Raw genomic sequence first — 57,386 nt, 5'->3', positions numbered from 1 at the left:
AGATCGTCGCCGGCGCCCTGCAAGACCAGAAACGCGGTGTATTGATGGGCACCACAAGCTTTGGCAAAGGCTCGGTGCAAACCGTGCTGCCGCTGAACAACGAGCGTGCACTGAAGATCACCACTGCGCTGTACTACACACCGAACGGGCGCTCGATCCAGGCCCAGGGCATCGTGCCGGACATCGAAGTACGCAAAGCCAAGATCACCAACGAGATCGACAGCGAGTACTACAAAGAAGCTGACCTGCAAGGTCATCTGGGCAATGGCAACGGCGGCGCCGACCAGCCAACCGGCAGCGGCAAGAAAGCCAAACCGATGCCGCAGGACGACGACTACCAGCTGGCCCAGGCGCTGAGCCTGCTCAAAGGCCTGAGCATCACACGCAGCCGTTGATATGCGTTCTGCCCTGATCATCGCTGTGCTGTGCAGCCTGGCAGGCCTCGCCCACGCGACGTATGCCGGTGAGCCTCACAAAGCCTACCTGACCCTCATCATCGACGACCTAGGGCAAAACCTGCCCCGGGATCGTCGCGTGCTGGCCCTGCCTGGGCCTGTCACCACAGCGATCATGCCCGACACGCCCCACGCTGCCGAGTTTGCCCGCGAAGCGCACAAGGCTGGCAAGATCGTGATTTTGCACATGCCCATGGACCCGGCCACCGGCCCATTCGCCTGGCACCCTGAGTTGTCCATCGAGGAACTCGGCAGGCGCCTGGACGCCGCGTTCAACGCCGTGCCTTACACCGCCGGCATCAATAACCACATGGGCAGCCGCATGACCGCGCAACCGGCGGCCATGGCTTGGCTCATGGCCGAACTGCAACGGCGCAACAAGTTCTTTGTCGACAGCCGTACCAGTGCGCAGACCGTCGCCGCCGCCGAGGCGCAGAAGATCGGCCTGGCCAGCGTCTCGCGGGACGTGTTCCTGGATGACGAGCGCACTGAAGCAGCGATCACCACGCAGCTGCAGACGGCGATCAAGCTGGCCCACAAGCAGGGTTCAGCGGTGATGATCGGCCATCCGTATCCACAAACCCTGGCGGTATTGGAGCGCGAGTTGCCCAAGCTCAAGGCCCAGGGCGTGGAGTGGATCGACATCAAGTTGATGATCAGTGTGCGCAGCAATCAGGCGATGGCCGGGCATGGCAAAGACGGCACCTATCGGCCTGCGTCCAGATAACGACCACTCGCACCCCGCCGCCTCCTGAACGCTTCGGCGTGGATCTGCTCAAGCCGCGTTGCATCCACGCTTGCGCAGCCGCTAAATAGCTACCGCCCAATGCTGTATGGGCTGTCTGATAGTAGGCGCTTCAAATAAATTGGAGCCCCTCTCTATGAGCGCACTGCAATTCAAAGACCTACTCATCAGCTTTACCAGCGAATTTCTCCCCCTATGGAACGACCAGGGCTCCGGCGCGCATAAAGCTGTCAGTCTGTGGCGCCCCAGCACCACGGCAGATGCCTTGGCTCGGTTTTTCCCCATGGGCGACATTGCCACTGATAGCTATCGCAATATCAATCAACGCAAGGTCGTCGCCGTGGTCAGTGACGCCAATGGTACTGGCGGCACTGCGCTGCGCTCGCCGGACGATTATGAATTGGTCTGGAAGGATACGGACTCTGGCGCGCGGGCCGACTTTTCGATCTGGCGGCCACTGGCCCCTGAGGGCTACGTCGAAATGGGCCTGGTGTGCGGCGTAGGCTATGAAAAACCTTCACGCAACGCCGTGCGCTGCGTACGGGCCGACTTGGTCGTGAGCGCACAGCCGGGGCCAATGATCTGGAATGACTACGGCAGTGGGGCTTCCAAGGACTTCAGCGCTTGGTCCATCATCCCGCCGGACGCCTTGCCCGGAGAAATCTATTTGGCGCCCGGCACCTTTATCGGCAACGCTCGCTATACCAAGCCTGATAGGCCGACCTATGCGTTGCGCATGGCATTCACCCTGCAACTGGCGCAACCCTTGGCCCCACCTGTCCTTACGGGTTATGAACGCCCGACGGAGGAAGAAACCCCGCAGACAACCCAGGTGTGTGAACTGCCCTGGTTCTGCGTGAAGGATCCGGAACTGAGCGCAACCGAACAGTTGCTGAGCTCGCCGACCTATCACCTGATCCGCACCGACCGCCACGTGCTCACTGGCTTTGGCAACAACACGAATGATACCAGCCAGCCCTTCATGTGGACGGCGGCGAAGGGTGAAGTTGCCAATTACTCACTTGCGTTGGCTGCAATATCCCGCATTACGCTGTGGAACAGCTGGTCTGCAAGTATCCGCCTGTTCGAGCTGAGTTTCTCGGCAAACCTGGACCCAGCCTTCACCCACACTCAGCGCTCATCCAAAGGCTGGTTGCATTCGTCTGCCGTGGAAATCATCACCTACATTCCGGCGAAAAAAGCTGTCGCTGCCTACCTTATCCAGAGTGAATACCGCCTGCTGCGCCAGGACGGCAGCCAATTGGCGAGCACTGTCAGTTACACCAACGGCGATAACGTGTACATAAGCGAGTTTCCCGGTGACAAACCTATAAGCAGCGAGCAGCCGTTCGTTGAACCGACACCCGCGCTACCTGCGCTAGAGGTATCGGGCCATGATCTCGTCGACAAGCCCCTCACGCCGTAACTGATCGAGTGCCGCTTGCAGTTTGCTGACCACTTCATCTGGCACTTGCTTGTTGAGTGCGAGGTATAGCTGGGCGCTGTTGAAGCGCAACACTGTCTTGAGTTGGGTCACCCCGACCTGGCGGGCCAGGTAACGGCCCGCCGGATCACCGGTGGCCCACAGGTCTATCTGGCCATTCACCAGTTTTTGCGCGTTGTCTTGATCACGCAACGCAACGATCGGGTTGAGCCCCTGCTTTTCGAGGGTCTGCGCAATGGCATCGCCCTTGTAAGCGCCGATTTTGTAGCGGCGAGCACGCTCCAGGTCGGTCAGCTGGATCTTGCTGTCAGCCTTGGCCAGCAGCACCCAATCGTCGGGGCCGATAGGACCGACCCATTTGAACAGCGCTTCACGGTCCGGCAGACGCGCCATCACGAACACGCCGTAGCCAGGTTTTTCCAGGGCGAGCTTGTATATACGCTCCCAGGGGAAACGCAGGGTGAGGTTGTAGGAAATGTCCGCACGCTTGAAGGTCTCGCGCACGATGTCCACGGCTATGCCTTCGATGTTCTCTTCCTTGGCGAAATTCTTGCCGTTTTTCGCCATGTTGTAAGGCGGGAAGTTTTCCGTCAGCAACACCAGTGAGGTGCCGGACGGCTCATCGGCAGGGGCCGGGCCAGCCAACAGGAAGGACGTACTGGCGAGGGCGAGCAGCAAGTGCTTGAACATGAAGGTTACCGGAATCCATGGCAAGCGCAGAGAGTGCCGCGCGCCTGCCATGGTGTCCAGCAGCGTTTAGCGAACGACGATACCGCGCGCCGCCATGTAGGCCTTGGCCTCGGGAACGGTGTATTCGCCAAAGTGGAAAATACTCGCCGCCAGCACCGCACTGGCGTGGCCTTCGATCACGCCATCGGCCAGGTGCTGCAGGTTGCCGACGCCGCCGGAGGCGATCACCGGGATACCCAGCGCATCGCTGATGGCGCGGGTTACGCCCAGGTCGAAACCGTTTTTCATGCCGTCCTGGTCCATGCTGGTCAGCAGGATTTCACCGGCGCCCAGGCCTTCCATCTTCATCGCCCATTCAACCGCGTCCAGGCCGGTCGGCTTGCGACCGCCATGGGTGAAGATCTCCCAGCGCGGGGTTTCGCCCGGGCCGGAGACTTTCTTGGCGTCGATGGCGACCACGATGCACTGCGAACCGAAATGCTGCGCGGCCTCACCGACAAATTCCGGGTTGAATACGGCGGCGGTGTTGATCGACACCTTGTCCGCGCCGGCATTGAGCAGGTTGCGAATGTCTTGCACGGTGCGCACGCCGCCGCCCACGGTCAGTGGGATGAACACCTGGCTGGCCATGCGCTCGACGGTATGCAACGTGGTGTCGCGGCCGTCGACGCTGGCGGTAATGTCGAGAAAGGTAATCTCGTCGGCACCCTGCTCATCATAGCGACGGGCAATTTCCACCGGGTCACCGGCGTCGCGGATGTTCTCGAACTTGACGCCCTTGACCACGCGACCGTTGTCGACGTCCAGGCAAGGGATGATGCGTCTGGCTAAAGCCATAGGCTTATCTCCGATAAGAGTTGCAAGCTTTGAGCTACAAGCTGGAAGTAGAAGCGGATCTGCTTTTACTTGCAGCTTATGGCTTGGAGCTGGCCGCATAGCCATCACAATAGGCTTGTGCTTCGGCCACATCCAGCGTGCCCTCATAAATCGCACGGCCGGTGATGGCGCCGATGATGCCTGGCGCCTTGGCGTCCAGCAGCGACTTGATGTCGCCCAGGTTGTGGATACCACCTGAAGCGATCACCGGGATCTTGGTCGCAGCGGCCAGGGCGGCGGTGAAGGGTACGTTGCAGCCCTGCATCATGCCGTCTTTGGCGATGTCGGTATAAACGATGGCGGAGACGCCGTCGGCTTCGAACTGCCTGGCCAGGTCGATCACCTGCACGGTGCTGATTTCAGCCCAACCGTCGGTAGCGACGAAACCATCCTTAGCGTCCAGGCCCACGATCACTTTGCCAGGGAACGCGCGGCAGGCTTGGGCAACAAACGCCGGGTCTTTCACGGCCTTGGTGCCAATGATCACGTAGCTCACGCCGGCTTTGACGTAATGCTCGATGGTTTCCAGGGAGCGGATACCGCCGCCGATCTGGATCGGCAGGTTCGGGTAGCGCTTGGCGATGGCGGTGACCACTTCGCCGTTGACCGGCTGGCCTTCGAAGGCGCCGTTCAAGTCCACCAGATGCAGACGACGGCAGCCCCCTTCCACCCATTTGGCAGCCATGCTCACCGGGTCATCGGAGAACACGGTGGAGTCTTCCATGCGGCCTTGGCGCAGACGGACGCAGGCGCCGTCCTTGAGATCGATAGCGGGGATAATTAGCATGCTTTTCCTTCGTCAAAGAGCTGCAAGCTGCAAGCTATAAGCTGCAAGCAAGCACGCGTATCAATTCTTGCAGCTTGGGGCTTGAAGCTTTCAGCTGCTCTTTTCAAGCGACCACAGGTCGCTTTCGATGCTTTCGAACCTTTCTTTAAGGAGCGTCTGCGTATCGAAAATCGCCCGGTTGTAATAGTGCGGAGCCACTTCGGTGGTAAACAGCTCAAGAATCTCGGCGACCTCGAACGAGCCCAGCTTGAGCTCGAAACGGTCCTCCATGAAGCGCTTGATCTTGAGGGTAGCCTCACTCTCCTGTTCGGGCGTGAGGTTCAAGATCGGCTGCTTCGGCTTCCTGGCCATTTACCAGCGCCCGTCCCAGGCGGCGAAGTTCTGCAGCAACTGCAGGCCATGGGTATGGCTCTTCTCCGGGTGGAATTGCACGGCAAAGCGCGAACCTTCGGCCAGTGCGGCGGCGAAATCGACGCCGTAGTGACCGCCACCCACCACCTGGCCCGGTTTACCGGCGGCGATGTAGTAGCTGTGCACGAAGTAGAAACGCGCCATGTCCGGCACGTCGTGCCACAGCGGGTGATCCACGGTCTGGCGGACTTCGTTCCAGCCCATGTGCGGGACTTTCAAGTGTTCGCCGTCTTCGCGCAGGTCCTTGCCGAAAAACTTCACCTGGCCGGGGAACAGGCCGATGCAGTCGACGCCGTCGTTCTCTTCGCTGCTGTCGAGCAAGGCTTGCATGCCCACGCAGATGCCGAGGAACGGACGGTCCTGGCTGACTTCGCGCACCAGGCTGTCAAAGCCCAGGCGGCGGATCTCGGCCATGCAATCGCGAATCGCGCCAACGCCGGGAAACACCACCCGGTCAGCTTCACGAATCACGCTGGCATCGCTGGTGATCAGCACCTTGCCGGCCCCTACGTGCTCGAGGGCCTTGGCCACCGAGTGCAGGTTACCCATGCCGTAGTCGATAACCGCGACCGTCTGCATTACAGAACGCCCTTGGTCGAAGGCATTTGCCCGGCCATGCGGTCATCGAGCTCGACGGCCATGCGCAGCGCGCGGCCGAAAGCCTTGAACACGGTTTCGATCTGGTGGTGAGTGTTGGTGCCGCGCAGGTTGTCGATGTGCAGGCTGACCAGTGCGTGGTTGACGAAACCCTGGAAAAATTCCTGGAACAGGTCGACGTCGAAGCCACCCACGGTCGCGCGGGTGTAGGGCACGTGCATCTGCAGGCCTGGGCGGCCGGAAAAGTCGATGACCACGCGCGACAGCGCTTCGTCCAGCGGGACATAGGCGTGGCCGTAGCGACGGATGCCTTTTTTGTCGCCGATGGCCTTGGCAAATGCCTGGCCGAGGGTGATGCCTACGTCTTCCACCGTGTGGTGGTCGTCGATATGCAGGTCGCCCTTGCTGACGATATCCAGGTCGATCAGCCCGTGACGGGCGATCTGGTCCAGCATGTGCTCAAGAAAAGGTACACCGATATCAAATCGGGCCTTTCCGGTGCCATCCAGGTTGATCGAGGCTTTGATCTGGGTTTCCAGAGTGTCGCGCTCGACGGACGCCTTACGTTCGGCCATCACCAGCTCCGCAAATCATTGGGCGAAAAAGGCAGCCATTATAGGGGGGCGGGCGCCAAACAGAAACATCGGAGGGGATAAGACTGACGAGTTGAAGCGAGGAATGTCGGGGATAGACATGTGTGTGTACAAGCAGGCGCTCCAGGATGGTGCACCTGCCTGCATTCAACTTAGTGGAACAGTACCGCGGTCTTCTGCAGCGTCACCCAGACACCCCACGCCAACGGAATACCCACCACCAGCCAGGCGGCAATGGCCAAAGGCACAGTACCGGGAGCGGCTTTCCACTCAAGGGAAGTGGTCGCGTCCGCGCCTTTGTCGTGGCCCAGCGCCTGTTCGGCGGCCAGCTCGGCATCGGTCATGAAGTACTTGTCGGCCACCGGACGAACCAGCAGGTTGCAGATGAAACCCAGCACCAACAGACCGGCCAGGATGTACAAGGTGATGTCGTAGGCCGCAGCGCGTTCAACGCCGATGCTCAGCTGATACTCACGCAGATAGTTCACCAACACCGGGCCCAATACGCCCGCAGCCGCCCAGGCAGTGAGCAGACGACCGTGGATCGCACCGACCATCTGCGTACCGAACAGGTCGGCCAGGTAAGCCGGAACGGTTGCAAAACCACCGCCGTACATCGACAGGATGATGCAGAACGCCGCCACGAACAGTGCCACGTTACCCAGGTGCCCCAGGTTCGGGATCAGCGCATACAGGGCAAAGCCCAGGGCGAAGAACACGAAATAAGTGTTTTTACGGCCCAGGTAGTCGGAGAACGATGCCCAGAAGAACCGGCCACCGATGTTGAACAAGCTCAACAGACCGGTGAAACCTGCCGCGATGGCCGCGATGGAAGCCAATTGGCCCGCATCCAGTTGGCCGAATGGTACATCCACACCCAGCAGCTTGCCGCCGAACACCTCCTGCAGCAGAGGCGAAGCCATGCCGAGGATGCCGATACCGGCAGAGACGTTCAGGCACAGCACCAGCCACACCAGGCGGAATTGTGGGGTTTTCCAGGCCACGTTCACGTGGACGTGACGGTGGGTGATCATCGCATTGCTGGCTTTTTTCGCCGGCGCGGTCCAGCCCTCAGGCTTCCAGCCGGTCGGCGGAACGCGGTAGGACAAGGCGCCGCCGATCATGAACACGAAGTAGATCGCGGCCATCACCAGGAAGCTCTGCCATACGCCCACGCTGTCGGGCGTGGCGAAGTGGCCCATCAAGGCTGCTGCCAACGGCGCGCCTACCATCGCGCCGCCGCCGAAGCCCATGATCGCCATACCGGTGGCCATGCCGCGCTTGTCCGGGAACCACTTGATCAGGGTCGATACGGGCGAGATGTAGCCCAGGCCCAGGCCAATACCGCCGATGACCCCGGAGCCGATCCACATCAGCCAGATCTGATGGGTATAGATACCCAACGCCGAGATCAGCAGGCCACCGCACCAGCACAATGCCGATACAACACCGGCCTTACGTGGCCCGGCATGTTCCAGCCAGCCGCCCCAGATCGCTGCCGAGCAGCCCAGGAAGATGAAGAACAGGGTGTAGATCCAACCCAGCATGGAGATGGGCCAGTCGCATTGGGACGAGAAGACTTGGGCGATAAAGCTCATGTCCGGCGCGCAGGCGAGCGGTTTAGTGATACCCAGCGCCTTGGACAGCGGCAGCCAGAACACCGAGAACCCGTAGGCCATGCCGATGCACAGGTGGATGGCCAGGGCGGCCGGTGGAACCAGCCAGCGGTTGAAGCCGGGCTTGGCGATAATACGTTCCTTGGACAGGAACGCAGGCTTTGCGGCAGTTGAACCTGCCACAGTGCTAGTGCTCATTGGTGTTTCCCCCAGTTGTTAGTATGTGTCCGTCAGGCGCTCTCTCCCTCGGCCTTGCACGCAAAGCGTGGCCGTTTTGTTGAGTGAAGCTCCCTTTTAAGCGCGACCTTAAGTCGCAGAAGGCGGACGAACCTGCGCAGATTAGCACCTGTGGATGACAGAAAAACCAAACTGATATCACCTTTTTCAGGAAATCTGTTTTGTTTGGCGCCAAAAACCCGTTTCCCCGCCCCTGGATACAATGTAACGATCGGGGCACTGACGCACGCCTTCGGGCGTTATACTCTGCGGCTAAATTTTGAAATCGACATACAAGGACTCGCCCATGAAAGCGTTCGGCAAAATCCTGGGTCTGGTACTTCTCGGGCTGTTGCTGATCATTGTGGCTCTAGGCTTTGCCCTGACCCATCTCTTCGATCCCAACGACTATAAAGACGAGATTCGCCAGATCGCCCGCGACAAGGCCCACATCGAGCTGACGCTCAATGGCGATATCGGCTGGAGCCTGTTCCCCTGGCTCGGCCTTGAATTGCACGAAGCCAGCGTGGCGACCCTGACCGCGCCGACACAGCCGTTCGCCGACCTGCAGATGCTCGGCCTGTCAGTGCGCGTGTTGCCACTGCTGCGCCGCGAGGTGCAGATGAGCGATGTACGCGTCGAAGGCCTGAACCTGCGCCTCACCCGCGACAAGCAAGGCCATGGCAACTGGGAAGACATCGGCAAGAACGTGACCGAGGCGACCGCCGGCAGCCCCGGCTCGGTCGAGAAGCCTGCCGAACCCGAACCGGAAAAACCCTCGAAACCCATCCGTCTGGACATCGATAGCCTGACGGTCAACAACGCCCGCGTCGAATACAACGACGAGCAGACCGGCAAGCAGTTCAGCGCCGAAAGCATCCAACTGAGCGCCGGTGCCGTGCACGAAGGCGCCAGCATTCCGGTGAAACTCACCGCGTTCTTCGGCAGCAACCAGCCGGTGATGCGCGTCAAGACCGAACTCAACGGCAACCTGCGCATCCAGCGTGCGCTCAAGCGTTACCAACTTGAAGACATGAAGATCACCGGTGAAGCCACAGGAGAGCCGCTGCAAGGCAAGACCGTGACGTTCTCCACTCAGGGTCAACTGCTGGTTGACCAAGCGGCGAATATCGCCGAGTGGACCAACATGAAGCTGTCGGCCAACCAGTTGCGGGCGTTGGGCGAGCTGAAGGTCAACGACCTGGACAAGACCCCGCAAATCAGCGGCGCGCTGTCCATTGCCCAGTTTGACCTGGCCAAGTTCCTCGACAGTGTCGGCCACCCGCTGCCGCCACTGGCCGAGGGCAGCCTGAGCAAGGTCGAGCTGGTCAGCCGTCTCAAGGGCACGCCGACCAGCGTGGCGCTGGAAGACTTGAACCTGAAACTCGACGGCAGCACCTTCACCGGTCGCGTGGCCGTGGAGGATTTCGCCAAGCAATCTCTACGCGTTCAACTCAAGGGCGACACGTTCAACGCCGACAACTACCTGCCGGCCAAGTCCGAATCCGCCAAGGGTGCAACAGCTGCACGCCAGGCCGAAGTACAGAACAGCGAAGCCGGCGCCATGGCGGCCGGTGGCACCACACCGCTGCCCGACACGCCGACCAAAGGCGCCTGGAGCAGCGACAAACTGCTGCCGCTGGCGCGCCTGCGCACGCTGGATGTGAACGCCGACCTGGCTTTCGGCCAACTGACCCTGAGCAAGCTGCCGATCCAGAATGCGGCGCTCAAGGCGTCCGGCATCGATGGCCAGCTCAAGCTCGACACCCTGAGCGGCGGACTCTACAACGGCACCTTTCAGGCCAATGGCACGCTCGACGTGCGCCAGGATATTCCGGTGCTCGCACTGCAAAGCCATATCAAGCAAGTGCCGGTTGAACGCATCCTGCAAGCCCAGGGGCAAAACCCACCGGTGAAGGGCCAGATCACCCTCGACAGCAACCTCACGGGCCGTGGCAATAGCCAGAAAGCCTTGATCGACAGCCTCAACGGCACTGCCAGCTTTGTGATCAACAACGGCGTGCTGCTCAACGCCAACCTTGAACAGCAACTGTGCACCGGCATCGCCCTGCTCAACCGCAAGACCTTGAGCAGCACGCCGCAAGGCAAGGACACGCCGTTCCAGGAGTTGAAGGGCAACCTGACCTTCCGTAACGGTGTGGCCAGCAACCCTGACCTGAAAGTGCGCATCCCGGGCCTGACCGTCAACGGTAACGGCGACATCGACCTGCGCGTGCTGGGCATGGACTACCGCGTCGGCATCATTGTCGAAGGCGACCAGCGTGAAACCCCGGACCCTGCGTGCCAAGTGGGCTCGAACTTCCAGGGCATCGAAGTGCCGCTGCGCTGCCGTGGCCCGCTGGAACTCGGCGCCAAGGCCTGCCGCCTGGACAAGGACGGCCTGGGGCAGGTCGCCATCAAGGCGGCCGGCAACCGCCTGAACGAGAAGCTGGAAGAGAAACTCGACAAGGTTAACCCGCAGCTCAAAGATGCTTTGAAAGGCTTGTTCAAACGATGAGAAACGAGCAGTTTTCAACGGCGGTGCTGGATTGGTACGACCGCCACGGTCGCCACGACCTGCCCTGGCAACAGGACATCACCCCTTACCGGGTGTGGGTCTCGGAGATCATGTTGCAGCAGACCCAGGTAAGCACCGTGCTCAATTACTTCGACCGTTTCATGGCCTCGCTGCCGACGGTCGAGGCCCTGGCCGCCGCGCCGGAAGATGAAGTGCTGCATTTGTGGACCGGCCTGGGTTACTACACCCGCGCGCGCAACCTGCAAAAGACCGCGAAGATTGTCGTGGCCGAGTACGGCGGCGAGTTTCCCAGGGATGTCGAGAAGCTCACCGAGCTGCCCGGCATCGGCCTGTCCACCGCTGGCGCGATCGCCAGCCTGAGCATGGGCCTGCGCGCGCCGATCCTCGACGGCAACGTCAAGCGCGTGCTGGCGCGCTTTACCGCACAGGAGGGCTACCCCGGCGAACCCAAAGTAGCCAAGCAGCTGTGGGCCACCGCAGAGCGCTTCACGCCCCAGACCCGCGTCAACGCCTACACCCAGGCCATGATGGACATGGGCGCCACGCTCTGCACCCGCAGCAAACCCAGCTGCCTGCTGTGTCCGCTGGAAAAAGGCTGCGAAGCCCACATGCTCGGCCTGGAGACGCGCTACCCGATCCCCAAGCCGCGCAAGTCCATCCCGCAAAAGCGCACATTGATGCCGTTGCTGGCCAATGCCGAGGGCGCGATCCTGCTTTACCGTCGCCCTTCCACCGGCCTGTGGGGCGGCCTGTGGAGTTTGCCGGAGCTGGACGAGCTGCAAGACCTGGAGCATCTGGCCAACCAGCACGCGCTGGAACTGGGCAAGCCACAGGAGCTGCCGGGGCTGATCCACACCTTCAGCCACTTTCAGTTGGCTATCGAACCCTGGCTGGTCCAGGTCGAGGAAACCGCCCATCACGTGGCCGAGGCCGACTGGCTCTGGTATAACCTCGCCACCCCGCCGCGCCTGGGCCTTGCCGCCCCGGTGAAAAAACTGCTGAAGCGCGCGGCCGACGTATTGAATGCAGGAGTTTCGTCATGACCCGCACCATCATGTGCCGCAAGTACAAAGAACAATTGCCAGGCCTCGAACGCCCTCCGTACCCAGGCGCCAAGGGCCAGGACATTTTCGAGCACGTCTCCGCCAAAGCCTGGGGCGACTGGCTGAAGCACCAGACCCTGTTGATCAACGAAAAACGCCTGAACATGATGAACGCCGAAGACCGTAAATACCTGGCGGGCGAGATGGACAAGTTCTTTTCCGGCGAAGATTACGCCAAGGCCGACGGCTACGTGCCGCCTGCTCAATAATTGATCAGAAACCAGGGTCTGCACGTAAGCGACGGTAATAATTAAATATTTTTTGAAAACTTGCTTGACGACCCCCTGAAAAACCCGTTTAATGCGCCCCGTTGCCCAGATAGCTCAGTCGGTAGAGCAGGGGATTGAAAATCCCCGTGTCGGCGGTTCGATTCCGTCTCTGGGCACCACTATTTAGTTTCAGGTGGTGCAAACGTTATCTGAAACACACAAGAAACCCGCCTAGTGCGGGTTTTTTGTTGCCTGGGATTTATTGAATAGACCCGGGGCAACCTACCCCCCCGAGCCGGACAACCTCACTACTCCAACAAAAACACCATCAACGGGTTGTCGTTCAACCGCCCTTCAAACCTTGGCGCCAGCTGCTCCAGAGGCGTCCCTTTCAACAACGCCGTTTCCTTGCGCGACACAATTACCCAGGCTGGCCGTGGCAAAGCCTCCAACCGCTCGATCTCGCTGCTCCCGATAAAGATCGGCAGCTCATCATGATCCAGGTTCATCATGTAACGCACCGCCCAGGTGTCTCGCCCCAGATTGATAAACACCAGCGGCCCCGGCTGTGTGGCACGCAGAGCTTCTACCCGGTCGACAAATTTACGGGTATCGAACTGCAGATCCTTGGCCGGCTCGACCACCGTCACCAACAACAACCATTGCGCCAGCAACGCAATCAGGCTCAGCCATACCAACCGCCCCACGCGCCGCCAGGCAATCAGCGCCGCCACTTGCAGCACCACCAGCACGCCAATCAGCAACGGCAGCGAAACGTCGGGCCAGTAACCATGCTTTTGCCACCCGTGCCGACAGACAAAGACTACAACCACGCACAACGCCGGTAGCGCCACGACCAGCCCTTCGTAGCATCGGCGCACGCCCGCAAGCCAACCTGGCACCTGAAGCAGCCCATAGGCCGCGACAGCCGCAAACATCGGCACCATGGGCAGGATGTAATAGGCGCGCTTGAAGTGCGGCACCGACAGCCCGAGCAAGATCATCAAGCCACAGGCGCCGAGTCGCACCACCAATTGCATGTCGCCTTCGTACCGCTCGGACCAGCGATGACGCAGCGCAATCATTGTGGCCAGCGCCAGCGGCACCACCGGGAAGTAGCGGTACAGGCTCAACTGGAAGTAGAAATAAAACGGCTCGCCGGTTTCATCGAGGCGACCACCCACCTGCATCTTGAAGACCTCGTCGGCAAAGGCGTCGCCCCCACTGATGCGCGCCAACTTCACCAGCAGCCACCAACAGGCTGCCAGCAACACCAAGCCAACGATGCCGTGAATCAGTACCTGTTTCACTCGCTCCCCAGGCCTGCCCAACGCCCAGTACACGCAGACCACGCCACAGACTTCGATCAACCCCAGCGGCCCGCGTATCGCAAAGCCCAGGACGAACAACGCAAACACCGCAAGCTGCCTCCAACGCCCGCCACTGTGCAGCAGGTAGAAACTGCCCACACACAACAACGCCACCATCTGGTCCAGGCAGACCGAGCGGGATTTTTCGAGCAGTTGAGTCGTGAGCAAGGTCAACAGCACAGTGAGCAACGCCCACTGGCGATTCGCCGGGACCAGCAGGCGATAGATCACAGCAACCACCCCAGCCGACGCCAGGGCGGTGGGCAGCACATTGGCCAAGTGGTTGGGCGCACCAAACAGTCGCGCAAATACATAGCTGAAGAAGGTCGCGGTGCCGGGGTAATCCGCGTAGGGCTGGCCGTAGGTAGTCGGGAAAAGGCTCGCGCCATGGCGAAACATTTCTTGCAGGAACAGCGCCCAGCGCCCGTCAAATCCTTGGGGTTGCTGATCCCAGATCCCCAGGGTGAACAGCAGCAGGGCAAACAGGAAAATCCCTGAGGACTCCAGGCGAAAACGGTTGCGGTGATCCATCGGTTGACCTGTCAGGTAAGGGGCGCCGACTTATGGTGCCGACTGCCCTGCTGAATAGCGCCTGAACGGACCTGAACATTCCCGCGTTTACCGACCTGCGGGCCACACCCATTTCGGGATCAACCGAACGTAAATCAGCTCACCAACGAGCTCGACCAGGGTTTGCAGGATCACCGCAGTCGCCGCCAAGCCACGTACATCTTCGGGTAGCGCAAGTGCCAAGGGCAGAACCACCAACGAGTTACGCGTCGAAGCGCTGAAAGTCACCGCCCGGGCCGTAACGGCGGGGAGCGTAAACAGCCGCGACGCCAACGCCCCCATCAGCGGCGCGAACAACAAAAAGCCGATATACACCGGGATCACCGGGAACAGCAGGCTCCAATCCCGCACCACCGACGTGATGTGTGAGGCGATCACCACAAACAACACCAGCGCCATCGCCGGAACCGGCAACCACGCCCAGGCACTGTTCCAGACACCGATCATCGATGATCGCCGCGCCAGCGACGTCGTGATCACAGCCAGAATCATCGGCATCACGATCAGCAAGAGGAACGCTTCTACAAACGGCTGCGCCTCTACCACCACCTCGGATTGGGCGCCGAGCATCAGGCTCAAATAGATCGGCAACAGCGCCAACTGCAGCAGCAACAGCACCGGCGTAGCGGCCAGCATCAACCGCGAATCGCCCTTGCCGATGTGGGTAAACACCACCACATAGTCGATACACGGCGTCAGCAACACCAGCAACGCCCCCACCAGCAAGGCTGGGCGCCCCACCAGGCTTTGGGTCAACGCCCACACCAGCAAGGGAACAAGGATGAAATTGGCCAGCAACAATGCCGACAGGAAGAGTTTGTTGCCCAAGCTTTGGCGCAGGTCCAGGAAGGGAATTTGCAGGAACATCGCGTACATCAGCACCGCGATAGCGGGGGTGACCAACGCGCTGAGGCCGTGGGCGAATGAGGGCGCAAGCAGGCCGAAGACGACGGCCAGCAGAACGGCGGCGAAGTACACCGGGACCTGTTTGTGTTCGAGGGCGTCGCGAGTCATAAGGCTGGCTCAGATGGATCATAAGGCCGACAGCCTAAGCACCCAGGGCGGCAAGGTCGAGCACCCTGACAATCGCCGCGATCACGATGCGCGAAATTTGTTAAGTTCGACGTCTTATAAAAAAACCGCGCGAGCCTTCACGGCCTCACCTGAGGCGCAAGAACCCAGTAGCCCTATGAACCTTCCAACCCGCCCCACCCTGGAAGCATTCCACGAGTCTCATGTGGTGATGCCGCTGCTGACCAAGCTGTGCGGACACTTCCCCGGCAAGCGCCTGGGCTGGCTGGAAGACACACCCGCGGGCGTGGTTCGGGATTGGAGCACCCCGACGTCCAGGTATGAAACGCGCCCCAGCGGACGCACCTGCGGATCGCGCCTGAAGACATTGGCGAAAAGACGGTCGGCCATTTCGCATTTTTCCGTAGCGAGTATCAGAGCCGGCTGTGGCCGATTGCCCTGGCGTGGATTCAAAACGGCCAATTGTCTGCAGATACTCTTGGGATTTCCCCCCAACCTGCGCTTCAATACCCGACCCCGATCCGTAACCTAGGACGTTGAGCCCATGGCCTCGCCGAACAAGCAGCAAAAACGCGCCCACCGGGCAAAGGCCAAGGCCAAGCAGAACCGTACCCAGCGGGCCGTAGCGACCAAGCCGGATGCGTTTGCCGGCGATGACAGCCGCATTGATCTTGAGTCAGTGGATTTGACCGAGCTGTTCGTAGAAATGCGCACCGCTGGCGAAACCAGTCAACAGGCCTTGTGCGCTGTGTTCCTGGCCCACCCGTTGCTGGCACTGGTGCTGGAACAGGAGGGCGAAGAAGAAGCCACCGACTTTATCCTGGCGGCGCTGATCGAGTATCGGCAGTGGGTTACGGATACCGACGATGAGGCTGCAGCCCTGGCATGGATCGAGTCACCGGAGTTTCAGGCGGATTACGTTGCGGCGTCGCATGCGCTGACCAGCTCTCAAGGCTGACGCAGAACCAAATGTGGGAGCAAGCCCGCTCCCACATTTTTTATTGCATTGCGTCAGTTAAGCACCGCAGCGCCTACCCGCTGTGCCTTGCGACGGCTCGCCACAATCAACCCCGCCACCACCACCAGCAAGCTCAGCACGCCGGTCGCAATGATCTCGACCCGGTGCGCTTCCTGAAACAGCATGATGGTCAACGTACCGACGATGAACACCATCACCGCGTAAGTCAGGCCCGGAAACAGCCACATCTTGAAGACAATCTTCTCGCCCGCCGCCGCGCGTTTCTGGCGCATGCGCAGTTGCGACACTGCGATCACCAGGTACACCAGCAGCGCAATGGCACCGGAGCTGGCCAGCAGGAACTCGAACACCGCTGCCGGAGCCACGTAGTTGGCAAATACCGCCAGGAACGCCGCACCCGTGGACAGCAACACCGCCCAGTAAGGCGTGCCGCTCTTGTTGGTGCGCTTGGCCACCGCCGGTGCATCACCGCGACGGCCCAGGGAGAACAGCATGCGCGAAGCGGTATACAGCGCCGAGTTCAAGCAACTGGTCACGGCAACCAGTACCACCAGGTCGACGATCAGCTTGGCGTTCGGAATGCCCATGCGTTCCAGCACGGTCTGGTAGGAACCTACGGCGGCCAGGGTCGGATCGTTCCAAGGCACCAGGGACACCACGATGAAGATCGACAGCAGGTAAAACAAGCCAATCCGCCAGATCACCGAGTTGGTGGCCTTGGTGATCTGCTGGCCTGGGTTCTTCGATTCAGCGGCCGCGATGGTGACGATCTCGGTGCCCATAAAGGAGAACATGGTGGTCAGGATTGCTGCGAGCACGGCGCCCATGCCGTTTGGCATAAAGCCTTGGGTGTCGAACAGATGCGAAACGCCGCTGACCTGGCTGGTCGGCAGGAAGCCGAAAATCGCTGCCAGGCCGAGGATCACGAAGCCCACGATGGCCACAACCTTGATCAACGCGAACCAGAACTCGAACTCACCGTAGTTCTTCACGCTGAACAGGTTGGTCGCGGTCAGCAACAGGGTGATGACCAGGGTGAACACCCAGATAGCCACATCTGGAAACCAGGCATGCAAGATAGTCGCGGCGGCGTTGGCCTCCAGCGGAATCACCAATACCCAGAACCACCAGTACAACCAGCCGATGGTGAAACCAGCCCAGTGACCGATCGCCCGGTCGGCGTAGGTGGAGAACGAACCGGTGTCCGGCGACGCCACGGCCATTTCGGCCAGCATACGCATCACCAATACCACCAGCGTACCCGCCGCCGCGTACGCCAGCAGTACGGCAGGGCCGGCGGCAGCAATCGCGTGGCCGGAGCCAACAAACAAACCCGCACCGATTACACCGGCAATCGACAGCATGGTGACGTGACGCGGTTTGAGCCCCTGTTCGAGGTCATTGGAGCTTTGCGTACTACTCATTGACACACCTTTACGAGGAATTGCGAAAACGGTCGGCCCGGCCCGGGATCTCTCTCGTGAAAAGAAACCAACAGGGCGTTCTTTATTTTTTACGCAAGATTTGCGCCAAAATGTTACAGAGCCACGATTGACGCGGGCTGTAGGATGTTTCAACACCACTCGCAAGTCGTTGAGAACAATGGCATTCCGCTATAGCGTTACCGTGCGACCCACAATCAAGACGAATAAATGCACCATAAACACACACAAAAAGTACGTGACGCCCCACAAAAGGGCTGATATGCACCGTTTGCCCGGTTAACCCTTCCAACACCCGGCCAAAGCTGGCACCATCGCGCCCTTTTTTACGCGAAGCCTGCGGTTTTTTCGGGTTCAAACGGCTGTTCGGTTGTTGATGGCGCGACACGCTGCTGTGCCGATGCGACACCCTGCCGCACACCACCTGTTTACCGCCGGCCATGCTGTTGGCTGCCATCAAGACGCTATGCTAGCTTGGCGCCTCGCCAGGAAGGCAGCCCAACAGCGTCGAACGCAACGAACACAATGAGGACCCCACATGGCCGAGGCCACGCCCGCGCTTGAAATCCGCAACTTGCATAAACGCTATGGTGAGCTGGAGGTACTCAAAGGTATCTCGCTGACCGCTCGCGACGGCGATGTGATCTCGATTTTGGGTTCCTCCGGTTCCGGCAAGTCCACCTTCCTGCGCTGCATCAACCTGCTGGAAAACCCGCATCAGGGCCAGATCCTCGTGGCCGGCGAAGAACTCAAGCTCAAGGCCGCGAAAAACGGCGAGCTGATGGCCGCCGACGGCAAGCAGATCAATCGCCTGCGCAGCGAAATCGGTTTTGTGTTTCAAAACTTTAACCTGTGGCCGCATATGAGCATCCTCGACAACATCATTGAGGCTCCTCGCCGTGTGCTGGGCCAAAGCAAAGCCGAAGCCATCGAAGTGGCCGAAGCCCTGCTGGCCAAGGTCGGCATCGCCGACAAGCGTTACGCCTACCCTGCGCAATTGTCCGGCGGCCAGCAACAACGGGCCGCCATCGCGCGCACCTTGGCGATGCAGCCTAAAGTCATCCTGTTCGACGAACCCACTTCGGCGCTTGACCCGGAAATGGTTCAGGAAGTACTTAATGTGATCCGCGCGCTGGCCGAAGAAGGCCGCACCATGCTGCTGGTCACCCATGAAATGGGCTTTGCCCGTCAGGTGTCCAGTGAGGTGGTGTTCCTGCACCAGGGCCTGGTCGAAGAGCAAGGATCGCCACAGCAGGTGTTTGAAGACCCGCTTTCGGCGCGCTGCAAACAATTCATGTCCAGCAACCGCTAACGGAGCAACATGCATGCAGAACTATAAAAAATTCCTTCTGGCCGCGGCCGTCTCGATGGCGTTCAGCGCCACGGCCATGGCAGAAACCTTGAAAATGGGGATCGAAGCGGCCTACCCGCCGTTCAACAATAAAGACGCCAGCGGCAACGTTGTCGGCTTCGACAAAGACATCGGCGACGCCCTGTGCGCCAAGATGAAAGTCGAGAAGTGTGAAGTGTATGTGTCCGACTGGGACGGCATCATTCCGGCCTTGAACGCCAAGAAGTTCGACTTCCTGGTGTCCTCGCTGTCGATCACCGATGAGCGCAAACAGGCCGTCGACTTTACCGACCCGTACTATTCCAACAAGCTGCAATTCATTGCGCCTAAAGCCACTGCGGACTTCAAAACCGACGCCGCATACCTGAAAGGCAAAGTGATCGGCGCACAACGCGCAACGTTGGCCGGTACTTATCTGGAAGACAAGTTGCCGGATACCGAAGCCAAGCTCTACGACACCCAGGAAAACGCCTATCTCGACCTGACTTCCGGTCGTCTGGACGGCATCCTCGCCGACAAGTACGTGCAGTACGAATGGCTCAAGAGCAAAGACGGTTCGGCCTACGAGTTCAAAGGCGATCCGGTTGTAGAAAGCGACAAGATCGGTATCGCCGTACGCAAGGGCGACCCACTGCGCGAGCGCCTGAACAAAGCCCTGGCAGAGATCAAGGCAGACGGCACCTACAAGAAGATCAACGACAAGTACTTCCCTTTCAGCATCGAATGATCTGAACGGTATGCCCGCGCGCTCAGTTGAGCGCGTCGGCTTTTTGCAATGCCTGCCGCGATATGAAAACACCATGAATTTCGATCTCTACGGATTCGGCCCGGCGCTTGCCGCTGGCGCGCTGATGACCGTCAAACTGGCGCTCACGGCCCTGTGCCTGGGGCTGGTGCTAGGCCTGGCCGGTGCCTTGGCCAAGACTTCGCCGTACAAGCCGCTGCAATGGGTGGGCGGTGCTTACTCGACTATCGTTCGTGGCATTCCCGAATTGCTGTGGGTGCTGCTGATTTATTTCGGCACAGTCAACCTGATGCGTGCCCTCGGTGAGTTCTTCGGTAGCCCCGACCTTTCCCTCAGCGCCTTTGCCGCCGGGGTTATCGCCCTGGGCCTGTGCTTTGGCGCCTACGCCACGGAAGTGTTCCGTGGCGCGATCCTGGCCATTCCCAAGGGCCACCGCGAAGCCGGTGTGGCGTTGGGCCTGTCGAAATTCAGGATCTTCACCCGGTTAATCATGCCGCAGATGTGGCGCATTGCCCTACCGGGCCTGGGCAACCTGTTTATGATCCTGATGAAAGACACTGCGCTGGTATCGGTGATCGGCCTGGAAGAAATCATGCGCCATGCGCAGATCGGCGTGACCGTCACCAAGCAACCCTTCACCTTCTTCATGGTCGCCGCCTTCATGTACCTGGGCCTGACCGTGCTGGCCATGACCGGCATGCACTTCCTGGAAAAACGCGCCGCCCGCGGCTTTGCAAGGAGCACCCAATGAGCGGCGACTACAGTTGGCTGGCGCATTTCGACCTGGGCCTGAACTGGGCCGTGATCATCAAGTGGCTGCCAAGATTGGCCCAGGGCGCGACCCTGACCCTGGAGCTGGTAGCCATTGCCGTTATCGCCGGCCTGCTGCTGGCAATCCCACTGGGTATCGCCCGTTCTTCGCGCCGCTGGTATGTCAGCGCCCTGCCCTACGCCTACATTTTCTTCTTCCGTGGCACGCCCTTGCTGGTGCAGTTGTTCCTGGTCTACTACGGCCTGGCGCAGTTCGACTCAGTGCGTGAGAGCGTCTTGTGGCCGTACCTGCGCGATCCGTTCTGGTGCGCCACCGCCACCATGACCCTGCACACTGCCGCCTATATTGCCGAGATCCTGCGCGGCGCGATCCAGGCCATTCCACCAGGTGAGATTGAAGCGGCGCGTGCGTTGGGCATGTCCAAGCCGAAGACACTGTTCTACATCATCCTGCCACGCGCCTCGCGCATCGGCCTGCCGGCGTACAGCAACGAAGTGATCCTGATGCTCAAGGCCAGCGCACTGGCCAGTACCGTTACCCTGCTGGAATTGACCGGCATGGCACGGACCATCATCGCCCGCACCTACTTGCCGGTAGAGATCTTCTTCGCTGCCGGGCTGTTCTACCTGCTGATGGCCTACATTCTGGTGCGCGGCTTCAAACTGCTGGAACGCTGGCTGCGCGTCGATGCCTGCCAAGGACGTTGAGGCACGCTTCCAGGCGCTGGACGCGTTCCTGATAGAGCATCAAGGGCTGTGGAAACCGCGGCCCTTTACTCACCTGCACTTACCTTGGGAAACCGAGCACCCCGAACTCGCCCAGTGGCTACGCCAACGCCCGTTGGACGACGCCGAAGCCAGTCACAACCATCCCCATGACCTGCCGGCGCCGGCACCATTTCCACAGCTCGCTGCGCAGGCTCGTCAGCTCAGTGCTGTGGATAAGTTACCGACGCATCCGCTGCCTACCGCTCGCCATCGCCTGAACGTCGATGTGCCGGGTCGCAAATGGGAACAGATAGAAGCCTTCGGCGCTGCACTGCAGTTTGCACAGACGCCCACGCATTGGCTGGACTGGTGCGCGGGCAAGGGCCACCTGGGTCGTCGCCTGCTACAAGACGATCAGGCGCTGACCTGCCTGGAGTATGACCCGGCGCTGATCGCTGCAGGCCAGGCCTTGAGCGATCACCACGGTTTGGTCGTTACCCATCGCCTGCAAGACGTAATGACGGACGTTGAGATTGGCCCTGAACACACGCCCGTCGCCCTGCACGCGTGTGGCGACCTGCATGTGCGCCTGCTGCGACTGGCCAGTTCCGTCGGCTGCAAGCAATTGGCACTGGCGCCCTGCTGTTACAACCGCATCCATGTCGACATCTACCAGCCACTGTCCCACGCAGGCCGTGCCTCAAACCTGCAACTGTCGCTGGATGACCTCGGCCTGCCGCTGAGCGAAACCGTCACCGCCGGCAAACGGGTGCGTTCACAGCGGGACACGTCCATGGCGCGGCGCCTGGGTTTCGATCAACTGCAACGCGAACTCCGCGCCCTCGACGAGTACCTGCCCACGCCGTCCCTGCCGGCCCATTGGCTGGACAAGCCTTTCGCCGACTATTGCCAGGAACTGGCGAGCCTCAAAGGGTTATCCACAGGAGATCAGGATTGGGAGGCGTTGGAGGCCTATGGCTGGTGCCGCTTGGCGCAGGTCAGGAATCTGGAACTGGTGCGTGGTCTGTTTCGGCGCCCGCTGGAGTTATGGCTGGTGCTGGATCGGGCATTGTTTCTCGGCGAAAACGGCTACAGGGTCAAAGTAGGCACCTTCTGCGAACCTGCATTGACGCCACGCAACTTGATGGTGCTTGCCGAGCGCGATTAAGGGGCGAAATTGTCGCAGCCCAGCCTGTGGATAACTCTGTTGATGGATTCTTTACCAAGCCTGTAGCCATCTGCGCTAGGGGGAAAAAGCCGCGCTGGTCATTTTTTGTTCACAAAATAAAACACTCGTAAAACAGGCAGTTGCGCCTCGATGAGAACGCCTCCACAAAATGGCCGTTTCGTGACAGAACCATCCAACCGATTGTGCATAAGCGTTTGGGGTTACGCGTATAAAGCGCGATTTAAAGATGGTTTTTGCGCGCGATCAATAACCGGCAAAGCTCATTGATATCGTCCCCGGCCATGGTCAATGCCTGGCTGTCCAGCGGGTCGGCTCCAAACGCCAGCGCCTCGCTGATCGCCATGTCGCGGTGCACTTCCAGCGGCTCTTTAGTGCCCAGCCGCTGTCTGAAAGACTCGACCATATCCAGGCTGAAGGCATTGTCCTCATCCAGTTGATTAATCACAAAATGAACACGTGGCGCACGCTCGCGCTCAAGGTGCGGGGCCAGGAGCCCGTCGAGCTGATCCAGTGTGCCCAGGGATGCGGCGTCCGCCTGGGCAATCACCAACACCACGTCAGCCACGCTCACGGCTTGATGGAAGTAGACGTTATTACCGGCGGGCGTATCGATGATCACGGTGTGACGGCCATTCAGCGCCAACGCAGACAGGCGCTGCGCCAGCCAGTCCGGCTCATGCTTGAGCCAACGTTGCAGGTCGTCCTGCTGACGCATATCGGTATCGCCAAAGGTAATCACGCGACTGCCGACAAAGCCGGGCTGCTGGATGGTTTCCCACCGTGCATTGCGCAGGCTGGTCAGGCCGATACCCGGCGAACTCGGACTGATCCCGAAATGCATCTGCAGGGCATTTTGCGGGTCCAGGTCCACGGCGATCACCGTTTCACCCAGGCGCTGCAGACCGCTGCTCAAGGCCGTGGCCAAGGTACTGCGCCCCACGCCTCCATTGACCGACACCAATGCGACCACGCACGGCCGCCGCGCAGCCTTATCCACAGGCTGGGACCGCGCATGGGCACTCGGAGTTGGGGAAAACGGCGTACCGTCATCAACAGGAATGTTGCCGAAAAAGTGGAGCCGCGCGTTCAACCCTTTTGCGTCGCGGCTCACATCTTGACCCAGCAGAACGAGAAGACCGTCGGTAAAACCCATAGCGCATTCCTCATCACGGCGAGGCTTAAAGACGTGAAGAGGTCAGCTGTTAACTACTTACCGCAGGTCTTTTTGTGGTCGCCCTAGTGCACGCAGTCTGCTTTAGGTCAGCAAAAGTGTCATTATTTTGATGATAAATTCGCCTTTTTTTTAGACAAGCGGCATATCGTCAAATTACTGACCAACCATGATGGCATCGTAGGGTGTTTGCAAATCCCGCTCCGGAATCTCCCAAATCAACAACTTAGGCGGGGTTTGCTTGAAAGCCGGACTGTCGAAGTAGGCCTTGGCCGCGCCCGAGAACTCACCCCCATCTTTACTGAAATTGCCCACAGGCGCATTCAGGGCCTTTTGCAGGAAGCCAACAAAGTTGGAGTTGCGCGAGAACGATGTGCCGATCAGCGCCACATTGGGCAGGCCGGCGTCGCCAAACAGGTCGTCGGCATTGCTGGATGCACCGCCGGTTTCATGGGCTGTGCTGGCTGCGACCGCCTCCCCTGGTGGCTGCAATTTGGGCGGCAACCAGTCGAGACCGGCCAGGCGCACCAGGTCACCAGGGCGTACGGCAAGCGGCGCCTGGGTGATATCGAAGGTTTGCTCCGGCGTGGCTTTGATGCCGCGTTGCTGGATGCGTTGCGCCAAGGCCTGGGCACCGGCGTTGGAGCCGATTTCGCTCCAGTGGGTGTCCGTGCGCAGGTAGGCTTCGGCGCCCAGAGGCTTGAACGTATCGGTCAGGTCCAGCGCGGAAACTCCGGCGGACTGCAACACGGCAGTCCAATCCCGGATACGGCTGTCGAGCATTGCCGGGCGGTACAGGCCGCAACGTTGGGCAGCAGCAATGCGGCTTTTGTCCGGCACCACCAGCACTTGCAAATCGATCCCTTTTTGACCGAGCTGTTTTTGCAGGTCGATCACTGCCTGGGCCTTGGTCTGGGCATTGGCCTGCGCATGGCGGTTGATGCGCAGCTCATCACTGATAAACAGCCAGCCGGGGCAACCCTGACGCACACGCGGCCCGGTATCGCCGAACGCCAGCCAGCTGCCGCCGCGCTCCAGGTTGGCCGCCTGAATCGCCATCGGCGCCTTGGCCAGCTCCTTGGCAAAACGGTGGGTCAGGTCGCCATGCAACAGCATGGCGCTGTCGACCTTGGCCGGCACATAACTGATCGGTCCCTTCACCATCAACCAGGCGCAGGACAGCAGCCCCGCCGCCAAAAAGGGCACCAGCACCCAGGCCGCCAAGGGGCTGGTGCGAAGGGCCAGGTCGCTTGGTGGCGTCGGCGCGGTAGGAGCAGGCATGGTCGGGCGTCCTTAAAACTGAAAGTACAGAAACGGTACGGCGTCGCGGCTGGCAATCAGCGCGAACGACAATACAAACCCCGCCACCGGCCACAGCGAAGCCGCCACGACAAACCACGGCTGAGTGCCGAAACGCTGTTCGCAACGCACCTGCCAGATCGGCGCAATGATGCACACCAGGCCCAACAAGGCCGCCATGCCATGGGCCGGGCGCATGGCCACCGCCATCGCGTCGCCCAAGGCCATGCCGTGCAAACCGAACTGGCCGGCGTACATGGTCAGTGCCGAATGGAAACCCGGCGCGCGGAACAAAGTCCAGGCCAGACACACAAACAGCAGCGTGAGAACGTGCGACAGCACGGGCGGAATGCTCGGCAGGCTCGACCGCGACCAAGCCCGGTCAACACACAACGCCACGCCGTGGGCCGAACCCCACAGCAGGTAGTTCCAGCTGTCGCCGCCGTGCCACAACCCGGCAATCGCCATGGTCAGGAACAGGTTGCGATAGGTGCGCCACACGCCATCGCGGTTTCCGCCCAGGGTGATGTAAAGATAGTCGCGCAACCAGCTGGACAACGACAAATGCCAACGTCGCCAGAAGTCCTGGATGCTGCTGGCCAGATACGGCCGGTTGAAGTTTTCCGGGAAGTGGAAGCCCAGCATCAGGCCCAGGCCGATGGCCATGGCGCTGTAGCCGGCGAAGTCGAAGAACAGTTGCAGCGAATACGCCAGGCAACCGATCCAGGCGTCCACCAGACTGGGGTTTTCCAGGTGGAAGGCGATGTCCACCAGCGGCGACAGGGTGTCGGCCACCAGCACTTTCATGCCCATGCCGATCATGAAGCGCCGCGCGCCCAGGGAGAAATTCGCCCAATTGAAACAACGCTGGTTCAGCTCACGGCGAACCCAGTCGTAACGGATGATCGGACCCGCAATCGAGTGCCCGAACATCGAAATATAGGTGGCGTAGTTGATGAAGCTGCGCTCCACCGGCACCGTGTGACGGTGCACATCCACCAGGTAGGAAATTGCCTGCAACACGATGAAGGACAAACCGGCCGGCAAGGCCACGCGCTGCCAGTCCAACGGCATGTAGCCGTACCAAGTGATCACTTCACTCACGGTCCCGGCGACGATGTTGGCGTACTTGTACCAACACAGCACGGCCGTGTTGAACACGATCAACGCAATCAACAGGCGCACCCGGCCTTTGCCGTCCTCACGCGAACGGTCCACCAGCAAGCCGCCGCCCCATGCCACTACGGTCAACACCATGTGCAGGAACAGGAACAACGGGCTCAACCAGCCGTAGAACAACCAACTGCCCATCAACAGGATGACGTTACGCCAGCTCGGACGCGCCAGGGCATAGATCAACAGGAAAGCCGGCAGGAACAGCGTGAGGAATTCGAGTGAGGCAAAGACCATGGTGGCGTCGGGCCCGATCAGTTAGCGAGCGTGTCAGGCGCGAACAACAACCTGGTACCGGCAGCGGATGGCAGTGCCAACACGCTGTAGCGCTCACCGGCCTTGAGGGTGAACGTCAACGGTTGCCCGGTTGGCGTACCGGCGCATTTGAGCTGCACCGACAGCTCCACCGGGTTGATCATCCGACGTTGCACTGAACCTTCGGCGACCTTCTTGAACAGCTCAGCCTTTTGCGCCACGGCATCCAGGCTGGCGTCGGCGCACGCGGCGTCAGCGTTGACAAAGGCCAGGGAGGCCTTCAGCGCGTTGAAGTCGTCCGGTTGCTCATGGACCACCACTTGGCGAATGCCACCCTTGGCGTCGGCGACGGCGATAACCGTGGCGAATTCGCCCGGCGCCACAGTGACAGCCAGATCAGCGTTTTTCCCACCCTGGCTCAACACACCTTTGACTGGTGCAGTGCCGCCCGACACAGGCAGATAATCGGAGACAAGCTTGTCGCCGCCCAGCACCAGGCTGGCCTTGGACCCTTCGGCTACCAGCTTCAACTCGCTGCTGGTGCCGTTGGCAAAGCGCAGGAACGCCGAGTCCTTTTCCGGACCGGTGGGGTACAGCGGGATATCGGCACTGTAGGCGCTGACGCTGGCGAGCAAGGTTGCCAAACCCAGGGAAATTCGCTTCATCACTTGGCTCCCTTCACAGCATCCGCCGGCAATGCCGACAGCGCGCCACCGATGGCCTTGGCCCACTTCTGGTAGCCATCGATGGTGAAGTGCTGGCCGTCAGTGGTGATCCACTCTCCCGGTTTGGAGAAGGTCAGAGAGTCGATATAGGTGCAAGGCGCCACGTTGGTCGCCAGGAACGACGACATCAGCTTGGTGCGCGCGTCATCCTTCTTGTACAGGCTGCCGACCTTGCCCCAAGCCGGGCCAACCCACACGCACTTGGTGCCGGTTTCGCTGATGGCCTTGGTCAAGGACGTGACGCTCTTCCACGCCCAGACTTTCGGGAACTGCGGGTCCGGATAGGAAGCCATGGTATCGCCAATGATGATCACGACGAGGTCGGGCTTGTCCTTGGCGATCAGGTCCTTGACCGGCGTGGTGCTCATGGCGTTCTTGCCGAATACTTGCGGCTTGGCGCCCGGCAGGTTCTCGGCGCCGCAGTCGAGTTTCTTCGACACGATCCAGTCGGCCGCACCAGCACCGCAAGCGCCAATGGTGTGCACCTTGGCGCCCTGCGCCGTCAGGTTGGCTTGCAGCGGGTCAAGCAGGTGGTCAGGAAAGCTCAAATGGCTTTCGCCCAGTACCAGCAGGGTCAGGCCGGCAATTGCGGAAACAGGCATGGATGACTCCTATTAATCAATTCGAATAAGGGGAACGGTAAGGGCTGACCGGCAGAGGCATAGGCCCGCTCAGGTCTTCAAACAGGTAGCGCAGGTACGCGTTACCGACGTACTGGCGGTAGTCCTGGGCGTTGTCGACACCGACTTCGCCACCCAGATAAAAGCGCGAGCTGAGGCGGTATTCGGCGGCCGCATTGAGGCTGTAGCCGATGCCGGTCTTGCTGCTGCTGTCGTATTTTTTGATGGACGCATTTTCTTGAAGGCGACTTTCCGTCGGGAAATAATCGGCGCCATCTTGCGCGATATGCTGCACGCCCACCGAACTTTTCACCTCGTAGCTGAAACGGTCGAAACTCTGCGCCCAACGTACCGGCACGGCCAAGGAGAAGAAGCGCTGCGGGCTGAAATATCCGCCCTGTCCGTAGGTGTAGAAACCCTGGTTGTCCTTGAAGCCCATGGCCATGCCGCTGACACCCAGCGTGAGGGTATCGGTCGGCGTGTTACGCAGGTACCAATAGACGCCGCTGCCCAACTCCATGCGGGTATTGTCTTCGACGTTATTACCCAGCAACTTGTGCAACGACGCATAGCCGTAGGCACCGACTTCCTGGTTGTCGTAGCTCAATTCGACACGCCCGCCGTTGGCGGTCACGCCGCCCCACTTCTCCTCGTGGACCTCGCCATTGGCGTCAGTGATCCTGGCTTTCGAACCCGCAAACGAGGTGACGCTATCAGTAACCGGGCGCCGCGAAACGTTGACGCCATAGCGCAGGTTGCCGCCTTCGGTGAACGGGCGATTCACACTCGCGCCACCGACCACGGTGTTGTAGGTAAAGCCAAGAGGGCTCACACCGATGTCAGCCTTGACGCCTTGCGCCGGGTCTTCGACAGCGACGGCCAGGCCGACACCGTTTTCTCGCCGGGCCTTGTCCTCGCCTGCGCCAGCGCCAAAACGCGCGGCCGAAATAGCTTTGACCGTACCCGAACTCAAGCTAACGGGCGTCACACGCAACGCCACGTTCACGTCACCCACCGGCATGCGCGCTTCGAACGGCGTGTCCACCTGGGTGATTTTGCTCAAGCCACTTTCACCGTTGTTGCTGCGCACGCTCAGGCCCTGCACCAGGTAACCGCTGCGGTCGCGCAGCATCGAGTCAAGGGCACGTTGCGCCGGGCTCAAGGTCGGGTTGTCCAGTGCAGCGATGCGCGTCGGCGGCACAAACGGATCACTCAAATTGTTCGAGGGCGCATAGCCGCTGGTGGTTACAGCGTTTGCCGGCCCCGTTGCCGCGACCGGCGCCGGCATCACGTTGGCCGGTGCATCAATCGCAGGCGGCACGGTGCCGCGATCCACCGCCAGGTCGGTTATCTGCCGACGTTGGCCGGGTAAGCCGACGAAGGGGTTGTAGGCCACGCCCTGAGCGTCTGCCAGGGCCGAGCGGGCCTGGGCGCGCTGAGTGCTTTCGATGGCCAGCGCGCGGCGCAGCAATTCAGTGGCTTCGTTATTGCGCCCCAGCCCACGGTAAATGCCCGCTGCCGACGTCAGCACTTCGGCACTCGTCGGTTCCAGGGTCAGTGCCTTGTCGGCCGCCGATTGCGCAAGCCCACGGTCACCGCCCTTCAAGGCGATGTCCGCCAGGCCCAGTTGCAGCGGCGCGTTATTCGGGTTTTGCTGGACCAGCGGGCGGTAGAGATCCATGGCTTTTTTGCCGTCGCCGCCGGCGGCATACATGCGTGCCAGTGCACCAATCGCCGAGGTGTCGTTAGGCCGCTGGACCAAAGCCGGCGAAAGCATGTCGTACGCCGCCACCAGGTCATTCTTCTCGCGTAACGCGTCGGCTTGCTTGACCCGGTATTGGAAGATCAGGTCTTCGTAGCGCTGGCGCCCGGCATCACTCAGGCGCTGGCTCTGCAGGTCACGCAGGATGTCGCCGGCTTCGGTGTAACGGTTGGCCTTGAGCAATACGCTGGCGTAGAGCAGCTTCTGATCGGCGGTCGGGTTCGGGGTGGTGTCCAGCACGCCCTGCATGATCTGCAGGCCTTCTTCCGGCGCACCGACGTCGACATAAGCAGACGCCAGCACTGCAAGGCGTTCCGGCTTTTTACCGGCCAACGCGGCACTGCGGCCGAGCAAGGCCAGGGCTTCGGGGCGCTGGCCACGGCGGGCAGTTTCGACGGCAATGTCGGTCTGCTTGTGCAGGGCAATATCGCTCGCCAGTTCATTCATGTCCGCCGTGCGTTGGCCGGCCGGGACACGTGAAAGGGTCGCATCAGCCGCCTTCCACTCACCCAACTCCACCGACAGCAGGGTGCTGGTGTACAGCGCATCCGGCTGGTTGGGCTGGCTTTTAAGCAGGCCATCGAGCAGGGCGCGGGCGTTGCGGATCTGGCCGTCACGCAGGTAGACCCGCGCGAGGGCGAAGCGTGTCCAGGGGTTTTCAGGGTCAGCGTCGAGGGCCTGCTGATACGCCGCCTGTGCGGCCTTCAAGTCGCCGCGCTGATCGGCAGATTTACCCAACTGGGTGGCGCGCATGGCTTTGATCTTGGCCGTCGAGGAAAACTTGGCGCGGTCGGCCGGTGATACCGAGTCGATCAGCTTCAAGGCTTCGTCCGGACGGCCCGATTGGGACAGCACACCAATCAGGCCATTCAGGGCGTCCGGGTCGCCAGGGTTGCGCGCCAGCACTTTGCGATAGGAGGCTTCGGCGGCATCGAATTGATTGTCCTGGGCCTGGAAGCCGGCAAGGGCCACGGTGGCGTCGGCGCGGTTCGGGTTCAGGCGCTCTGCTTGGGCCGCCAGGTCACGGGCCTGGCTGCCGCGGCCGGCGGTCTGCGCGTCCCGTGCCTGGTTGAGCAGGCTCCAGTAACGCGCTTCATTCAAAGGCTTTTGCCAGGCCGCACCGCCGGGCAAACGCGTAGCTTGCCCGAGGTAATTTTCTGCCTCGCTGAAGCGCTGCTGCTGTTGACGCAGCACGCCCATGCCGCCCAGGGCATCCACATCGTTGGATTTTTCCGCCAGGCGTGCCGACAGCAACGGCTCGGCGGTCTTCAGGTCGCCCTCGTCCAGTGCCTTGAACGCCTTGACCAACTTCGGATCACGCTGCCAGCCGCCATCGCCCTTGCCTTGGGCAATGCCTTTGTTCATCAGGGCACGGATCTCGGTGTCATCCGGATGTTTGGCCAGGAACTGCTGAAACAACGGCACTTGGTCACGGTTCGGTGCACCGAGCCAGACCAGCGCAAAACGCCAGCCTTCATCGGCGGCGCCGCCCACGTCGTTGTCGGTCGAAAGGCGCTCCATCGCACGAATACCTTCGACGCGGGAGGACGGGTTACGCGCCAGGTGCCGAGCCAGGAACAGCGCGGCGATCGAGTCATTCGGCCGCTCACGCGTTACACGTTGCAGGCCGGCAATACCTTCGGCGGTGCCTTTCGGCGTGAACGCCAAGGCGTTGTAATACTCACGCGCGATCAGACCCTGAGGCTGGCGCCCCTGGAAAATCTGGCGGTACAGGGCCACCGCTTTTTCACGCTCTTCCACCGGCTCACCCAGTTCACGGGCCTGCTCCAGCAACTTGGCGTTGGTGGGTGTGTTGACTGCGATGTCTTGTTCAAGCTGCAAGGCTTGGCGCGGCAACGGCGAAATCGCACGCAGGCGGGCCAGGTATTTCTGCGCTTCTTCCGGGTGCTGCTGTTGAACCTGAATCAGGCCGATACCGTACAGCGCGTCCGGTTGCTCGGGGCTCAGGCTCAAGAGTTTCTGCCAGCTTTCCAGGGCGCGTTCCGGTTTTTTCTTCGACTGCCAATAGTTGCCCTGCTCGATCAGCAAGATTTGTGGGTCGCTGGTTGCAGCCAGGCTGGCGCTGGACGCCAGGGTGGCCAATATCGCAAGGGCTAGCGTGTGGCGGCGCATGCGCCCTCCCAGAATAATTTGACCGTACCGTCCTGTTCGAAGCGGTACTTTTGATCGGCAAAGCCTGTGCCGAACAGGCTAAGCATGTAGTCGTAATAAAGCGGCTGCGCGGTATCGGGTGCGGAGGGCACCATGGCCTTGCCCAACACATCGTCGAGCTTCTGCGTTTGCAGTTGCGCCAGGGCTGTCTCGCCCCGTGCCTGGAAGAACACCATGGCCGACGCCGAGAAACCCAGCGGCGAGTAGCCATTGTTCTTCTCGACTTCACCGGTCAGAACATGGACTTTCTCCGGGGGCAGGCCATTGGCCGATGCAGCCGTCGCCCGTGACAGACCACCCAGGGCCTTGAGCATCGGCGCCGCGAGGGGATCGCCCTTGGCAGTCATGCCGGCCCACAGGTAAGTGCGGATAGCGTCGTAGCTGCCCAAGTCGTCGGAGTACGGATCGACCACAAACACGCCGGTATTGGCGCTGGTGGCGCGGAAACCCACCCAGTTGGCGGCAAAACCATGGGGGTTGCTGTGTGGGTCGGCGAGCATCTTCACGTTGCTGTCGGCCACATCATTCCAACCGCCGTTCGGGCGCTCTTTGTGGAAGCGGCGCAGTTGCGCCAACACTTGATAGCTGGGGTTGAAGCGCCACAAACCGCCCGGATAGGAATAACCCACCGGCCCCGGCAACAGCATCTTGCCAAGGCCCGGTACGCGCACGATCAGGGTCTTTTCCACATTGGCCAACACTAATTGCGCATCGGCACGGTATTGCGGCACGTTCCAGAGGCGCGCGGCTTCCAGCAGTGCATAGGCGATCCAAAGGTCGGCATCGCTGGCGGAGTTGGCGTCAATCACGCCCCACTTGCCCTCTTTGTTCTTGCCCCACAGCCAAGCGAACAAGTTGTGGCTGATGTCGTTGCCAGCCATGTTCGACTTGGTCCAGGTCCACAGCTTGTCGAAACGCGCGCGATCGTTGCCCACCAGGGCAAAGAACATGGCGTAGGACTGGCCTTCGGAATTGCTCTGGCTTGGATTCAGGGACGAGTTCAACACCCGTCCGTCATCCTGCACAAAACGCGTGGCGTAGTTCTGCCACAGCGACCATTGCGCATCACACGTCTGGGCCTGGGCAGCTCCGGCAAATATCGTGGCGCCCGCCACGACCCAAGCGGCTGGACGCATCATGCCAGCCGCCGTTTTGCACGGGCACGCAAGGACAGGTAAACCAGGCAGGTCACAATCGCCAGGCCCAGGAAGGTGAACAACAGCATCCAGCCCAGGTTTTGCGACAGCTGCCATTGCACCGACTTGAACAAGCCCAGTTGGCCGACGTAGTACTGCTGGTCGGCCACCAGCGAATTCACTTGCGTGCCCTGCACCACCGCCAGGCTGCCCTGGATGGTGTCTTTATATTGGTCACCGCCGATCAGCACGGCAGTCGCGGCTTGCAGGCCTTCGGGCTTGGAGCTGGAGATCAGCACCACACTGCGCCCGGCCTTGAGCGGCGACTCGAAACCGGCGAACCACGTGCTGCTGCTCAAGCTGTTGAAGCTGATGGCGGCGTTGGCAGCGTATTTATTGGCTTCGGCATCCGGGCTGACCCAGGTGCTGACGTAGCGCGGCAGGTCAGACAGTTTGAAGTGCTGCTGCGGGCCCTCGGCCGTCGCCGGCAAGTACTGCTGCCATTGCTTGAACAGTGGCTGGTCGGCGCCGCTGGCGATTACCAGCAGGTCCTTATTCGCAACACTCTGTACGTCTTTGGCTTGCACCACTTTGACGGCCGTCGCCGGGTAGCCCGTGGACTCGCCGAAGCGGCCCAGAATAGTGAGGTAAGCACTCAGCTCCTCGGTTCCAAAGGTGTCAGGCAACACCACGGCCGACTCGGACAGATCTGCCAGGCGAGTGAACGGGAAGCCTGCATCGTTGAACACACCCAGGTTAGGCATGGCAATGAAGTGCTGGTAACCGCTGATATCCAGGCTCGAATCCGGGTCAATCGCGCCGCGCATGTTGTCAACGATGATGTCCCGGCATTCGCCTTCCTTGATGTAGTCGTACATGAAGCGCAGTTGCAGCTTGGACATCGGCGACGCCGAGCTGATCGGCAGCAGCACGGTGGCTTCGCGCGGCAGCGTATTGTCCTTCTGCATCATGCTCAACAGGGTCTTGCCGTCTGCCAGGCGGGTAATCGACGGCAGTGGCATGGACTTCATGAACTGGTCGTCCAGACCCACCAGCAACGACGAATTGGTCGACACCTGCTGCGGCGTGTAGCGGTATTTGAGGTGCAGCGGCACGCCCTCTTCCCGCCAGTTGAACAGGTCGGGCGGCAGGCGGAAGTCGACACTGATGGCGCCCGGGTTGTAGCCCGCGACGCTGAGTTCTTTCAGCTCGACCAGCTCACCCAACCGCACCGGGCGATCACTGGGCACCCAGTTCGGCGCGTCATAAGGGCGGCGCGGTGCCAGGCTTTCGAGTTTGTCGATCACCACACCGTTGCCGGCGAGCACCGGGCTGCCCAGCGCCACGGCAGTCGCCGCACGCTTGAGTTCGGCGCCGTCGCGACCCGACACGATCAGCAACTTGCCCTGGGGGTCGTTGGGGTTGGCGATCAGGTTCAGGGTGGGCCCGGTGGCTTGCGCCACTTTCACGCCATTGACGTCGACCGCGTTCGGGCTGAGCACCAGCACAATGGCGTTGCCCTTGGCCGGGATCGTGCCGTAGGCCGTCGGGAAGGTCGCGCCACGGTAGCTGGCCATTGCGCCGATCCACGACGACAACGTCGCCGCCGCTTCCAGCGTGGCATTGTCCGGTGCAGTTGCGAACACAAACGGCAGGTTGACCTGGCGCGCATCGCGCTTATCGAAAAACGGCAGCGGCAGCACCGACAGATCGTCTTTCAGCAGGATCGGCGAGACCTGCACTTTCAGCTCGCTGGTGTTGCTGATTTTTGCCCACAGGCTGCTGTGCAGCGGGTCCTCACACGACAGGGTGTAGTGACCGATGAACTGCAACCGCAGGCGGTTGAACTCAGTGATCAGGTACGGCGGAATCTGCACCACTGCTTGTTGCGCAGTGCCCGCGCCTTCCTTGGGCAACGGTAGGCTGGCGGCGACTTCATCGTTGACCAGCACGTTGATCTGCGACAGGTCCGCCAACAGCGCTGGCGAGTAGCTGTAGTTGAGCAGCAGTTGGGCGCCCGTCACTACCTGGTCGGCACGAATGTCGAAGTTGACGCTGTCGGACGATTCCACACCCTGCAGGTTCATGCTGTCACGACGGCCCAGTTGCTTGAGCGTCAGGCTGTAGCCGTCCTCGGCACCTTGCGCGGTGACAGGGGAATTCGACGCTTTTTCGGCCGCTTGCAGCAGCGGGCTCAAGCCCATCAGCGAAGCGATCATCAGCGCGAGTGCGGCACGCGAATGAGCACGCGCGAAAAAAGGTGTGGAAGTCATGGCTTGTCCATCAGCGTATCAAGCGGTTGTGAGGGCGTGCGGCGCAGAGCCATACGTAATTCATGCAGGGTGGCGCGACACAACGTAAACAGACCGCCGATGCCGATACCGCCGACTTCGCGCAGGGCCGCCAACGGCGTGTCCGGCTGGCCTGCGCCCCAACTGGTGGCCCAGGTGTCGGCACGCGAGAATGTCAGGCGCACCAGCTTGCTCTGCTCGTGCAGGGTCAATGACTCGAACTGCGCACCAATCTGTGTACCTTTGCTGAACGCCACCCGTGCCTGGAACAGGTTGTCCTGACCGTTGCGCGACAACACCAGCTGCACCCGTTCGCCCTGGGTGATGGAGTGGCCATCCTCAAGGATCAGGCCGAAACCGTTCTGCGAGAAATCCTGGGTGATACCATGAAGCACGCGGCCGTCGGAACAGATCACACTCACCGGCAGTTTCGCGCTCACACGCGGCTCGGAACGCACTTGGCGCGTCTCGGAGGCCACGGCCACGGCGGCACTGGTGATGATCAGGTTATAGAGGGTCCAGGTCAGGTTGATCGCCACGGTGACAGTGGTGGACTCATCGCCGTACACCAACTGATGCACACCGAAACCAATCCCGATCAAGTTGACCAGCAGCAGCACCAGATACGGGCGCGCCAGTTTCCAGTCGAAGAACTGCTTGTCGATGATGCCGCCCTTGTCGGTCACGTTGAAGCCACCGGCCTTGGGATTGACCAGTGCCACCAGTACCGGCGGCAAGATGTACCAGGCCAGCACGGTCTCGTAGACCTCGTTCCAGAACGAGTGGCGGAAGCGCCCTTGAATCCGCGAGTTGGTCAAACTGGAATGCACCAGGTGAGGCAGCACGTAGGCGACGATCATCAGCGCCGAGGCGTGGAAAATCTCTGCGCCGAACACCAGGTAAGCCAACGGCGCGGTGAGAAACACCAGACGCGGCAAACCGTAGAAGAAGTGCAGCATGGCGTTGGCGTAGCAGATGCGCTGGCCCCACTTGAGGCCTTTGCCCAGCAACGGGTTGTCGGTGCGGAAAATCTGCGCCATGCCCCGCGCCCAGCGAATCCGCTGGTTGATATGACGCGACAGGCTTTCGGTGGCGAGACCCGCGGCTTGCGGGATGGCCAGATAGGCGGTGTTGTAGCCCAGGCGGTTGAGCTTGAGCGCAGTGTGGGCGTCCTCGGTCACGGTCTCGACGGCCACGCCGCCGATTTCCAGCAACGGCTTACGGCGGATGACCGCACAAGAGCCGCAGAAGAAGGTGGCGTTCCACAGGTCGTTGCCGTCCTGCACCAGGCCGTAGAACAGCTCGCCCTCGTTGGGCACGGCGCGGAAGGTGTCGAGGTTCTTTTCGAAGGGGTCCGGCGAGAAGAAGAAGTGTGGCGTTTGCAGCATCGCCAGCTTCGGGTCCTTCAGGAACCAGCCCAGGCTCACTTGCAGGAAGGAGCGCGTCGGTACGTGGTCGGCGTCAAACAGGGCGACATACTCGCCGTCGGTGACCTTCAATGCTTCATTGAGGTTACCGGCCTTGGCGTGGAAGTTATTATCACGGCGGATGTAGTTCACGCCGATCTTGCGGCAGAAGTCACGGAAATCGTCGCGACGGCCGTCGTCGAGCACGTGGACGCGCAGTTTGTCCTTGGGCCAGTCCATCGCCTGGGCGGCGAAGATGGTCAGCTTTACGATGCTCAACGCTTCGTTATAGGTCGGGATGAACACATCGACCGTCGGCCACTCTTCCGGCTCGGTCTTGAGCCACACTGGCGTGCGACGCAGCGGCCAGGCGGTTTGCACGTAGCCGAACATCAGCACGATCAGCGCGTAGAACTCGGCTGCGACCAACCCGTAGCCGAAGAACATGTCGACCCAGGTTTCAAACCCGAGGGTGGAGGTAAGCCGCCAGAACATATAGCGCAGTGACGCCACCAGCGACAGCACCACCAACGCCAGAATCGCCAGACGTCCTGGAATCTTGCGCAGTACCAGCACTGCCACGAAGCAAACGGTGGCGAACAGGCACTGGGAGTAAAGGTCCAGCGGTGCACAGATAATGCTCAACAGCAGCAAGCCGCCGAGCACGCAACTGGTAACAACCAGCAACGTACGCAGCGCCGCAGGCCACTGATTGAAGCGCGCGATAGCGCCATTCAGGCGCTGTTCAGCGCGCCCTTCAACGAAGGACGTGGAGGACGAATTGTCGGTCATGGAAGGTCCGAGTCGATGCGTTCGAGCAAGGCGCGACACAGGGCGTGGACGTCCTGGCAGCCGATACTGTTGATGGTTGGGTCGAGGGGGTCACGCCTGTAGGCCTGGGCTTCGCTGAACGTCGGGTCACGGTGGACCATCCCCAGCAGGGCATTACCCAGGCGCGTCTTGAACACCTCGGCCATGTCCAGGCTGAAGCGGTGGGCAGCGTCCAATTGGTTGATCACGTAGAAGCATCGTGGCGGCTTTTCGCGCCCGAGGTACGGAGCTAGCAGGTCATCCATCTGAGCCAGGGCACCAAACGAACTCACATCCGGCTGTACGACGACCAGCACGGTGTCGGCAACCGACATCGCTTGGCTTAGGTAGACCGTGTTACCGGCCGGGACGTCAATGAATACGGTGTCCTGACCATTCAATTTCAGGCCAGCAAAGCGTTTGCTCAACCATTCGGAATCCTGGCCCAGCCAACGATTCAACCTCTGCTGCTGCTCGTGGTCGGTAGGGCCGAACGTCACCAGGCGGCAACCGGCAAAGCCGCGCTCCGGCAGCGCCTCCCAGCTTTCGTTTTGCAGGCTGGCAGCGCCGACGCCGGGAATGTCGAGGCCCAGGCACAAGTGATGACGAAGGGCATTTTGTGGGTCCAGGTCCAAGGCCAACGCCGGACGCCCCTGGCGCTGCAAGCCACTGGCCAGGGCGGCCGTGAGCGTGCTGCGGCCAACACCGCCCTTGAGCGAAACCACGACCACGACGCCAGGCGTGGTGCGCTCCGAATACACCTCGCCTTCGGGGCCTTCTACTACCTCAGGCGGATGCAGGTGGTCGGCCTCGCCTTGGCTCAGCTCTTCCAGCAATCGCTGCAAGGGAGCAACCGTAACCTCCTCCACAACAATCTCAGCCACAGCCGGGGGTTCAACAATCACAGGCGCTGCATCAACCACGATCGGTTTTTCGAGAACCATTACCTCGTCGTCGAGGTATTCCTGGACGAAGTCGATCTCGCGGTAGCCATTCGGGTTGGCACCCAGCTTGTTGAATAGTTTCGAAATGTCATCTGCACGACTCACTCACTGCCCCTCCCCACCCATGGATTTACGCTTTAAAGGCGATAAAAAGGTCAGCAATGAGCTGACCTTGAATTTTTCTAGTTATGTGAAGTGGGGCGCATTCTGTGATATCACATTGATGGTGTCAGTATTTTGATGCTTTTAGTTCAATCTCATCCGACGAACGGCATGTCGCCATTTTTATGACTTCTTTGTCAAAAAAAACCATTCGCTGTACGAACAAGAGGTAGCGCCGCTATTTGACAAAATTAGCTGGCCACCCGGACAAGAACGCCACAAAAGTGACATCTCCACCTACAAATATTCGATTGTCCTACACTGTCTCAAAAATTTTCCTATATGAAACCGCGATTAAACAGAAGGTTTATATCGCGCAACAGAATACGGAAACCTCGCCTGTATTCAAGGGAAAACCGGCTGAGCGGTCGATTCAAAAACCTTCGCAATGCCACGGTCCGTGTATCGCTATGTATGTCGGCAGCGCCTCGCTACACAACGAAGCAAAACCCGCGCCGCATGACACAGTGCAGATACCTCCAGGGCGCTCAATAAGCCCACACCCACTTGTTGAACCCGGAGGATACCCACCATGAACTGGAACACCTTGATCGCCGTCAGCCTGCTGGCTTTTGCCGTTAACGCCCACGCTGACGTAAAACCGAAGCCGGATATCCAGCGCGTTTTGGCCACTGTCGAAGACGGCGGGACTTCATGCGGGATCGTAAATGCACGGATGACTTACCTGGATTCCCACGGGCAGAAACAGGTATTGGACTATAAGAAGTTTGCAGATAACTGCGCAGAAGGCAGTTGAGCCAGATGAAAACCGGGCACCTGAGTGCCCGGTATTGGAACGGGTAAGCGCGTTAGCGCACACGGCGCTCGGTGAACGCGTAGTCATCCTGGCAATCGCTGGTAGGGTCCGACGACACACTCACGTAGTGAACGGTGTCCGCGTCCACCCACTTATAGGTGTACACGTCCGGCGAACGCACGCCGTCCGTGCGCAACTCATTCCTGCCATTGGCCGCCGACCATGAACCCTGCTCGGTCTGGATCACCTGGGTCTGCTGCGCGTCGCGATAGAAAGTGATGACGAAGCGACCGTCAGGCTTGAGCTTATTGGTCCACGAAAGGAACTGGCATTTTCCGGTCTCGGTGCGCAGGCCTTTCCAAGTGCCGACGAGCGCGGGGTCGTTGCTTGGCTTATTAGAGGAGCAGGCGCCGAGAGCGGCAGTGAGCAGGATGAGGGACAGAGAGAGAGTCCGTTTCACGTGGGGCGTCCTTTGGATGAGAGGAGATTGCGCCGGGTCAGCCCCTTCGACAACTAAGGAAGAATCCTACCCTTGTTGATCGAAAAAAGGGGGTTGCGAGGAAAAACCGTGGGTTCTGCAAAAATAGTCAGAATTCAGGGGTTTACAGAACCTTGCCAATCGCTATAATCGTCGCCCTAACACGCCGGTATAGCTCAGTTGGTAGAGCAACTGACTTGTAATCAGTAGGTCCCGGGTTCGACTCCTGGTGCCGGCACCACATTAGGCTCCACTGCATTCCACCGAATGCTCTGGAAGCCCCGAAAACCCGCCCTTTGGCGGGTTTTTTCGTTCCAGAACCCTCCGTCGGGATCCAACAAAATCCCCCTTCCCCGAGGGTATGTTAGGGGTACTGCGATTTCCCGGTCAGGAGCGCGTACCCCTATGCCACGTCTAGCGATCCCTCTCAGCGACCTGCAATGCCGCACGGCCAAAACCCGCGAACGCGCCTACAAACTGTTCGACGGCGGAGGCATGTACCTTTTCGTCAAACCCAATGGCGTGAAGACCTGGCGCTTGAAGTACACCAAGCCCAGCGGCAAGGAAGGCACGCTCATCATCGGCAATTACCCCATCGTTACCCTTTCCGTCGCACGGCGTAAGCGAGATGAAGCCAAGGCGTTGCTGCTAGACAACCTCGATCCAATGGAAGAAAAGAAGAAGGCCAAGATCGTAGCCCAACGGGCGGCACTGCTTTTCGAAACCGTCGCCCTAGAATGGCACGCTGATATGTCCCGCCGCTGGACCGAAGGCCACGCGAAAACCGTAATGAGCCGACTCCGCACCCACGTCCTCCCGCTAATCGGCCAACGACCCATCGCTGAACTCGATACCCACGACTTACTAGAGATCACCCAGCGCATCAAGGAACGCGGCACCATGGATGTGGCGTTAAGGGTACAGAACTACTTATCCACCATCATGCGCGGGGCCAAAAGAGCCCGGCAGATCACCATGAATCCTGCACTGGATTTGGCAGGCTCGCTTCACGCGCCGCGCACAGTCCATCGCCCGGCCCTCTCTCTCAACCGCCTACCCGAACTGCTGCACCGTATCGACAACTACAACGGCCGCGAACTAACGCGCCTCGCCGTCCTATTGACGTTGCATGTATTCGTCCGCTCCAGCGAACTACGCTTCGCTCGATGGAGTGAGTTCGACCTCCAACGCGCCATGTGGGAAATCCCCGACACGCGCGCACCGATTGAAGGGGTACGCAACTCCACACGAGGGACCAAGATGAACGGCGACATTCAAATGGTCCCGCTGTCGCCGCAGGTCATCGAAATACTGGAGCGCCTGCGCAGCCTCAGTCGCTTTTCAGAGTTGGTGCTACCGGGCGACCACAAGTACTGGAAGCCTATGTCTGAGAACACGGTGAACACCATGCTCCGCAACGTCGGCTATGACACCAGCAAGGACGTATGCGGTCACGGCTTCAGGACCATGGCCTGTAGCGCCCTACTAGAGTCCGGGTTATGGACCGACGCTGCCATCGAAAGACAAATGAGTCACAAGGAACGCAACCGTGTGCGCGCCGCGTATATCCACAAAGCTGAATTTCTGGAGCAGCGCCGGCTGATCATGGCGTGGTGGAGCAACTACATTGATGTCAATCGCAGCGGCCATGTAACGCCTCACGAATTCGCTCACCCAGTCGGCAACAACATCACCGCCCTACAAAATAGCCGTGGCGCATCCAAACGTGGGTAAGCCAATGAGATCACCGCAGTCCGCCCTTCCACGCGGGTCCATCCAAGCGGGGCTGCAAAGCCGCCCTGCTTGGATGGACCTCACTTAAAAAATCTAAAGCCCACGCAACTGTCTGTGGAAAACCACTGATTTCCACCGGTGGATAATTTCATCCACAGCCGCAGAATTCCCGAAAATGCGAGCCTTGACCCAAATTATCCACAGGCGTAGAAAAGATCGGGCAAGTGCTGTCGTTGACAGCAACCCAGGTAGCCAGAACCTTTAAGGCTACGCCACACCGTGGTGGTTCTCCCAAAGTGCGATTAGCGTCCGGTGGCTCGCACGGTCACTCGCCGAGTGATGGATGCCTACTTCAGATCATTGCCATTGCGGCAAATACATCCCCCTACCCAGCTGCCCTGCAGCAACCTATCCGCTTGGCCATTTCACTGCGCCAACCTGCGCCCGTCTCTTTCTTCTGGAAAGAGACGGGCGCTCCTAACGCTGCTGCAGCCCAACTCGTACAAGGCATTGCGGCATTCCCCATCGTGACAATCGACGTGACAAACACCGAAGTCACCAGCAACAGCGATGCAGATGATGGAGCCGCAGCTCACGGATTGTACTGCACCTGACTGACAGTCAGGCATGCCCCGGTCATCGCTTCACTGCCTTCACCCGACTCAAGATCTCGCGGCGTTGGTCTCGTCAGCCAATGCAGCCTCCACCCGCCCACTTCCTTGGAAGTGTTCAGGAGGCCAGATCATGAGATGCCCAAGCTCCAGGTCGTAAAGAGCCGTCAGTCCCGCGTTAGTGGACAACCCTCACAGGCCGCAGGGGCCTTGATCCCTGATAACACTCAACATTCGTGGCGGGATGACGTGGGGAAGGTTTTACAAGTGCGGCTTACAGCGGAGTTTGGTCATGGGATTGGTCGGTAGACGGGAGGGGCGTAATTTTGGCTATGGCCGGCAATTGAGCTATGCCGGGCCGCAGGCACTGAAAGACCTGTTTGGCGGTGGGCATTACGGGACGGTCAAAGCACACAGTGATCGTTGGCAGACGTTCGTGCGCTGGTGTCGGTCGGAGGATGGACCCGGGTTTAACGATGCGCGACAAATTGATCGCCAGACTTTGCTCGATTACGCCGGACATCTGCGGCAGCAAGTTGAACAAGGTGAACTCGCCATCGCCACTGCGCAAAACCGATTATGCAGCGTGAACCGGACCCTGGCCGCGCTTCGCGGTGATCAGTATGTGAAAGTACCGAGTCCGAGCAAGGCGCTAGGAATGCGGCGCACCAGTGTTCGTAGTTCGGTGCCGCAAGGCCAAGACCGAGAACATGTGAAGAGGGTCGTAGAGGTGCTTTGCGCACACCAGCAGCCGCGTGCCGCGGCCATCGCTCAATTAGCGCGAGCCACCGGCATGCGCTTACGTGAGGCCATTTTGGCCGACCTTCCGCGCTTAAAACGTGAGGCCGAACAATACGGCAAGATCAACATCCAGGATGGCAGCAAGGGGGGCCGCTCAGGTGCCTCGGCACCTCGCTGGATCAGGGCGGATGATCATATTCGCGAGGCGCTGAGATTCGCCGAACAGGTCTCACCCGACGGTAGCCGCAACCTACTTGCACCGAACGAAACCTACCTCGATTTCCAACGGGGAATCGTCCGTCCTGCACGGGACATCCTCCATCAGTACAACCTCAAAGGCTTCCACGAATTACGGGCAGCCTATGCGTGCGAACGCTATGAGCAAATCACCCACCATCCCGCCCCCATCAACGGTGGCCATTGCTATCAACTCGACCGACGTCTCGATCAGGAAGCCCGAGTACAAATCAGCTATGAGTTGGGGCACAACCGTATCGTCGTGGTGGCCGCTTACATTGGTGGTCGCGCATGAGCCTGGTATTCGATATGGATCTGTTCCTGACGGGCGTCCTGACCGGGTCGCATACCACGCGTCAACGCCACCTGCGTCAGGCAAAGGCCATCCAAACAGCGATCGCAGAGCGCTGGCAACGCGACAATCCATGGACTTGGCAGAGAAAACACCTTGCGTGGTTTTTGAATCACCACCTAAACCAGCACACTCAATCGACGCGCTATTACTATTTGCTTACCATCCAATTACTCACTCATCGCCTAGGAAAATACTGGCAGTTCAACCGCTAAGCGAAGTTCAGAAAACGGCCAGAAGCGGACTGAAACCCCTACCAACGTTTTCAACTCGGGCCTCACATCTGAATGCGCGAATCATCGACAGTTGGCCCATTCCAGCCCATCGCAACCAGCAACCGGTCCAGCCCCATCAAGCGATAGCTTTTAGATACGTATACGATGCTGGCGACAAGTGTCAAAAGATGTATACGATTTCATCAAAAATATTGGATGGAGTTCCGGGTAGACATAAAGTCATCGAAAATTTTGCACCTTGCGATCAGTCAACTGTGTAGGTGCAAATATGGCCGTTACTCCTCATCCATTAAATTATTTTCAAGTGAGTATTGCGGTGGCGATAAAACATACCAGAAACAAACTTGACACTGAGTCAATAAATTCCGCAACGCCCGATGACGCCACTAACTAAATATAGTTTTTGCAGACGAGTTTTTAATAAATTGCGATGAGTCATGGTGCGGACGCATTCGCACAAACAGAGTCCATTTTTCGCTTGAAGGCTTCCCATACGGAAGAGTTCCAATCCTCAGTTTTCAATCGAGCACAGTAGTCGCTAAGTGCTTTCCGCAGCCTTCCTTCAAACTGGGTCGCGTTAATTACTTTTCCCTCAATCAAGGGGCCCTTCCTAACAATACGCCAACCACCCGTTGTCTCTGCTTGGTGGAGAATGCCGCATCGAACGTGGACATAAAAGTCATTGGCAACAGCCCGAAAGGACGAGAACTGTTGATGACAATCAAAAAAATCATGAAACATACGCCTCGACAATTGGTTTGAGTCTTTACGCCCCTGCGCAAAACACTCTAGCGCTTCGATCATTAAGCAAGATATTGCCATGATAGAAAAACCGTTCTTACTATTGCACCCCACTGTCACTGGATCTAGATATCTCTCCAAAAATCTTTGCTCAATAAAATCAGCTATTGCAACTCTATCTTGAGCAGCCACCATATCCATATATTGGGAAATAGTGCATTTGCTAGAAAGCTTAATGCCTTCCAATGGTCCAGAGATCATCGAGTACTCCGCAAATTTCAGAAGCATGACTTACTGTCATTGCGTCATGAATAAATTGAAATTTCGAAACCAGCACGACACAAGGCAGTGCATACTCATCATATAAAGAAAGTTTAACTAGGCAATCCCATCCAAAATCAATAAAGACGGGACATGAAGAATCGAGCCATGTTCTTCTCGGACGAACCCAGTCGTACTGATGGTGGCCTCGAAACTCTAGCTTAACATCGCGTTCTATTTCATTGAAAAAATGCATTATGCCGCTATTTAAAGTTTTCTTATTAGCCTCTGGAGTGCATTCAAGAGCCTCTGTTAGTTTGAAAAAAATTCCTCTAGCTGCTCCCTGCATAGGTCGAGATGCTTTAATCCATACGATATCATCAGCAAGTTTTGAGTTTGGACTAGGTAACATGTGATAGATATCGAAGTTTCGCTTAAAATCTCTGCCGTCGATTACCCACACCATATTTTTATAGAACTGCTCGCGAGATATCCTTTCTGCATCGCTCATTGGAGAATGCTGGATCTCCACAACGATTCCTTTGGGAGTTTTTATATCAGCTCTATGGATCTCACCATCCGGAGCTTGATGGCGTACCTCTGCCCAATTGGCGGGGAACTGAGACTTCCAATCACGATGCCAGATCGTTTCACTCTCCCACCATGCATCGCAATTTCTTCGCCCAAAATGGGACCAGTGGTGAAGTATGCGTGGGCCACATTTGGCAATCATCACCGATCCACAGATAGGGCAATTTCCCCTACCCCCCCGAAACGGCTCAAGTCGCTGCCCCCCGACAACTGCGTACTGCATTATATTTCCGGATGATCCGTATATGAAAACTCAGGCGAATAGGGCTTTTCGTCTTGATTGGCAGACTTTATTAACAGAATCTCTTGTGGAAGGTTCATTCCATCGAAAGCCTTTTCATAGGGCCTAATATTTAGTGGCCTTCCACGAAGGCACTCACAGATATCTTTGATTACAAACTCAATGGAAGTGGAAAAAGCTAACATAGACTCCAACTCCCGATCACTCCAAGGAAAATTATTGTTCCGATTATTCACGTGATGAACAGCATTTTTATGTTCTACACACGCCGACCCGTAGTCAGAGTAACCACCAGGCTGCTGCTCAAAATGACTATCGCAATAAAACATTTCCCAGATAGCGAAATCTCGACTGCATTGTGACTGCCGCTTAACTTGAGTATCGAAATGCGAGACTCCAGCGGATTTCTGAATATAATCCCACGGACCTCTTTCTATTTGTACCCCGGGCCATTTAGCTTCAAAAATACCAACCTTATAGCTCGATCCGTTATCAATAATAATGCAACCATCAGCACCGAATCTTCTTTCAATTCTTGGAGCTAACCGATAAGCGACTGCCTTCAGACCAACTACGTTTCGAGAGTTAATTTCTCGACGAAAATTAGCCAAAAAATTTGAAGTATAGTCATTTTCATCCACTATGTAACCATTGATGAGATCCGACCTGGCTAGTCGATCAGCCCAATGAGCGCATGCCATCAAAACTTCAGTATGATATGGATTTACAAGCATTCCCTTGCCTCTAGGCATTAATGGTATTTGATTCTTCGATTACTGAATGCAGGCATCGTGCCTTCAAGCACATTCACTACCTGTTGATTAATTAATGGGTTTTCGATCGAGCCCGCATGATATGAAATTTTTGATTTATTCTTTCGTTCAAAAACCGACCAAATAACTTGCTCTGCATCGCAAACCACTGCCAAATTTGGGTTATGCGTTACCATGATTATTTGGCGCCTCTTCTTGGCCTCAGTTAAGACTGGAACTAGCAGGCTTACCACGGTTTCGTTGTCCAGATTTTCCTCTGGCTGATCAAGAATAATAGGCGTTCGTCCTTTATCGACAAGGAGATAGAAAATTAGAAGTAGCGCCCCTCTCTGACCGGGAGAGAGTTGCTCAATCTGAGCATCTTGAAAAAGTAGAGAGTATTTGGGTTCCAAGAAGCTTAACCCAAACAAGAAATCGTAAACCTGATTCGCCACAATCTCTTTGCGCAACATGGAGCTTGCGCCAAGGCTCTTACTATTGGATGCCGCTTCAATTTTTGAATTCAAATCTCGAACAAAATCTAATGCCTGCGATTTCTGATTAAGGTCGAACTGCTCGGCGAGGCGTCGCACCACATTGAAACTTTCGTCCTCTCCTCGAAATTCACCAGCGTTTTGCTTTATGAGGTTGAATAAAGACGCCGCAATTGAGTCTGCCGAAGCCCCAAGCGTTGCTTGGAACTGGAGCTTATATTCTTCTCTTATGAGACTATTACTTTTGATCAACTCTTGAACTGGTGCAAATAAAGTCTCACGCGCTTTACGCTGGGAGTCGAGAACCTCATATATCTGCTCGGCCATCTCTTCGCGCCGAGCCTTACATTCTTTAAGTCGTTGAGGTAGGAGTTCAATTTGAGCAACCCTGGTCTGAAGCCCAGTTCGCGATTCTGGCTCTACTGGCGTACCAATAAGCTCATCAAATTTTTCATTCCACTGCTGCAAAGCCTGCAAGCTTTGCTGGTGAAGCAGCTGGGGCTCAGCCAGCTTAGCTTCCAATTCTGACTGCCTAGTTTGTATTTTCTGTTTCTCGGCCTCGACATCGGCAACCCTTTGAGAACACTCGAGTTGCTTGTCCGGTGATGAGGTGATGACCTCACTTAGCTTGCCAAAATTAAATTCAATCTTTACCAAATCCGCATGATCAACTCCTAAAGACTCAAAGTCAGATTGGGAGTCAGCAATGAATTGTTTGTAATTTTTGTCTAACAACAGCATGCGACCACGTACATTCAGGGCAGCCTTCAATTTGCTAGCGAGACTAACTTCTTCACTGACGATTCTTTCAATCGCCTCTGCCTTCTCCTTCAGAGCCGCAGCTATAGAATCTAGCTCTTGAGACGCAGCATTTTGCTCAGGCGTTAGTTGAGTGTCGGGCAGCGGCAAAACTTCAGGCTTTAATTTCTCATGCTCTTCAATTTCCTTATTTTTTTGAATAAGTAATTCAGTCACTTCTTTTTTTACTTCAGGCCTAACCTGATCTTCAATGTGTGCAATTTCTTCATTAAGTTTTCTAAGATCATTACGGTAATCACCAAGACGATCTCGGTACTCTCCTTCCTGCTGCTCAATCAATTGATTGAAATCAAGTGCTCCCAGTCGGACCGACTCACTTGCGTGAGAAAAGATGACTGCTCGTAGCTCATTTTCGAAAGAGTCGGATTTCCCACTGATATGTGCGTTACAAAGCTCTTCGAAATGCCCCTGAGGAATGTAGCGAACCAACTCGACCTTTGACTCAGGCGGATCATCATTCAAGTTACGGCTTTCAGACGCACCGCTAACCCATGTAAGCCTGCCCTCAAAGTTCTTCGCTGGGTCACCGGATTTTCCTCTGAATCTATCTTTCTTTAAAAAAGAAAAATGAGCTTTCTGCTTAGAGTTACCCAGCAAGGCCAAAATGTCTGCCAAAGCACTTTTTCCACTACCTTTGTTACCGATAATTGCAACCAAGTCTTGACTCAGAGGAAGTTCCGTCTCAGCCAGCCAATCCCCAGAGGTAGCCCCCCCCCCCCCAATCTTACTAACCTCTACCTTATCAATGAAGAAAGTTTTATTCCTTTCAACTTCATCTACTTTTGGTGGCTTGGCGCCAATAAATGATCGCTTAGCCGGTTCTCTGATGGCCTGCTGCAAGCCTAGAAACGTAGGATCAGCCTTTATCCAAGTAATCTTCCCAGACGGGAAATCTCCGTAGCCTCTTTTGTCTGGATCGCCAGGGGTGCCCACAAGCCTATGCGCATCGCTGCCAGCCACAACTAATCTGGGTAAATCTTTCAAAGATCGCTGAACACTATCAATGAATCGCTCATTTTCAGAGGTTCTAACCCCGACCAATGCATCACGCATTGTCAGATTTCGAGACTCGAATATAGGGGAGTTTTTCGCTAACCCAATAAAGAAGGCGTAGTGCTCAACCCAATCCACCTCAGCGAGTCCATCGTGAGTGTCATAAGGCATGAAGCCAATTGCCATTCCTTCTGGAACTGCTGCAATTGCTTCCTTGTAGCTATCGCAATTAATTTCCGCAATAGTGCTGCCAGCCTTTAATGCAGTAGCATCAGCCGAGTCGACATCAGACTTTAAAAATCCATGGGCCTTTAACTTCTCAGCAGTGACAATTCCTGCAAGACTGCGTAGTGCCGTATCCGACAAAGGTCTGTTGACCAATTCAACGGTTAGCGCAGCCTTGAAGTCATTCAGCGTTTGGTTATCGATTTTGTCCGAAAAGACCACGTGCGCATTTAGCCGCCCCTTCATAGGGGACATTAGCCGTAGTTCAATTCCAGGAAATACTGTCTTCTCCAACTTAGGAGCATTTGGTTCACTTAGTCTTCTCTTAAGGGCGAACCATCCATCGAATGTCCAGTAATCCATCAAAGCAAACACAGCAGGCTCTGCTTCATTGAGAGCCTTGATCATTTCGTCTACCAGTGCACGGTTTTCCGCTGAGTCCGGATTTTTTGCATCAAATCGTTGGCCTTGCCAGTGGAATGATGCCGGCGTGTGAATATGAAGATCCCACTGGCGCCACTCTGAGCCGCGCTCATAGCTCGCTGCGTCCATGCTCCTTTCCCCCACTGGTCAACGGCAAAAATTAGACGAGTGGCTTTTTACCACCTTTGCGCTAAGTCTTAGCAAGAAGGGGGTTAAAAAACAATCATTCCTTAGACGAGCTATCTTCTGCTCGATGGCCTGCGTTGAGTCAACCGAGACCTAGCTTGCCGCCCTAAGCTTATGTGCGAAAGGTGGTAAGCGTCTGCGTCTAGCCGTCTGCTGTCTGTCGCCACGACAGCTTTTGGCGAACTCCTGCCTATTCTCTACGGAGGTGATGGTCGACAACGTTCGAATTCAGTAGGTTTACTATTCCATGGTGACATCTCAAGAGTCCCGGATTCGATTCCACAGAAATCCATAACTAGCTGATTTATTTATAGTTACTAGTTGGGGTACGCCAAATTTTCCACCGACTTCCAGACCCGCAGAAAACCTAGCCTCCCCGAAACATACCGTTCGTCTGGTGCCGCACCACATTAGGCTCCATTGCATTCCACCGAATGCTCTGGAAGCCCCGAAAACCCGCCCTTTGGCGGTTTTTTTCGTTCCAGGACCCTCTGGCGGGATCCAATAAAAAAATCCCCCTTCCCCGAGGGTATGTTAGGGGTACCGAGATTTCCCGGTCAGAAGCGTGTACCCCTACGATCCCCCTCAGCTACCTGCAATGCCACGCGCCTACAAACTGTTCGACGGTGGCGGCATGTACCTTTTCCCTGGCGCTTGAAGTACATCAAGCCCAGCGGCAAGGAAGGCACGCTCATTATCGGCAATTACCCCATCGTTACTAACTCGACCGACGCCTAGATCGGGAGGCCCGAGTACAAATCAGCTATAAGCTGGGACATGGCCGTATCGTCGTGGTGGCGGCTTACATTGGTGGTCGAACATAAGAATGGCTTCGATATGGACCTGTTCCTGGCAGGCGTCCTGACGGGGTCGCATACCACCCGCCAGCGCCACCTTCGTCAGGCAAAAGCTATCCAGACAGCGGTCGCTGAACGCTGGCAACGCGACAATCCATGGGTTTGGCAGAGAAAACACCTTGCGTGGTTTTTGAATCACCACCTAAACCAGCACACTCAATCGACGCACGATTTCTATTTGCTAACCATGCAATTACTCACTCATCGTCTAGGAAAACCATGGCAGTTCAACCGCTAGACGAAGGTCAGAAAACGGCCATGGCGGACATTGGCCCTTTCACGTGAGAACGAATACGAAATCATGCCCTGGCATCTAGCGCTAAGGTTTCGAGGCATAGGTGGAAAACCGCGATACAAGCCCGTGCATGTCGACTGCTCGTGACACCAGACCTCAAGCATGCAAGGCTGGGCAACAGGTGAAATGGTCGTGCGTGCTTATCCAGCTTCGACCAATATCAGTGCTGCTTGGACCCCACCCTCTAAAATTTCTTCAGCCAGCAGTGGATCAGCAACTGCTCTGGCAATCTGAAGGGTGCCGGCCATAAGACTGAAAACCGCTATGGCTCGTTTTAGATTGTCTTCAGATTTCGGATTTGAGAATAACTCTGAAAGGCTTCGAACATACGCAACCAGGCCTTCCTCATAGGCTTCCCTTGTCAGATATGGCTGGCGACCTAATTCAGGTAGTAAAGCTGCAGAAGGACATCCGTCTTCGTATCCCTTCAGGTGTGATGTGTTCAGGTATCGCCGAATAGCATCTTCAATACCAATCGATCCGGCAGCAGCATCCAAATTTCTGAGCTGCTCAGCCAATGCGTGAGTAAGTGCTTCCCGGACCAAAGTATCCTTAGAGTCAAAATGTGGATAAAAGGCACCTTTCGTCAACCCCGATTCGGCCATGATGCCGGCCAAACCAGATGCAGAAATCCCATCTTTGCGAAAGCGCCTAGACGCAATATCAATGATGCGTTTCCGCGTGTTTTCTTTATGGCCTTTATCAAAGCGCATCTTAATCTACCTATCATCGGATACCTGGAACCGGGCAGCACACCCATTTCCGCGTTCGTTCTGTTTACGATACTGCGGCTACCAGTGCCGCTTGCAAGTCCTCATCAAGTTTACGCGCAACCGCGTCGACCTGGTTATTGCCGAATTGGCCAAAAACGGAGAGCGGGCGGTCGTACTCGAAGGCGGCGACTCCATTTGCGTCTTCGCGTAAAAGCACGCGAATGGGAGCATACAAAGACGCGGAGATATGATGCCGCGACATTTTGGAGGCCGTGAGTGGATTTCCAATGTCGTATTGAATCGCGTGACGCTGGAGCCCGGCGATTCCCAGCAACGCGCCATGATCTCTGAATCCAAAGATGGACAACGCTGGTAGAGCTTCAAGCTCTTTCAAAGCGCGGATGGTCTCTCCATACCGTAGTAGCGTGAATATGCCGTCGTCGATCCGAGGGATCAACTGTTCAAGTTTGGTCTTGACGACGGCGAATGAGTTGCTCGATTGAATCGTGACATGCTCGACGGCAATCGTTTTCGTGAAGGAAGTTTGATTTTCCATTTTTACCGATCCTATAGAGAGATACAGCTACCTTGATCCGTTACGCCTGATCATTCGAATACGGTTGCAGGAAAATCAGACCGGTGAGGTCAACGCGCCAACGACCGCTTCGACTCGACGTGCAACATGAAGCAGGGATCGATCTCGACCAAATTGGCCGTCGATTTCAAGACCAATAGGCAGGCCGTCTTTGGACACGCCAATTGGAAGGCTGATGCCTGGGATACCTGCAGCGCTCGCGGGAATGGTGTGATTAGCCAGCACTAGATAACTGACTTCCTGACCAGAGATGAAGAACTGTTCTTGATGGTCGATCAATGGCGCTGTGCACGGGGTTGTTGGAAAGATCAGGCCCTCCGCCCCACTGCTCAGAAACGCTTGATCGAAACGGCGCTTGATTTCTAAGCGCTCAACCAAGGCGGCGTCATAAGCCTGCGCAGGAAGAAACCCTGGTCCATTTTTAAGAACAAGTTGCCCCCACACTTCCTTCAGACCAGGTTTCAGTCCCGAGTGAATCTCGTCAAAGGTAGCCGGGATGTTGTTTTGACGCAGGAATCCTGTGACCGCCTCTTGGGTCTCTCGGAAGAAAATATTCCAGGTCGATGTCAGTGCAAGTGAGGAAAAGTCATTCCCTAGATCGACTTCAACCACGTCAGCGCCGGCATCGCGCAGCCGCCGAACAGTTTCTTTGAATTGAGCCTCGACGTCTGGGGCTATGAGCTCAAAATACTGTCGAGGCGCAAATGCAAATTTCACCCCTACCAAATTAGGCTGGTCAAACTGGCCCGGCACCTCGCCCTTGACGATAACCTCGTCGATGAGAATGCAGTCCTCTACGTTACGGGCAAACAGGCCTGTAGTGTCGAGGGTATGGGAGATAGGCGCTACGCCATCACGGGGCCAACGACCTGTAGTCGGCTTGAAACCGACTACACCGCATAGTGACGCGGGCACTCGAATCGAACCAACCGTATCGCCGCCCAAGGCCGCTGGCACAAGACGTGCGGCGACTGATGCACCTGCTCCGCTGGAAGAACCACCCGATACATGAATCTTGCTATGGGGGTTCTTGACTTGACCAAACGGGCCGTTGTTACCGGTTAAACCGAAAGACATTTCCACAAGGTTATTCTTGCCAAAGACAATGCCGCCAGCGTCTTTCATGGTTTTCACAATGTCGGCATCTTGCTCTGGCACAAACTTTTCGAGCGTAGATACACCAAGGGTCGTTCGCAGGCCTCGGGTCAGATAGCTGTCTTTGATCGCAATTGGAACGCCGAGCAGAGGCGCCGAAACACCTCGTGCACGCCCTTTATCCGCGGTCCTTGCGGACTCAAGCACAGCCTCCCTGTCTATCGTAATGAAGGACTGTAAGTCGCAATGGTCTTGAGCTCTCTGAAGTAGAGCGCTTGAATACTTCTCAGATGAAATTTCACCTTTGCGAATGGCCTTAGCCGCGGCCGCGACGCCGAGTGCAGCTAAGCCCTCAGCATCATCACTTTTCTGAATTTCAGATATTTTCTGCATGACGAATCCTCACGTGAATGGATCAATCGAAACCGTCCTGGCTTTCAAGCGAAGGCGGAATTGAATTACAGGTGTAATTTCACATTACGATCGTAATTCAAGGAAAGATGCCTGACAAGCTCGGATCAAGGACGCCGCCTAGGGTCCAATTCACCGTGAGAAGAAGGTTTAGCCTTGGTGCAAAAAGTGAGGTACAGATCAAGCTGTGGATCTGTCGAATGCGTCCGAGGTTGAAAAAGACAAATGCTGAGTGCATCAGCGCCATTTACAACGGTTCTGCGATTGTAGGCCGGGCTTTTATCGGCCTCTTGAACGTAGATATTCAACGCAAACATTGCCTGGTGTCAGCAAGCGATTCCGAGACGTGCTTTTCTGCGTAAGTGGATCATTTGCGCGGTCACGCCGATAACCAGCGCCACCGCGATACTCGCCTGCGCGCCAAGGAGCAGGGGCGATTGCAGGTCGGTGACAAAGGGGTGTCCATCGGGCACGCGACGCAACGTCTCGGACACGGTGGGCACCATTAAAAAGAATGCCGTCAGGCTCAGGAAGATCGTTTCAAGGTAAATACGCGCCCGTCCCAGCCAAGCCAAGTGCCCTACTCCATAACCCGCTAACAGCAGCGCAAGGGTGATGACGCCGATGATGTTGCTGACGGGTTGGTGTGCGACCAGAAACACGGTGAAGCCGCCGATCAACATCGACACGAGATAGAGCATCCCCGGCCTCGAACGAGGCACGATGCGTCCGTGTTTGACAAACATGTAAGCGGCCAGGGGAATGGCCGGCAAGCTGCCAAGGGTGTGCAGCCAGCCAAGGGCGGAGATTCCGAACATTTCAGTGTTCCCATGTGATTGGATGAAGTGCATAAGCAGCCAACGCTGAAAACGCTCATCTCGATGGCATCAGCGCGCTATGATCTCGGGGCTCAGCTTAATTAAGGCGTGATTGAACCAACATGATGAATCCCCTGGAAAACTTGATCATTCATCCGGAAATGCAGCTGGAGGGACTGGCCAAAGGTGATCTGTTGTCTCAAGTGCTGGCGCAAATCCGTCTGACGGGTGATCGCGTTTACTCCTGCACGGTGACGGACGCAGAGTGCCTCGAACTTGACGAAAGGAGCGCCCACATTTGTGTACTTCAACAAGGCCAATTACGTCTGAAAGTTGCCGATCAACCGCCGGAAACACTGAGCCAGGGCGATGTCCTCCTGCTGCCTCACGGCTCTGAAGAGATCAGCATGACGGCAGTGAATGGGCCCGCAGCCGTGGTCCTCTGCCGGTTTTGGTTCGACGCTAACAGTTTCCAGGCAATGCTGTTTGCGCTGCCTCGGCTGATCCACATCCAACAAGCCGACGCCGCCGCCTGGTCGGACGGTATCCTGCATTTCATGCTGCTCGAAGCCCATGACACACAGCCGGGTGGGGCGTTGATGATTTCGCGCCTCATCGATCTTGTGGTGATCCGCATCCTGCGCACCTGGGTGCATCAGGGCGTTGCTTGTGGATGGTTGAGCGGGCTGTCGGACCCACGTATTGCCCGAGCGCTGAAAGCCATTCATGAAACGCCTGGCAAGCAGTGGCGCATCGACAATCTGGCGGAAATTGCCGGGATGTCGCGCTCGAATTTCTGCGAACGATTCAGCTCATTGGTCGGGCGTTCGCCGTTGCGCTATCAGAACGAATGGCGGCTGAGCCTGGCGAAAACCATGCTGTCCAGACAAGACGGCCGCATCGGCGAAATTGGCTTTGCGATTGGCTATGAATCCGAGGCGGCGTTCAGCCGCGCCTACAAAGCCTTTTTTGGGCGCTCGCCACGGGAGGACAATGCCCGGCCGGGTTAGGCCGGGCCGTGTGTATCAATGACCCGCGCTTTGCCCGCCGTCTACATGAAGAATCTCGCCAGTCACAAACCCGGCGCGCTCCAGGTAGACGATCGCCTGGGCGATGTCACTCACCTCGCCCATATGCCCGACCGGATGCAAATGCCCGAGCGCCGCGTGGGTTTCTTCGCCGTGCATCGGCGTCTTGATGATCCCCGGGCTCACCGCGTTCACTCGGATGCCACGCTTGGCGTACTCGATCGCCAGGGATTTGGTAGCTGAATTCAACCCACCCTTGGTGAGGTTGGCGAGTACCGACGGCACGCCATCGATGGCGTGGTCAGCCAGGCTGGTGGTGACGCTGACGATGTGGCCGGCGTTGTTTTTTTCCATCTCGGCAATGGCGAGCTGGGTAATGTAAAAGAAGCCGTTGAGGTTCACCGCGAGGACATTGGCGTAGTCCTCCTGGGTGTAGGCCGTGAACGGTTTGGCGATGAAAATACCGGCGTTGTTGATCAGGCTGTCGATGCGCCCGAAAGTGGCCAGGGTTTTGCGGACAACGCGCTGAGCGGTGGCTGGGTCGGCGATGTCGCCGGCGACAGTGAGAATGTCCGGATCGGTGGACGGTTGGATCGAACGCGAGGTAGCAACTACACGGTAGTCGAGGGCACGGTAGGCTTGGACGGCGGCAGCGCCAATACCTTGGGATGCGCCGGTAATGATGACGACTTTTTTCATGGTGATTCCTCCAGAGGCCAGTCATCGGGGTGATGGGCTGGCAGTGAGGCCAATTTATGCTTGCGCTATGGAGGGATAAAGGTGGGTCGACGTACTTCATTAGTACCTCGATGTAATAAGCTGTCAGTGGGATAGCAGGCATAAAAAAAACCCGAACCAGTCGGGTTTTTTTTATGCCTGTGAATCAGGCGCGACGTCGGATCAATCAGAAAACGTTGATCGGGTAGTCGGCGAACAGACGGATTTCGTTACCGCCTACGTTGTAGTTGCTGGCGTTGTTGGAAACGCGCAACCAGGACGCACGGGCACGCAGGCTCAGGTCTTTGGCTGGACCGCTCTGGACCACATACTTGAACTGGTTCCAGATTTCACGCTCGGTGCCGTCGCCGCGATTGGTACCGTCGTCGATGTTGGTACCGCGCACGTAGGCAACATTGTAGGTCAGGCCCGGTACGCCGAAGGTAGCGAAATCGATGCCGTAGCCCAGTTGCCACGAACGCTCGTCCTTGCCGTTGAAGTCGGACCAGTAGGAGTTGGCCAGCAGGATGGTGTTACCACCGTCACCGATGCCGCCAGCGTTGCGGTAGCCGCCGTACAGGTAGCCGGTGTCGCCGGTGCTGCGCTGGTGAGCGACGGTGAAGCTGTGCGGTCCAACCGCCCACGTGGCGCCCAAGCTCCAGATCTTGTTGTCACGAGCGTCTTCATTGCCTTGGTTTTCCAGGGCGAAGCTCTTGTCCAGCTTGGTTTTGTAGCCGTTGAAGTCAAAGGTCAGCGACTGCTTCTCTGGCAGGGCCAGCACGTAGTTGACGTTGACGTATTGCTTCTTCAGCACGTCCTGCATGTCGGAGGCGTAAAGCGCGGCCGACAGGCTTTCGGTGAATTTGTAGCTACCACCGATGTAGTCGATGCTTTTCAGGCGACCGCTGTCGGTGCCTTCCATGCTCTTGCGGGCTTCTTTGGTGAAATGACCCGCGTCCAGTTGCAGACCGGCGATCTCTTTGGAAACGATCGAGGTACCGGTGTAGGTTTCCGACAACAGACGGGAGTTGTCGTACTGCAGCACAGGCACGGCCGGGAACTGATCACCGTACTTGAGCACGGTGTTGGAAACGCGAAACTTCACGGCAGCGCCGCCCTTGGCCAGGTCGTGTGGTGCCGAGCCCGGGTTGTTCGAGCCGTCAGGGTTGGTGGTGCCATTGCCCTGCTTGAAAAAGTCGATACCGCCAGCGCCGGCGCGGCCTTTACCGCCGTCCAGGCGAATGGCGTATTGGCCGATCACGTCCACACCCACACCAACGGTGCCTTGGGTAAAACCGGACTCGAGCTTGCCGATGAAGCCCTGGCCCCATTCGGCTTTGTCTTGCTTGCCGTTCTTGTAGTCACGGCTGATGTAGGCGTTACGTGCGGCAATGTTCAGGTGGCTGTCTTCGATAAAACCCTTGGACTGGTTCTGGTCGTTTGCCATTGCTGTCGATGCGCTCAAAATCCCCAGAGCGATCAGACTCATCCGTTGCTTCAACATTTTCTTGTATTCCTTATTCCTGGTTGAGTACGCGCTGTGACACCAGGCTCCATGTCGCTTTTCTGGTGTCGACTGATTCCGGAAAAAAGAAGGCCCGCGGACGACTTAACAGGCCGC

At 57.9% G+C, this 57,386-nt stretch carries 50 protein-coding genes, 2 tRNA genes and 1 pseudogene (1 of these 53 only partly in view); 21 read left to right on the top strand and 32 right to left on the bottom strand.

Translation table 11 applies throughout. The features are described from left to right. From LVW35_RS01600 to LVW35_RS01590, 3 genes are all read left to right on the top strand, one after another. Positions 1-395 carry the 3' portion of a S41 family peptidase gene (locus LVW35_RS01600; RefSeq protein WP_233893396.1) on the top strand. It extends 922 nt beyond the left edge of the window, so the window shows 395 of its 1,317 coding nt (coding positions 923-1,317); its start codon lies off the left edge, out of view; its stop codon occupies positions 393-395. Between the two features lies 1 nt (position 396). Next, positions 397-1,182 carry a divergent polysaccharide deacetylase family protein gene (locus LVW35_RS01595; RefSeq protein ID WP_233893395.1) on the top strand — a complete coding sequence of 262 codons (786 nt, stop codon included), beginning with the start codon at positions 397-399 and terminating at the stop codon, positions 1,180-1,182. 154 nt (positions 1,183-1,336) lie between these two features. Next, on the top strand, positions 1,337-2,626 hold the full coding sequence (locus LVW35_RS01590) for a Vps62-related protein (RefSeq protein WP_233893394.1): 1,290 nt from the start codon (positions 1,337-1,339) through the stop codon (positions 2,624-2,626). On the opposite strand, the gene LVW35_RS01585 is transcribed toward LVW35_RS01590, so the two are convergent. From LVW35_RS01585 to LVW35_RS01555, 7 genes are all read right to left on the bottom strand, one after another. Beyond that, positions 2,579-3,334: a substrate-binding periplasmic protein gene (locus LVW35_RS01585; RefSeq protein ID WP_233893393.1), complete on the bottom strand. Its 756-nt coding sequence runs from the start codon at positions 3,332-3,334 to the stop codon at positions 2,579-2,581. The two genes, LVW35_RS01590 and LVW35_RS01585, sit on opposite strands and share 48 nt — an antisense overlap. A gap of 66 nt (positions 3,335-3,400) precedes the next feature. Next, a complete protein-coding gene (hisF, locus tag LVW35_RS01580; protein WP_064450246.1) occupies positions 3,401-4,171 on the bottom strand; it encodes an imidazole glycerol phosphate synthase subunit HisF in 771 nt (256 codons plus the stop codon). Between the two features lie 76 nt (positions 4,172-4,247). Beyond that, positions 4,248-4,997, bottom strand: a complete 750-nt coding sequence (gene hisA / locus LVW35_RS01575) for a 1-(5-phosphoribosyl)-5-[(5-phosphoribosylamino)methylideneamino]imidazole-4-carboxamide isomerase (RefSeq protein WP_233893392.1) — start codon at positions 4,995-4,997, stop codon at positions 4,248-4,250. Between the two features lie 90 nt (positions 4,998-5,087). Beyond that, positions 5,088-5,348 (bottom strand): DUF2164 domain-containing protein, encoded by a 261-nt coding sequence (locus LVW35_RS01570; RefSeq protein WP_233893391.1) that lies wholly within the window; start codon positions 5,346-5,348, stop codon positions 5,088-5,090. Then, positions 5,349-5,987, bottom strand: coding sequence for an imidazole glycerol phosphate synthase subunit HisH (gene hisH, locus LVW35_RS01565; RefSeq protein ID WP_233893390.1), 639 nt, complete (start codon positions 5,985-5,987; stop codon positions 5,349-5,351). After that, positions 5,987-6,580 (bottom strand): imidazoleglycerol-phosphate dehydratase HisB, encoded by a 594-nt coding sequence (gene hisB / locus LVW35_RS01560; RefSeq protein WP_003218037.1) that lies wholly within the window; start codon positions 6,578-6,580, stop codon positions 5,987-5,989. The genes hisH and hisB overlap by 1 nt, the downstream gene beginning before the upstream one ends. Positions 6,581-6,750: 170 nt before the next feature. Further along, complete coding sequence (locus LVW35_RS01555; protein ID WP_233893389.1) at positions 6,751-8,412, bottom strand: OFA family MFS transporter; 1,662 nt, start codon at positions 8,410-8,412, stop codon at positions 6,751-6,753. A gap of 325 nt (positions 8,413-8,737) precedes the next feature. Here LVW35_RS01555 and LVW35_RS01550 point away from each other — a divergent pair, with 325 nt between their 5' ends. The 4 genes from LVW35_RS01550 to LVW35_RS01535 all read left to right on the top strand — a co-directional run bounded on the left by LVW35_RS01550 (position 8,738) and on the right by LVW35_RS01535 (position 12,460). Next, the gene (locus LVW35_RS01550) at positions 8,738-10,948 is read left to right on the top strand and encodes an AsmA family protein (protein ID WP_233893388.1); all 2,211 of its coding nucleotides are present in this window, start codon (positions 8,738-8,740) and stop codon (positions 10,946-10,948) included. Beyond that, a complete protein-coding gene (gene mutY / locus LVW35_RS01545; protein ID WP_233893387.1) occupies positions 10,945-12,012 on the top strand; it encodes an A/G-specific adenine glycosylase in 1,068 nt (355 codons plus the stop codon). The genes LVW35_RS01550 and mutY overlap by 4 nt, the downstream gene beginning before the upstream one ends. Next, positions 12,009-12,281, top strand: coding sequence for an oxidative damage protection protein (locus tag LVW35_RS01540; protein ID WP_233893385.1), 273 nt, complete (start codon positions 12,009-12,011; stop codon positions 12,279-12,281). Before mutY ends, LVW35_RS01540 begins: the two co-directional genes overlap by 4 nt. A gap of 103 nt (positions 12,282-12,384) precedes the next feature. Beyond that, positions 12,385-12,460: transfer RNA gene (locus LVW35_RS01535), tRNA-Phe, on the top strand. Between the two features lie 129 nt (positions 12,461-12,589). On the opposite strand, the gene LVW35_RS01530 is transcribed toward LVW35_RS01535, so the two are convergent. Continuing rightward, the gene (locus tag LVW35_RS01530; RefSeq protein WP_233893383.1) at positions 12,590-14,182 is read right to left on the bottom strand and encodes an ArnT family glycosyltransferase; all 1,593 of its coding nucleotides are present in this window, start codon (positions 14,180-14,182) and stop codon (positions 12,590-12,592) included. Between the two features lie 87 nt (positions 14,183-14,269). Continuing rightward, positions 14,270-15,235: an arsenic resistance protein gene (locus LVW35_RS01525; protein WP_233893382.1), complete on the bottom strand. Its 966-nt coding sequence runs from the start codon at positions 15,233-15,235 to the stop codon at positions 14,270-14,272. A gap of 208 nt (positions 15,236-15,443) precedes the next feature. Between LVW35_RS01525 and LVW35_RS01520 the strand changes: the two are divergent. Together LVW35_RS01520 and LVW35_RS01515 are read left to right on the top strand one after the other, a co-directional pair. Beyond that, a pseudogene (locus LVW35_RS01520) lies at positions 15,444-15,785 on the top strand (alpha/beta hydrolase); the annotation flags it as partial. A gap of 12 nt (positions 15,786-15,797) precedes the next feature. Continuing rightward, positions 15,798-16,211: a hypothetical protein gene (locus LVW35_RS01515; RefSeq protein WP_233893381.1), complete on the top strand. Its 414-nt coding sequence runs from the start codon at positions 15,798-15,800 to the stop codon at positions 16,209-16,211. A gap of 53 nt (positions 16,212-16,264) precedes the next feature. Here LVW35_RS01515 and gabP read toward each other — a convergent pair whose 3' ends face one another. Beyond that, positions 16,265-17,656 carry a GABA permease gene (gabP, locus tag LVW35_RS01510; RefSeq protein ID WP_233893380.1) on the bottom strand — a complete coding sequence of 464 codons (1,392 nt, stop codon included), beginning with the start codon at positions 17,654-17,656 and terminating at the stop codon, positions 16,265-16,267. A gap of 82 nt (positions 17,657-17,738) precedes the next feature. Next, a complete protein-coding gene (locus LVW35_RS01505) occupies positions 17,739-18,131 on the bottom strand; it encodes a hypothetical protein (RefSeq protein WP_233893379.1) in 393 nt (130 codons plus the stop codon). Between the two features lie 81 nt (positions 18,132-18,212). Here LVW35_RS01505 and LVW35_RS01500 point away from each other — a divergent pair, with 81 nt between their 5' ends. The 5 genes from LVW35_RS01500 to LVW35_RS01480 all read left to right on the top strand — a co-directional run bounded on the left by LVW35_RS01500 (position 18,213) and on the right by LVW35_RS01480 (position 22,417). Next, complete coding sequence (locus tag LVW35_RS01500; protein WP_233893378.1) at positions 18,213-18,986, top strand: ABC transporter ATP-binding protein; 774 nt, start codon at positions 18,213-18,215, stop codon at positions 18,984-18,986. Between the two features lie 13 nt (positions 18,987-18,999). After that, the gene (locus LVW35_RS01495; protein WP_003187758.1) at positions 19,000-19,752 is read left to right on the top strand and encodes an ABC transporter substrate-binding protein; all 753 of its coding nucleotides are present in this window, start codon (positions 19,000-19,002) and stop codon (positions 19,750-19,752) included. Between the two features lie 73 nt (positions 19,753-19,825). Next, positions 19,826-20,521, top strand: a complete 696-nt coding sequence (locus tag LVW35_RS01490) for an ABC transporter permease (protein ID WP_233893377.1) — start codon at positions 19,826-19,828, stop codon at positions 20,519-20,521. A 38-nt stretch (positions 20,522-20,559) separates the two neighbouring features. Further along, complete coding sequence (locus LVW35_RS01485; protein ID WP_233896370.1) at positions 20,560-21,249, top strand: ABC transporter permease; 690 nt, start codon at positions 20,560-20,562, stop codon at positions 21,247-21,249. Next, positions 21,230-22,417, top strand: a complete 1,188-nt coding sequence (locus LVW35_RS01480; protein WP_233893376.1) for a methyltransferase — start codon at positions 21,230-21,232, stop codon at positions 22,415-22,417. The genes LVW35_RS01485 and LVW35_RS01480 overlap by 20 nt, the downstream gene beginning before the upstream one ends. A gap of 241 nt (positions 22,418-22,658) precedes the next feature. Here the strand turns inward: LVW35_RS01480 and bcsQ (LVW35_RS01475) are convergent, their stop codons facing one another. The 10 genes from bcsQ (LVW35_RS01475) to bcsQ (LVW35_RS01430) form a co-directional block, all read right to left on the bottom strand. After that, positions 22,659-23,591, bottom strand: a complete 933-nt coding sequence (gene bcsQ, locus LVW35_RS01475; protein ID WP_233893374.1) for a cellulose biosynthesis protein BcsQ — start codon at positions 23,589-23,591, stop codon at positions 22,659-22,661. A gap of 174 nt (positions 23,592-23,765) precedes the next feature. Then, positions 23,766-24,890 (bottom strand): alginate O-acetyltransferase AlgX-related protein, encoded by a 1,125-nt coding sequence (locus LVW35_RS01470; protein WP_233893373.1) that lies wholly within the window; start codon positions 24,888-24,890, stop codon positions 23,766-23,768. A gap of 12 nt (positions 24,891-24,902) precedes the next feature. Then, positions 24,903-26,318, bottom strand: coding sequence for an MBOAT family O-acyltransferase (locus LVW35_RS01465; protein ID WP_233893372.1), 1,416 nt, complete (start codon positions 26,316-26,318; stop codon positions 24,903-24,905). 17 nt (positions 26,319-26,335) lie between these two features. Continuing rightward, entirely contained in the window at positions 26,336-27,001 is a 666-nt protein-coding gene (locus LVW35_RS01460; RefSeq protein ID WP_233893371.1) for an alginate O-acetyltransferase AlgF, read from the bottom strand. Further along, on the bottom strand, positions 27,001-27,663 hold the full coding sequence (locus LVW35_RS01455) for an SGNH/GDSL hydrolase family protein (RefSeq protein ID WP_233893370.1): 663 nt from the start codon (positions 27,661-27,663) through the stop codon (positions 27,001-27,003). Before LVW35_RS01455 ends, LVW35_RS01460 begins: the two co-directional genes overlap by 1 nt. A 16-nt stretch (positions 27,664-27,679) precedes the next feature. Beyond that, entirely contained in the window at positions 27,680-31,576 is a 3,897-nt protein-coding gene (locus LVW35_RS01450) for a cellulose biosynthesis protein BcsC (RefSeq protein ID WP_233893369.1), read from the bottom strand. After that, a complete protein-coding gene (bcsZ, locus tag LVW35_RS01445) occupies positions 31,558-32,754 on the bottom strand; it encodes a cellulose synthase complex periplasmic endoglucanase BcsZ (RefSeq protein ID WP_233893368.1) in 1,197 nt (398 codons plus the stop codon). Before bcsZ ends, LVW35_RS01450 begins: the two co-directional genes overlap by 19 nt. After that, entirely contained in the window at positions 32,751-35,024 is a 2,274-nt protein-coding gene (gene bcsB / locus LVW35_RS01440) for a cellulose biosynthesis cyclic di-GMP-binding regulatory protein BcsB (RefSeq protein WP_233893367.1), read from the bottom strand. The genes bcsZ and bcsB overlap by 4 nt, the downstream gene beginning before the upstream one ends. Continuing rightward, positions 35,021-37,240 carry a UDP-forming cellulose synthase catalytic subunit gene (gene bcsA / locus LVW35_RS01435; RefSeq protein ID WP_233893365.1) on the bottom strand — a complete coding sequence of 740 codons (2,220 nt, stop codon included), beginning with the start codon at positions 37,238-37,240 and terminating at the stop codon, positions 35,021-35,023. Before bcsA ends, bcsB begins: the two co-directional genes overlap by 4 nt. After that, positions 37,237-38,307, bottom strand: a complete 1,071-nt coding sequence (gene bcsQ / locus LVW35_RS01430) for a cellulose biosynthesis protein BcsQ (protein WP_233893363.1) — start codon at positions 38,305-38,307, stop codon at positions 37,237-37,239. The genes bcsA and bcsQ (LVW35_RS01430) overlap by 4 nt, the downstream gene beginning before the upstream one ends. 589 nt (positions 38,308-38,896) lie before the next feature. Here bcsQ (LVW35_RS01430) and LVW35_RS01425 point away from each other — a divergent pair. Further along, entirely contained in the window at positions 38,897-39,121 is a 225-nt protein-coding gene (locus LVW35_RS01425; protein ID WP_233893362.1) for a DUF2790 domain-containing protein, read from the top strand. Positions 39,122-39,173: 52 nt separating this feature from the next. On the opposite strand, the gene LVW35_RS01420 is transcribed toward LVW35_RS01425, so the two are convergent. After that, the gene (locus LVW35_RS01420; protein ID WP_233893361.1) at positions 39,174-39,581 is read right to left on the bottom strand and encodes a hypothetical protein; all 408 of its coding nucleotides are present in this window, start codon (positions 39,579-39,581) and stop codon (positions 39,174-39,176) included. A gap of 183 nt (positions 39,582-39,764) precedes the next feature. Between LVW35_RS01420 and LVW35_RS01415 the strand changes: the two genes are divergently transcribed. From LVW35_RS01415 to LVW35_RS01400, 4 genes are all read left to right on the top strand, one after another. After that, positions 39,765-39,840, top strand: a tRNA-Thr gene (locus tag LVW35_RS01415). A 164-nt stretch (positions 39,841-40,004) separates the two neighbouring features. Beyond that, entirely contained in the window at positions 40,005-41,333 is a 1,329-nt protein-coding gene (locus tag LVW35_RS01410) for a tyrosine-type recombinase/integrase (protein ID WP_233893360.1), read from the top strand. Between the two features lie 903 nt (positions 41,334-42,236). Next, positions 42,237-43,217, top strand: coding sequence for an integrase domain-containing protein (locus LVW35_RS01405; protein ID WP_233893359.1), 981 nt, complete (start codon positions 42,237-42,239; stop codon positions 43,215-43,217). Further along, entirely contained in the window at positions 43,214-43,489 is a 276-nt protein-coding gene (locus tag LVW35_RS01400; protein ID WP_233893358.1) for a hypothetical protein, read from the top strand. Before LVW35_RS01405 ends, LVW35_RS01400 begins: the two co-directional genes overlap by 4 nt. Before the next feature lie 456 nt (positions 43,490-43,945). Here LVW35_RS01400 and LVW35_RS01395 read toward each other — a convergent pair whose 3' ends face one another. The 4 genes from LVW35_RS01395 to LVW35_RS01380 all read right to left on the bottom strand — a co-directional run bounded on the left by LVW35_RS01395 (position 43,946) and on the right by LVW35_RS01380 (position 49,179). Then, positions 43,946-44,512, bottom strand: coding sequence for a hypothetical protein (locus tag LVW35_RS01395; protein WP_233893357.1), 567 nt, complete (start codon positions 44,510-44,512; stop codon positions 43,946-43,948). Further along, the gene (locus tag LVW35_RS01390) at positions 44,484-45,245 is read right to left on the bottom strand and encodes a hypothetical protein (RefSeq protein ID WP_233893356.1); all 762 of its coding nucleotides are present in this window, start codon (positions 45,243-45,245) and stop codon (positions 44,484-44,486) included. The genes LVW35_RS01395 and LVW35_RS01390 overlap by 29 nt, the downstream gene beginning before the upstream one ends. Before the next feature lie 80 nt (positions 45,246-45,325). After that, the gene (locus LVW35_RS01385; protein ID WP_233893354.1) at positions 45,326-45,985 is read right to left on the bottom strand and encodes a hypothetical protein; all 660 of its coding nucleotides are present in this window, start codon (positions 45,983-45,985) and stop codon (positions 45,326-45,328) included. Between the two features lie 110 nt (positions 45,986-46,095). Next, positions 46,096-49,179 (bottom strand): TrlF family AAA-like ATPase, encoded by a 3,084-nt coding sequence (locus LVW35_RS01380; protein ID WP_233893353.1) that lies wholly within the window; start codon positions 49,177-49,179, stop codon positions 46,096-46,098. Positions 49,180-50,013: 834 nt separating this feature from the next. Between LVW35_RS01380 and LVW35_RS01375 the strand changes: the two genes are divergently transcribed. After that, positions 50,014-50,331: a hypothetical protein gene (locus LVW35_RS01375; RefSeq protein ID WP_233893351.1), complete on the top strand. Its 318-nt coding sequence runs from the start codon at positions 50,014-50,016 to the stop codon at positions 50,329-50,331. A 197-nt stretch (positions 50,332-50,528) separates the two neighbouring features. Here LVW35_RS01375 and LVW35_RS01370 read toward each other — a convergent pair whose 3' ends face one another. The 4 genes from LVW35_RS01370 to LVW35_RS01355 form a co-directional block, all read right to left on the bottom strand. After that, positions 50,529-51,101 carry a TetR/AcrR family transcriptional regulator gene (locus LVW35_RS01370; RefSeq protein WP_233893350.1) on the bottom strand — a complete coding sequence of 191 codons (573 nt, stop codon included), beginning with the start codon at positions 51,099-51,101 and terminating at the stop codon, positions 50,529-50,531. A gap of 64 nt (positions 51,102-51,165) precedes the next feature. Further along, positions 51,166-51,657, bottom strand: a complete 492-nt coding sequence (locus LVW35_RS01365; RefSeq protein WP_233893349.1) for a DUF302 domain-containing protein — start codon at positions 51,655-51,657, stop codon at positions 51,166-51,168. 75 nt (positions 51,658-51,732) lie between these two features. Continuing rightward, positions 51,733-53,184, bottom strand: a complete 1,452-nt coding sequence (locus tag LVW35_RS01360; protein ID WP_233893348.1) for an amidase family protein — start codon at positions 53,182-53,184, stop codon at positions 51,733-51,735. A gap of 344 nt (positions 53,185-53,528) precedes the next feature. Beyond that, the gene (locus LVW35_RS01355) at positions 53,529-54,020 is read right to left on the bottom strand and encodes a hypothetical protein (protein WP_233893347.1); all 492 of its coding nucleotides are present in this window, start codon (positions 54,018-54,020) and stop codon (positions 53,529-53,531) included. A gap of 122 nt (positions 54,021-54,142) precedes the next feature. On the opposite strand from LVW35_RS01355, the gene LVW35_RS01350 reads away from it, so the two are divergent. Further along, positions 54,143-55,030 (top strand): AraC family transcriptional regulator, encoded by an 888-nt coding sequence (locus LVW35_RS01350; protein ID WP_233893346.1) that lies wholly within the window; start codon positions 54,143-54,145, stop codon positions 55,028-55,030. Positions 55,031-55,045: 15 nt separating this feature from the next. On the opposite strand, the gene LVW35_RS01345 is transcribed toward LVW35_RS01350, so the two are convergent. Beyond that, the gene (locus tag LVW35_RS01345) at positions 55,046-55,747 is read right to left on the bottom strand and encodes an SDR family NAD(P)-dependent oxidoreductase (RefSeq protein WP_233893344.1); all 702 of its coding nucleotides are present in this window, start codon (positions 55,745-55,747) and stop codon (positions 55,046-55,048) included. A gap of 205 nt (positions 55,748-55,952) precedes the next feature. Next, on the bottom strand, positions 55,953-57,269 hold the full coding sequence (locus LVW35_RS01340) for an OprD family porin (protein WP_233893342.1): 1,317 nt from the start codon (positions 57,267-57,269) through the stop codon (positions 55,953-55,955). Positions 57,270-57,386: the final 117 nt, after the last annotated feature.

Source organism: Pseudomonas sp. HN11, assembly GCF_021390155.1.
Taxonomy (GTDB): domain Bacteria; phylum Pseudomonadota; class Gammaproteobacteria; order Pseudomonadales; family Pseudomonadaceae; genus Aquipseudomonas.
Note: the sequence above shows the minus strand (reverse complement) of the source record. Positions and strands in the feature narration are given on the sequence as shown.

Excerpts from the sequence above, each read along its gene's own strand:
- LVW35_RS01595 (WP_233893395.1), top strand. The coding sequence starts at position 397 with ATGCGTTCTGCCCTGATCATCGCTGTGCTGTGCAGCCTGGCAGGCCTC.
- LVW35_RS01590 (WP_233893394.1), top strand. The coding sequence starts at position 1,337 with ATGAGCGCACTGCAATTCAAAGACCTACTCATCAGCTTTACCAGCGAA.
- LVW35_RS01585 (WP_233893393.1), bottom strand. The coding sequence starts at position 3,334 with ATGTTCAAGCACTTGCTGCTCGCCCTCGCCAGTACGTCCTTCCTGTTG.
- hisF (WP_064450246.1), bottom strand. The coding sequence starts at position 4,171 with ATGGCTTTAGCCAGACGCATCATCCCTTGCCTGGACGTCGACAACGGT.
- hisA (WP_233893392.1), bottom strand. The coding sequence starts at position 4,997 with ATGCTAATTATCCCCGCTATCGATCTCAAGGACGGCGCCTGCGTCCGT.
- LVW35_RS01570 (WP_233893391.1), bottom strand. The coding sequence starts at position 5,348 with ATGGCCAGGAAGCCGAAGCAGCCGATCTTGAACCTCACGCCCGAACAG.
- hisH (WP_233893390.1), bottom strand. The coding sequence starts at position 5,987 with ATGCAGACGGTCGCGGTTATCGACTACGGCATGGGTAACCTGCACTCG.
- hisB (WP_003218037.1), bottom strand. The coding sequence starts at position 6,580 with ATGGCCGAACGTAAGGCGTCCGTCGAGCGCGACACTCTGGAAACCCAG.
- LVW35_RS01555 (WP_233893389.1), bottom strand. The coding sequence starts at position 8,412 with ATGAGCACTAGCACTGTGGCAGGTTCAACTGCCGCAAAGCCTGCGTTC.
- LVW35_RS01550 (WP_233893388.1), top strand. The coding sequence starts at position 8,738 with ATGAAAGCGTTCGGCAAAATCCTGGGTCTGGTACTTCTCGGGCTGTTG.
- mutY (WP_233893387.1), top strand. The coding sequence starts at position 10,945 with ATGAGAAACGAGCAGTTTTCAACGGCGGTGCTGGATTGGTACGACCGC.
- LVW35_RS01540 (WP_233893385.1), top strand. The coding sequence starts at position 12,009 with ATGACCCGCACCATCATGTGCCGCAAGTACAAAGAACAATTGCCAGGC.
- LVW35_RS01530 (WP_233893383.1), bottom strand. The coding sequence starts at position 14,182 with ATGGATCACCGCAACCGTTTTCGCCTGGAGTCCTCAGGGATTTTCCTG.
- LVW35_RS01525 (WP_233893382.1), bottom strand. The coding sequence starts at position 15,235 with ATGACTCGCGACGCCCTCGAACACAAACAGGTCCCGGTGTACTTCGCC.
- LVW35_RS01515 (WP_233893381.1), top strand. The coding sequence starts at position 15,798 with ATGGCCTCGCCGAACAAGCAGCAAAAACGCGCCCACCGGGCAAAGGCC.
- gabP (WP_233893380.1), bottom strand. The coding sequence starts at position 17,656 with ATGAGTAGTACGCAAAGCTCCAATGACCTCGAACAGGGGCTCAAACCG.
- LVW35_RS01505 (WP_233893379.1), bottom strand. The coding sequence starts at position 18,131 with ATGGCAGCCAACAGCATGGCCGGCGGTAAACAGGTGGTGTGCGGCAGG.
- LVW35_RS01500 (WP_233893378.1), top strand. The coding sequence starts at position 18,213 with ATGGCCGAGGCCACGCCCGCGCTTGAAATCCGCAACTTGCATAAACGC.
- LVW35_RS01495 (WP_003187758.1), top strand. The coding sequence starts at position 19,000 with ATGCAGAACTATAAAAAATTCCTTCTGGCCGCGGCCGTCTCGATGGCG.
- LVW35_RS01490 (WP_233893377.1), top strand. The coding sequence starts at position 19,826 with ATGAATTTCGATCTCTACGGATTCGGCCCGGCGCTTGCCGCTGGCGCG.
- LVW35_RS01480 (WP_233893376.1), top strand. The coding sequence starts at position 21,230 with ATGCCTGCCAAGGACGTTGAGGCACGCTTCCAGGCGCTGGACGCGTTC.
- bcsQ (WP_233893374.1), bottom strand. The coding sequence starts at position 23,591 with ATGGGTTTTACCGACGGTCTTCTCGTTCTGCTGGGTCAAGATGTGAGC.
- LVW35_RS01470 (WP_233893373.1), bottom strand. The coding sequence starts at position 24,890 with ATGCCTGCTCCTACCGCGCCGACGCCACCAAGCGACCTGGCCCTTCGC.
- LVW35_RS01465 (WP_233893372.1), bottom strand. The coding sequence starts at position 26,318 with ATGGTCTTTGCCTCACTCGAATTCCTCACGCTGTTCCTGCCGGCTTTC.
- LVW35_RS01460 (WP_233893371.1), bottom strand. The coding sequence starts at position 27,001 with ATGAAGCGAATTTCCCTGGGTTTGGCAACCTTGCTCGCCAGCGTCAGC.
- LVW35_RS01455 (WP_233893370.1), bottom strand. The coding sequence starts at position 27,663 with ATGCCTGTTTCCGCAATTGCCGGCCTGACCCTGCTGGTACTGGGCGAA.
- LVW35_RS01450 (WP_233893369.1), bottom strand. The coding sequence starts at position 31,576 with ATGCGCCGCCACACGCTAGCCCTTGCGATATTGGCCACCCTGGCGTCC.
- bcsZ (WP_233893368.1), bottom strand. The coding sequence starts at position 32,754 with ATGATGCGTCCAGCCGCTTGGGTCGTGGCGGGCGCCACGATATTTGCC.
- bcsB (WP_233893367.1), bottom strand. The coding sequence starts at position 35,024 with ATGACTTCCACACCTTTTTTCGCGCGTGCTCATTCGCGTGCCGCACTC.
- bcsA (WP_233893365.1), bottom strand. The coding sequence starts at position 37,240 with ATGACCGACAATTCGTCCTCCACGTCCTTCGTTGAAGGGCGCGCTGAA.
- LVW35_RS01425 (WP_233893362.1), top strand. The coding sequence starts at position 38,897 with ATGAACTGGAACACCTTGATCGCCGTCAGCCTGCTGGCTTTTGCCGTT.
- LVW35_RS01410 (WP_233893360.1), top strand. The coding sequence starts at position 40,005 with ATGCCACGTCTAGCGATCCCTCTCAGCGACCTGCAATGCCGCACGGCC.
- LVW35_RS01405 (WP_233893359.1), top strand. The coding sequence starts at position 42,237 with ATGGGATTGGTCGGTAGACGGGAGGGGCGTAATTTTGGCTATGGCCGG.
- LVW35_RS01400 (WP_233893358.1), top strand. The coding sequence starts at position 43,214 with ATGAGCCTGGTATTCGATATGGATCTGTTCCTGACGGGCGTCCTGACC.
- LVW35_RS01395 (WP_233893357.1), bottom strand. The coding sequence starts at position 44,512 with ATGATCTCTGGACCATTGGAAGGCATTAAGCTTTCTAGCAAATGCACT.
- LVW35_RS01390 (WP_233893356.1), bottom strand. The coding sequence starts at position 45,245 with ATGATTGCCAAATGTGGCCCACGCATACTTCACCACTGGTCCCATTTT.
- LVW35_RS01380 (WP_233893353.1), bottom strand. The coding sequence starts at position 49,179 with ATGGACGCAGCGAGCTATGAGCGCGGCTCAGAGTGGCGCCAGTGGGAT.
- LVW35_RS01375 (WP_233893351.1), top strand. The coding sequence starts at position 50,014 with ATGGCCGTATCGTCGTGGTGGCGGCTTACATTGGTGGTCGAACATAAG.
- LVW35_RS01370 (WP_233893350.1), bottom strand. The coding sequence starts at position 51,101 with ATGCGCTTTGATAAAGGCCATAAAGAAAACACGCGGAAACGCATCATT.
- LVW35_RS01365 (WP_233893349.1), bottom strand. The coding sequence starts at position 51,657 with ATGGAAAATCAAACTTCCTTCACGAAAACGATTGCCGTCGAGCATGTC.
- LVW35_RS01360 (WP_233893348.1), bottom strand. The coding sequence starts at position 53,184 with ATGCAGAAAATATCTGAAATTCAGAAAAGTGATGATGCTGAGGGCTTA.
- LVW35_RS01355 (WP_233893347.1), bottom strand. The coding sequence starts at position 54,020 with ATGTTCGGAATCTCCGCCCTTGGCTGGCTGCACACCCTTGGCAGCTTG.
- LVW35_RS01350 (WP_233893346.1), top strand. The coding sequence starts at position 54,143 with ATGATGAATCCCCTGGAAAACTTGATCATTCATCCGGAAATGCAGCTG.
- LVW35_RS01345 (WP_233893344.1), bottom strand. The coding sequence starts at position 55,747 with ATGAAAAAAGTCGTCATCATTACCGGCGCATCCCAAGGTATTGGCGCT.
- LVW35_RS01340 (WP_233893342.1), bottom strand. The coding sequence starts at position 57,269 with ATGTTGAAGCAACGGATGAGTCTGATCGCTCTGGGGATTTTGAGCGCA.